At 65.8% G+C, this 57,671-nt stretch carries 44 protein-coding genes and 1 pseudogene (2 of these 45 cut by a window edge); 19 read left to right on the top strand and 26 right to left on the bottom strand.

Annotation, left to right across the window (positions count from 1 at the left end; genetic code table 11):
- The 12 genes and pseudogenes from ACG00X_RS11340 to ACG00X_RS11285 all read right to left on the bottom strand — a co-directional run.
- A protein-coding gene (locus tag ACG00X_RS11340) for a Glu/Leu/Phe/Val family dehydrogenase (RefSeq protein ID WP_394488284.1) crosses the window boundary here: on the bottom strand, positions 1–650 show its 5' portion. The gene continues 622 nt to the left of window position 1, outside the view; only the first 650 of its 1,272 coding nucleotides appear in the window; it begins with the start codon at positions 648–650; its stop codon lies off the left edge, out of view.
- A 149-nt stretch (positions 651–799) separates the two neighbouring features.
- Positions 800–2,302, bottom strand: a complete 1,503-nt coding sequence (locus ACG00X_RS11335) for a class I SAM-dependent DNA methyltransferase (RefSeq protein WP_394488283.1) — start codon at positions 2,300–2,302, stop codon at positions 800–802.
- A 355-nt stretch (positions 2,303–2,657) separates the two neighbouring features.
- Positions 2,658–2,972 (bottom strand): hypothetical protein, encoded by a 315-nt coding sequence (locus ACG00X_RS11330; protein WP_394488282.1) that lies wholly within the window; start codon positions 2,970–2,972, stop codon positions 2,658–2,660.
- Positions 2,969–3,151: a hypothetical protein gene (locus ACG00X_RS11325; protein ID WP_394488281.1), complete on the bottom strand. Its 183-nt coding sequence runs from the start codon at positions 3,149–3,151 to the stop codon at positions 2,969–2,971. The genes ACG00X_RS11330 and ACG00X_RS11325 overlap by 4 nt, the downstream gene beginning before the upstream one ends.
- Positions 3,148–4,272 (bottom strand): PDDEXK nuclease domain-containing protein, encoded by a 1,125-nt coding sequence (locus tag ACG00X_RS11320; RefSeq protein WP_394488280.1) that lies wholly within the window; start codon positions 4,270–4,272, stop codon positions 3,148–3,150. Before ACG00X_RS11320 ends, ACG00X_RS11325 begins: the two co-directional genes overlap by 4 nt.
- On the bottom strand, positions 4,269–5,813 hold the full coding sequence (locus ACG00X_RS11315; RefSeq protein WP_394488279.1) for a restriction endonuclease subunit S: 1,545 nt from the start codon (positions 5,811–5,813) through the stop codon (positions 4,269–4,271). Before ACG00X_RS11315 ends, ACG00X_RS11320 begins: the two co-directional genes overlap by 4 nt.
- On the bottom strand, positions 5,810–8,587 hold the full coding sequence (locus ACG00X_RS11310; RefSeq protein WP_394488278.1) for a type I restriction endonuclease subunit R: 2,778 nt from the start codon (positions 8,585–8,587) through the stop codon (positions 5,810–5,812). Before ACG00X_RS11310 ends, ACG00X_RS11315 begins: the two co-directional genes overlap by 4 nt.
- A 344-nt stretch (positions 8,588–8,931) precedes the next feature.
- A complete protein-coding gene (locus tag ACG00X_RS11305; protein ID WP_394488277.1) occupies positions 8,932–19,605 on the bottom strand; it encodes a calcium-binding protein in 10,674 nt (3,557 codons plus the stop codon).
- A gap of 2 nt (positions 19,606–19,607) precedes the next feature.
- Positions 19,608–20,516 carry a hypothetical protein gene (locus ACG00X_RS11300; protein WP_394488276.1) on the bottom strand — a complete coding sequence of 303 codons (909 nt, stop codon included), beginning with the start codon at positions 20,514–20,516 and terminating at the stop codon, positions 19,608–19,610.
- The gene (locus tag ACG00X_RS11295) at positions 20,506–21,801 is read right to left on the bottom strand and encodes a glycosyltransferase family 4 protein (protein ID WP_394488275.1); all 1,296 of its coding nucleotides are present in this window, start codon (positions 21,799–21,801) and stop codon (positions 20,506–20,508) included. The genes ACG00X_RS11300 and ACG00X_RS11295 overlap by 11 nt, the downstream gene beginning before the upstream one ends.
- Positions 21,802–21,818: 17 nt before the next feature.
- Positions 21,819–23,282 carry an HlyD family type I secretion periplasmic adaptor subunit gene (locus ACG00X_RS11290; RefSeq protein ID WP_394488274.1) on the bottom strand — a complete coding sequence of 488 codons (1,464 nt, stop codon included), beginning with the start codon at positions 23,280–23,282 and terminating at the stop codon, positions 21,819–21,821.
- A pseudogene (locus ACG00X_RS11285) lies at positions 23,279–24,370 on the bottom strand (ATP-binding cassette domain-containing protein); the annotation flags it as partial. The gene ACG00X_RS11290 and the pseudogene ACG00X_RS11285, both read right to left, overlap by 4 nt.
- Before the next feature lie 25 nt (positions 24,371–24,395).
- Here ACG00X_RS11285 and ACG00X_RS11280 point away from each other — a divergent pair.
- On the top strand, positions 24,396–24,779 hold the full coding sequence (locus tag ACG00X_RS11280; protein WP_394488273.1) for a M48 family metallopeptidase: 384 nt from the start codon (positions 24,396–24,398) through the stop codon (positions 24,777–24,779).
- 102 nt (positions 24,780–24,881) lie between these two features.
- On the opposite strand, the gene gyrB is transcribed toward ACG00X_RS11280, so the two are convergent.
- From gyrB to dnaA, 3 genes are all read right to left on the bottom strand, one after another.
- Positions 24,882–27,398, bottom strand: a complete 2,517-nt coding sequence (gene gyrB / locus ACG00X_RS11275) for a DNA topoisomerase (ATP-hydrolyzing) subunit B (protein ID WP_394488272.1) — start codon at positions 27,396–27,398, stop codon at positions 24,882–24,884.
- Positions 27,399–27,508: 110 nt separating this feature from the next.
- Entirely contained in the window at positions 27,509–28,630 is a 1,122-nt protein-coding gene (dnaN, locus tag ACG00X_RS11270; protein WP_394488271.1) for a DNA polymerase III subunit beta, read from the bottom strand.
- A 268-nt stretch (positions 28,631–28,898) separates the two neighbouring features.
- Positions 28,899–30,356, bottom strand: a complete 1,458-nt coding sequence (gene dnaA, locus ACG00X_RS11265) for a chromosomal replication initiator protein DnaA (protein ID WP_394488353.1) — start codon at positions 30,354–30,356, stop codon at positions 28,899–28,901.
- Between the two features lie 311 nt (positions 30,357–30,667).
- Here dnaA and rpmH point away from each other — a divergent pair, with 311 nt between their 5' ends.
- The 8 genes from rpmH to ACG00X_RS11225 all read left to right on the top strand — a co-directional run bounded on the left by rpmH (position 30,668) and on the right by ACG00X_RS11225 (position 36,660).
- Positions 30,668–30,802, top strand: coding sequence for a 50S ribosomal protein L34 (gene rpmH, locus ACG00X_RS11260; protein ID WP_054021782.1), 135 nt, complete (start codon positions 30,668–30,670; stop codon positions 30,800–30,802).
- A gap of 55 nt (positions 30,803–30,857) precedes the next feature.
- Complete coding sequence (locus ACG00X_RS11255; protein WP_394488270.1) at positions 30,858–31,346, top strand: ribonuclease P protein component; 489 nt, start codon at positions 30,858–30,860, stop codon at positions 31,344–31,346.
- A gap of 83 nt (positions 31,347–31,429) precedes the next feature.
- A complete protein-coding gene (gene yidD / locus ACG00X_RS11250) occupies positions 31,430–31,714 on the top strand; it encodes a membrane protein insertion efficiency factor YidD (RefSeq protein WP_394488352.1) in 285 nt (94 codons plus the stop codon).
- Positions 31,707–33,395 (top strand): membrane protein insertase YidC, encoded by a 1,689-nt coding sequence (gene yidC / locus ACG00X_RS11245; RefSeq protein WP_394488269.1) that lies wholly within the window; start codon positions 31,707–31,709, stop codon positions 33,393–33,395. Before yidD ends, yidC begins: the two co-directional genes overlap by 8 nt.
- 224 nt (positions 33,396–33,619) lie before the next feature.
- Positions 33,620–34,984: a tRNA uridine-5-carboxymethylaminomethyl(34) synthesis GTPase MnmE gene (mnmE, locus tag ACG00X_RS11240; protein WP_394488268.1), complete on the top strand. Its 1,365-nt coding sequence runs from the start codon at positions 33,620–33,622 to the stop codon at positions 34,982–34,984.
- Positions 34,985–35,069: 85 nt separating this feature from the next.
- Positions 35,070–35,249: a hypothetical protein gene (locus ACG00X_RS11235; RefSeq protein WP_394488267.1), complete on the top strand. Its 180-nt coding sequence runs from the start codon at positions 35,070–35,072 to the stop codon at positions 35,247–35,249.
- 98 nt (positions 35,250–35,347) lie between these two features.
- Complete coding sequence (locus ACG00X_RS11230) at positions 35,348–35,779, top strand: hypothetical protein (RefSeq protein ID WP_394488266.1); 432 nt, start codon at positions 35,348–35,350, stop codon at positions 35,777–35,779.
- A complete protein-coding gene (locus ACG00X_RS11225; RefSeq protein WP_394488265.1) occupies positions 35,776–36,660 on the top strand; it encodes a DUF2145 domain-containing protein in 885 nt (294 codons plus the stop codon). Before ACG00X_RS11230 ends, ACG00X_RS11225 begins: the two co-directional genes overlap by 4 nt.
- Positions 36,661–36,922: 262 nt before the next feature.
- Here the strand turns inward: ACG00X_RS11225 and ACG00X_RS11220 are convergent, their stop codons facing one another.
- On the bottom strand, positions 36,923–37,627 hold the full coding sequence (locus ACG00X_RS11220) for a glutathione S-transferase N-terminal domain-containing protein (protein ID WP_394488264.1): 705 nt from the start codon (positions 37,625–37,627) through the stop codon (positions 36,923–36,925).
- 88 nt (positions 37,628–37,715) lie between these two features.
- Between ACG00X_RS11220 and ubiA the strand changes: the two genes are divergently transcribed.
- Both ubiA and ACG00X_RS11210 read left to right on the top strand, forming a co-directional pair.
- The gene (gene ubiA, locus ACG00X_RS11215) at positions 37,716–38,630 is read left to right on the top strand and encodes a 4-hydroxybenzoate octaprenyltransferase (RefSeq protein WP_394488263.1); all 915 of its coding nucleotides are present in this window, start codon (positions 37,716–37,718) and stop codon (positions 38,628–38,630) included.
- A gap of 93 nt (positions 38,631–38,723) precedes the next feature.
- Positions 38,724–40,358 carry a S41 family peptidase gene (locus ACG00X_RS11210; protein WP_394488262.1) on the top strand — a complete coding sequence of 545 codons (1,635 nt, stop codon included), beginning with the start codon at positions 38,724–38,726 and terminating at the stop codon, positions 40,356–40,358.
- Positions 40,359–40,364: 6 nt separating this feature from the next.
- On the opposite strand, the gene ACG00X_RS11205 is transcribed toward ACG00X_RS11210, so the two are convergent.
- From ACG00X_RS11205 to proC, 4 genes are all read right to left on the bottom strand, one after another.
- Complete coding sequence (locus ACG00X_RS11205) at positions 40,365–41,396, bottom strand: Gfo/Idh/MocA family protein (protein ID WP_394488261.1); 1,032 nt, start codon at positions 41,394–41,396, stop codon at positions 40,365–40,367.
- 360 nt (positions 41,397–41,756) lie between these two features.
- Complete coding sequence (locus ACG00X_RS11200; RefSeq protein WP_394488260.1) at positions 41,757–42,305, bottom strand: hypothetical protein; 549 nt, start codon at positions 42,303–42,305, stop codon at positions 41,757–41,759.
- Between the two features lie 183 nt (positions 42,306–42,488).
- Positions 42,489–43,025: a chorismate--pyruvate lyase family protein gene (locus ACG00X_RS11195; protein WP_394488259.1), complete on the bottom strand. Its 537-nt coding sequence runs from the start codon at positions 43,023–43,025 to the stop codon at positions 42,489–42,491.
- Between the two features lie 7 nt (positions 43,026–43,032).
- A complete protein-coding gene (gene proC, locus ACG00X_RS11190) occupies positions 43,033–43,854 on the bottom strand; it encodes a pyrroline-5-carboxylate reductase (RefSeq protein ID WP_394488258.1) in 822 nt (273 codons plus the stop codon).
- An 89-nt stretch (positions 43,855–43,943) separates the two neighbouring features.
- On the opposite strand from proC, the gene ACG00X_RS11185 reads away from it, so the two are divergent.
- Positions 43,944–44,966, top strand: coding sequence for an alpha/beta hydrolase (locus ACG00X_RS11185; RefSeq protein WP_394488257.1), 1,023 nt, complete (start codon positions 43,944–43,946; stop codon positions 44,964–44,966).
- A gap of 24 nt (positions 44,967–44,990) precedes the next feature.
- Here the strand turns inward: ACG00X_RS11185 and ACG00X_RS11180 are convergent, their stop codons facing one another.
- The gene (locus ACG00X_RS11180) at positions 44,991–46,838 is read right to left on the bottom strand and encodes an ABC transporter ATP-binding protein (RefSeq protein ID WP_394488351.1); all 1,848 of its coding nucleotides are present in this window, start codon (positions 46,836–46,838) and stop codon (positions 44,991–44,993) included.
- A 414-nt stretch (positions 46,839–47,252) separates the two neighbouring features.
- On the opposite strand from ACG00X_RS11180, the gene ACG00X_RS11175 reads away from it, so the two are divergent.
- Together ACG00X_RS11175 and ACG00X_RS11170 are read left to right on the top strand one after the other, a co-directional pair.
- Positions 47,253–48,158, top strand: a complete 906-nt coding sequence (locus ACG00X_RS11175) for an RNA ligase family protein (RefSeq protein WP_394488256.1) — start codon at positions 47,253–47,255, stop codon at positions 48,156–48,158.
- The gene (locus ACG00X_RS11170; protein ID WP_394488255.1) at positions 48,155–49,312 is read left to right on the top strand and encodes an AAA family ATPase; all 1,158 of its coding nucleotides are present in this window, start codon (positions 48,155–48,157) and stop codon (positions 49,310–49,312) included. The genes ACG00X_RS11175 and ACG00X_RS11170 overlap by 4 nt, the downstream gene beginning before the upstream one ends.
- Positions 49,313–49,364: 52 nt before the next feature.
- Here ACG00X_RS11170 and ACG00X_RS11165 read toward each other — a convergent pair whose 3' ends face one another.
- Positions 49,365–49,796, bottom strand: coding sequence for a hypothetical protein (locus tag ACG00X_RS11165; protein WP_394488254.1), 432 nt, complete (start codon positions 49,794–49,796; stop codon positions 49,365–49,367).
- A gap of 46 nt (positions 49,797–49,842) precedes the next feature.
- Positions 49,843–50,121: a DUF2277 domain-containing protein gene (locus ACG00X_RS11160; RefSeq protein ID WP_394488253.1), complete on the bottom strand. Its 279-nt coding sequence runs from the start codon at positions 50,119–50,121 to the stop codon at positions 49,843–49,845.
- Positions 50,122–50,188: 67 nt separating this feature from the next.
- Here ACG00X_RS11160 and ACG00X_RS11155 point away from each other — a divergent pair, with 67 nt between their 5' ends.
- The gene (locus ACG00X_RS11155) at positions 50,189–51,019 is read left to right on the top strand and encodes a hypothetical protein (RefSeq protein WP_394488252.1); all 831 of its coding nucleotides are present in this window, start codon (positions 50,189–50,191) and stop codon (positions 51,017–51,019) included.
- Positions 51,020–51,286: 267 nt separating this feature from the next.
- Here ACG00X_RS11155 and ACG00X_RS11150 read toward each other — a convergent pair whose 3' ends face one another.
- Together ACG00X_RS11150 and ACG00X_RS11145 are read right to left on the bottom strand one after the other, a co-directional pair.
- Positions 51,287–51,472, bottom strand: coding sequence for an oxidoreductase-like domain-containing protein (locus ACG00X_RS11150; protein WP_394488251.1), 186 nt, complete (start codon positions 51,470–51,472; stop codon positions 51,287–51,289).
- Positions 51,473–51,582: 110 nt separating this feature from the next.
- Complete coding sequence (locus tag ACG00X_RS11145) at positions 51,583–51,900, bottom strand: hypothetical protein (protein WP_394488250.1); 318 nt, start codon at positions 51,898–51,900, stop codon at positions 51,583–51,585.
- Between the two features lie 219 nt (positions 51,901–52,119).
- On the opposite strand from ACG00X_RS11145, the gene ACG00X_RS11140 reads away from it, so the two are divergent.
- Genes ACG00X_RS11140 through ACG00X_RS11130 form a run of 3 tightly spaced genes read left to right on the top strand, consistent with a single transcriptional unit; the run spans position 52,120 to position 53,925 of the window.
- The gene (locus ACG00X_RS11140) at positions 52,120–52,533 is read left to right on the top strand and encodes a hypothetical protein (protein WP_394488249.1); all 414 of its coding nucleotides are present in this window, start codon (positions 52,120–52,122) and stop codon (positions 52,531–52,533) included.
- A 6-nt stretch (positions 52,534–52,539) separates the two neighbouring features.
- Positions 52,540–53,256, top strand: coding sequence for a hypothetical protein (locus ACG00X_RS11135; RefSeq protein WP_394488248.1), 717 nt, complete (start codon positions 52,540–52,542; stop codon positions 53,254–53,256).
- 24 nt (positions 53,257–53,280) lie between these two features.
- Positions 53,281–53,925, top strand: coding sequence for an MSMEG_1061 family FMN-dependent PPOX-type flavoprotein (locus ACG00X_RS11130; RefSeq protein WP_394488247.1), 645 nt, complete (start codon positions 53,281–53,283; stop codon positions 53,923–53,925).
- Positions 53,926–53,947: 22 nt separating this feature from the next.
- Here ACG00X_RS11130 and ACG00X_RS11125 read toward each other — a convergent pair whose 3' ends face one another.
- On the bottom strand, positions 53,948–57,502 hold the full coding sequence (locus ACG00X_RS11125; protein WP_394488246.1) for an L-glutamate gamma-semialdehyde dehydrogenase: 3,555 nt from the start codon (positions 57,500–57,502) through the stop codon (positions 53,948–53,950).
- An 88-nt stretch (positions 57,503–57,590) separates the two neighbouring features.
- Here ACG00X_RS11125 and ACG00X_RS11120 point away from each other — a divergent pair, with 88 nt between their 5' ends.
- Positions 57,591–57,671: the beginning of an Lrp/AsnC ligand binding domain-containing protein gene (locus tag ACG00X_RS11120; RefSeq protein ID WP_394488245.1), read on the top strand. 396 nt of this gene lie beyond the right edge of the window; the window shows 81 of its 477 coding nt (coding positions 1–81); its start codon is at positions 57,591–57,593; its stop codon lies beyond the right edge, outside the window.

Genomic DNA, 57,671 nt, shown 5'->3' with positions numbered 1-57,671 from the left:
TCCATCTCGATGTTGAGGCGACGCATGGCTTCACGGCCCACGACGAACACGCCTCGGCCGGTGGCGGCCACGCGGCCCAGCGAGCCGCCCAGCTCGATGGGCTTGCCCGTGACGACGCCGGTCGCCGTGGCGCCGGTGTTCATCGAGTAGGTGTCCATCATCCAGGCCATGATCTTGCCGTTCGTGTTCACGTCGGGCGCGGGGATGTCCTGGTTGGGGCCGATGATGATGCCGATCTCGCTGGTGTAGCGGCGCGTGACCTTCTCCAGCTCCTTCTGCGACAGCAGCGCCGGGTCCAGCCGGATGCCGCCCTTGGCGCCGCCGTAGGGCAGGTTGACGGCGGCGTTCTTGATCGTCATCCAGGCCGACAGCGCCATCACTTCTTCCAGCGTCACGTCGGGGTGGTAGCGCACGCCGCCCTTGCCGGGGCCGCGCGTCAGGCTGTGCTGCACGCGGTAGCCCTCGAAGTGGGCGATGCTGCCGTTGTCCAGCTCGATGGGGATGTCCACGATGAGCGCGCGCTTGGGGCGGCGCAGCGTCTCGACCCAGCGCTGCAGGGACCCGAGGTAGGGTTCGACGGCATCGATCTGCGACAGATACGTTCCCCAGGGGCTGTTGCGCGTGGGCGAAACGAAGGACAGGTTGGGCATGAAATGCTCCGTAACTTTGAGTGGGGCGAACGGTAGCGCGAAGGCTGGGTTCGTCTCAACAGCCTGTCTAGCCAAGTGCTCATGCGCTTATGCAAGGCGTGCATGACATCGGGCGAGCGTGACTCATGGCACGCCCGGCTGCCCCGCCCTCAGCGCGCCGGCAGCGCCGCCGCCACCTCGCGGAAGGCCGCCAGCGCCGCCTCCAGGTGCTCGATGATTTCCTGTTGCAGCACGTCCGGCGGCGGCAAGTCGTCCAGGTTGTCCAGGCTGGCATCCTTCAGCCAGAACACATCCAGGCTGGCCTTGTCGCGGTTCACCAGGTCGTCGTAGGCGTAGTACCTGAAGCGCTCCGTCGCCACCCGCTCGTGCCGGTTGGCCGGGTTGTAGCAACGGATGAAGTCCTGCAAGTCGGGCAGGCGCAGTGGCCGGGTCTTCAGTGTGAAGTGCTGGTTGGTGCGCAGGTCGTAGAACCACACGCCCTTGGTATGCACGCGGCCGTCCTTGGGCGCGTTGTCGAAGAACACCACGTTGGCCTTCACGCCCTGTGCATAGAAGATGCCCGTGGGCAGGCGCAGGATGGTGTGCACATCGCAGCTCTCCAGCAGCTTGCGGCGGATCTTTTCGCCCGCGCCGCCCTCGAACAGCACGTTGTCGGGCAGCACCACCGCCGCGCGGCCGGTCACGGCCAGCATGCTGACGATGTGCTGCAGGAAGTTCAGCTGCTTGTTGGACGTGGTTTCCCAGAAGTCCTGCCGCTCGTAGAGCAGCGCGTCGCGGTCTTCCTCGCCCTCCTCGTTGGTGATGGTCATGCTGCTCTTCTTGCCGAAGGGCGGGTTGGCCAGCACCAGGTCCACAGCCAGGCGCGGCTCGGCGATCAGCGCGTCGGCCCGCTCCACCGACGGCTCGCCCACCAGGTCGCCCACGCCGTGCAGCATCAGGTTCATCAGGCACATGCGGCGCGTGCCCGGCACGATTTCGTTGCCGTGGAAAGTCTCGTCGCGCAGAAAGGCCTTCTGCGGCTTGGTCAGGGTCGGCTTCTGGTAGCCCAGCCAGTCGCCATGGTCACGCAGCCACGGCCCGGTGCCGGTCAGCCACTCGTTGGCCGCCAGGAAGAAACCACCCGTACCGCAGGCCGGGTCGGCAATCGTCTGGCCCGGCTGCGGGCGCATGCAGGCCACCATGGCCTGGATCAGCGCGCGCGGCGTGAAGTACTGGCCGGCGCCGCTCTTGGTGTCTTCGGCGTTCTTCTGCAGCAGGCCCTCGTAGAGGTCGCCCTTCATGTCGGCGTCCATGCCCACCCAGGCCTGCTCGTCGATCATCTGCACCAGGCGTGACAGCTTGGCCGGGTCCTGGATCTTGTTCTGCGCCTTGAAGAAGATCGCGCCCAGCATGCCGGGCTGAGCCCCCAGCCTGTGCAGCGTGGCCAGGTACTGCGCCTCCAGCGGCTCGCCGGCCAGCGGGCGCAGCGCGGCCCAGTCGTAGCCCTTGGGAATGCGCGAATCGCGGTTGTAGGGCGGCAGCGCGTACTCGTGCGCCATCTTCAGGAACAGCAGATAGGTCAGCTGCTCCAGGTAGTCGCCATAGCCCACGCCGTCGTCGCGCAGCGTGTGGCAGAAGTTCCAGACTTTCTGGATGAGGGTGGAGGTGTTCATGGGGCTGGCATCAAGTACCCGTCAAGTACCGAATGGAACGCTAAGTTGTTGATTTTTATGAAACTTCGTGCGCAGCAGGTTCGGTTGGCAACGCTGCTCGTCAAGTGACCGTCAAGCAAGGTCTGCCGATTGCGGCTCGCGGAGCTTGCAATCGGAATTGCCGCAGCCAAGGAAAACAACGACTCACCTAAGTCTTTGATGTGAAATGAAAATCATGACTCACGCTTGTTGTTATCTGGCAGAGAAGAAAACAAAGTGGGTCATTCTTGCCAGGGCCGCCTGTAGACCGAGAACGGGCAGATCAAGCTCGGCTGGCAAACAACGAATGAGCTAAGCCATTGATTGGAAAAAACTTCTAGTCGGCGCCTGGTTTGTTTTCCGGCGCCTGAGATAACAAATCCAGGCCTTCTGTCGCTGAACCGTCCAAAACCGGCTTGCGATAGACCATGTTGCGTTTGCCTCGGCCCGTGTCGGGAACCAACAGGCCTTGATCCACCCAGCGCTTGAGCTGCTTTGACGCTTTCAGCGTGTCCAGCCCGGCGATCTGGCACAAATCAGCATTGGCAATCGGCCCGTTGCGATCCATCCAGTCGCTGACCTGCTCCGGCTGCGGCAGCACCCGGTTCAGGAACTGCTGAATCCACTGGGGGTCTCGAATCAGGGTGATCACGATGGGTCTCCTTGATGCTTGTCTGCGGTGCGGCGCCGCGAACGGGCGGGCATGGAGGCGGTCCGCTCGGCGCGGATGCGTGCCAACAACTCGGCGGCGGGCTCGTCGGCCCTGTCTTGCGGGACGAGCTGGCCGGCGAAGGCGGCGCGGCGGAGGTTGTCGGGTCGGGCGGGCTTCATGGCGCCTCCGGTGCTGACGACCCCGCCCCCAGCTCCGCCTCCAGCGCCTCGATGCTCGGCAGCGCGCTTTGCAACGACGCCGGCAGCGCCCGCGTCAGCTCGTAGCTGGCGATGCCGATGGGCTTGTCGATGCCGCGCAGCGCGTACTCGGCCAGCACCTTGTCCTGGCCCTGGCACAACAGCAGCCCGATGGTGGGCGCGTCCTGCGGGTGGCGGAGCAGGTCGTCCACCACATTGCAATAGAAGTTCAGCTTGCCCGCGTACTCGGGCTTGAAGTCGCCCCGCTTGAGCTCGATCACCACAAAGGCGCGCAGCTTCAGGTGATAGAAGAGCAGGTCCACGTAGAACTCGTTCTCGCCCACCGTCAGCAGGTACTGCCGGCCCACGAACGCAAAGCCCTGGCCCAGTTCGAGCAGGAACTTTTCCAGATGGGCCACCAGGCCCACTTCCAGCTCGCGCTCATGGAAGGTGGGCGCCAGCGTCAGGAAATCAAAGACATACGGGTCCTTCAATGCCTGCTGCACCAGCTCGGACTGCGGCGCCGGCAGCCGGGTGGCGAAGTTGTTCACCAGCGCGCCCTGGCGCGCGTGCGCCGCGCCGGCAATCTGGGCCTGCAGCACGCTGCGGCTCCAGCCCTGGGTCACGGCCTGCGCCATGTACCAGCGGCGCTCGGCGGTGGGCTTCACCCGTTCCAGCAGCAATACATGGTGGCCCCAGGGCAGACGCAGCATGGGCTCGACCTGGCCGGCCGGCGCCGGTGCCACAGGCTGTGGCACTTTTGAGGCCGGCTGTGGCGGTGACTCGATTTGTGCCACAGCCTGTGGCACAAACGCCGGGTCGTCGGCATAGGCCCGGTAGAAGGCCAGCATGCGCTTGAGGTTGCGCTCGGAAAAGCCCTTCACCTCGGGCAGCGCGTTGGCGATATCCAGCGCCAGCCGGGGGATGACGGCCGCGCCCCAACCCGCCTCCTGCTGACGGGCATCCAGCAGCTGGCCGACCTGCCAGTACAGCCTCACCAGCTCGGTGTTGACCGCCAGCACCGCCCGGCTCTGCGCGGCCTGGATGCGCTGCCGGATGGCGCCCAGCAACTCGGCGTAGGGCTTGGCGGCGAGGTCGGTCACGAAACCTCCTTGGCGGGGCGGCCGCGGCGGGCCCGGGTGCCGCCCCCGGCTGCGGCCCGCTCGGCGCGGATGCGCGCCAGCAACGCGGCGGCGGGCTCGTCGGCCGGGTCTTGGGGAACCAGCTGGCCGGCGAAGGCGGCGCGGAGGAGGTTTTGGCGTTGGGCGGTGGATTGGCTCTCAACGCGCTCGATTGCTGCGAGCTGTCGATCACATAACGCGAACGCGTCAGTCAGCAGACGAACAATCTCTAACTGCTCACGAACGGGAGGCAGAGGAACTGGCAGCGTTGAGAACTTGCCTGCGCTCAAGTGGTTGATACCCACTCCGCCAGAAAGCCGCCGGAAAACGCCGAGCTTCTGCATTGCCAAGAACGAGAAGTAAGCGAACTCTGGACTTAGCAAGTGCGATTGGAAACGAAGCACTGTGTTCTGGAAACAGTACAAGTCCGTCCCATCTCGCCATATGGCCGGTCTTCCAACGTGCTCGGGGCTTCCGGAAGCCTCGGTCAGAAGAACATCCCCAGGCTTCAAGGCAAACGTTATTCGCTCTGATGCCGAAAAGTCCATGTAAAGGACATCAGCCAAGTCAATGCCGCCTTCGCGAATATTGGCAGCCCGAACATATGGAGTAGGGTTTGCGCCGCCCAATTTATCGGGTGAACGCTGCCTCCCAAGTTGAACGGTGCCAAGTTGCTCAACGCTGGCCCACACCCAACTGTTCGGCAATGCGTCGAGCGCATTTGTGTCGAGGGATGCCGGCTCCGGATACTTCCCCTGCCACCCCTTAGTCGGCGCCTTGCCCTGCGCCTCGAACTTGGCGAGCTGCTGGGCTTCCCAGCGGGCGCGGCGCTCGCGCAGGATGCGGGCGAGCAGGTCGGCGCCGGATTCCTCGGGTGCCGGGTGGGCCTCGCGCCAGGCGGCGGTGAGCGAGCCCTCGACGGCGGCCTTGAGCAGGGACTGGCGGTAGTGCTGCAGCTTGGCCTGCGCCGCCTTCAGCTCCGCCACGCCGGCATCGAGGTCGGACAGCAGTTCTTCGAGTTTCTCGACGATGCGGGTTTGCTCGGCCAACGGCGGCAACGAAACGTCCAACGCAAGCAAATGCTGCTGGTTCAGATTGGCCATCGTTGACCCTACCGAAGCCGCCAGCAGGTAGTCAACCACGCTTCGGCTGGTCAGCAGCCTTTGCAAGTAGCTGGGGTCGAGCAGCCGACGCTCAGGCCGAACGATGAGCGAGCCCGTACCACACAGCCAGCCTTCTTCACGTTGGCTGACGACTGCACAACGCCCCATTTCTCCGCGCCGACCAAGCACTACGTCACCTGACCGAAGCTTGTAGTCGCTCAGTTGTTCGACCATTTGCGCCGGCACAGACATCTCCGGTGACGGCCGAATGCGCCCATCAACGAGATGCATCGGATTGACAAGCGGAGTGCCTTCCCGAACGTAGTCTGACTGGTGGAGTGCGCTACCGAACGGCCCAGTCCTCAAGCTGACAAGTTCCCCAAGAGGCGTTGATGCCCATCCATTCGGAAGCCTCCTCACGCCACCAACTCCTCATTCATCCCCGCCATCAAGCCATCCAGTTCCTCGCCAAACAGCCCCCAGGCCTTCTGCAGGCCGCCACGCGCTGCCAGCTCCGCGTAGTCAAAGTCGTCCCGCGCAATCGAACACGAGCTGGCGATGTGCTCCTTCATCAGGCGCAGCCACTCGGTCTGCTCAGGCGTGAAAGCCGTGGCGCGGCGGCTGTTGTGGCGCCAGATCCAGTCGGCAAAGCGTTGGTTCACGGTGTCGGCAAAAGGGGTGAGTTCGGCGTCCAGGCCGAGGGCAAAGCGCAGCAGGGCGACGAGGTCGGTGAGCTGCCGCTGCAGGCCCACGCCCTTGACCTGGTTGGCCTGCACGCGGGCGTAGGCGGCCCAGAGGCGGTCGGTGGTGAGCATCAGCGGCGGGCGGGCAATCGCATCCGCCAGCTCCTGCACGGCTTCGATGGTCAGCGCACGGCGCTGGTAGGGCTGCTGGTAGAAGAAGCTCAAGGCCGCGAGTTCGTCCTTGTGGCTTTCAGCAAAGTCCTTGAAGGCCTGCACGTCGGCGCGGGCGTGCTCGTCCCTCTGCGCGGCGGGGCCGCTGCTGAGGATGCGGTCGCGGTTGATGGTGTCGATGAGCTGTTCGCGTTCGCGGCGGGCCGATTCGAGCGTGTCGCGCAGCTCGGGCGCGTCGAAGGGCGCGCAGGCAGCGGCCACGCGGGCGGCGCGGGCGGCCTGCAGTTCCTCGGGCAGCAGCGTGTCTTCGCTGCGGGTGATGCCCTGGCGGCGGGCGGTGTCCAGTGCGGCCTGTTGAACAGCGTCGGGGTCCAGCGCCTTCAGCAGGGCCTTGCCCAGCTCGCGGGCGGGCACGCCGCCGCTGGCGCGCTCGATGCGGGCGCGGGCCTTGGGGTCGAGCTGCTTGTCCAGCCGCACGAGGCGGTTGGCGAGGGTGAGCAGGGTGTCGTCGTCGCGCTGGTTGTGGACCACGGCAATCAGCAAGTCCTTCAGCGGCACGCCGTGCTTTTGCTCCAGGCTGCGGCTTTCGGTCTTGAGGCTTTTCTCCACGCCCACGGCGTCGATGAGGATGAAGCGCTCCTTGGCGCCATCGGCGCTGGCGCTGACCTTGCGCAGGCCGTTGGCGTCGAGGCTGCGCACGCCGCGGCCTTTCATTTGCTCGTAGTAGCCCTTGCTGCGCACATCGCGCATGAAGAGCAGCACCTCCAGCGGCTTCACGTCGGTGCCGGTGGCGATCATGTCCACGGTGACGGCGATGCGGGGGTGATAGTCGTTGCGGAAGTCCTGCAGCACGGCGTCGGCCTGCTTCTCGCTGTAGGTGACCTTGCGGCAGAAGGCATTGCCCTGGCCGTAGACCTCGCGCACCAGCTGCACGATGTCGTCGGCGTGGCTGTCGGTCTTGGCGAAGATCAGCGTCTTGGGCACCTCGCGGCGGGTGGGGAAGAGCTGCGTTTCCACCACGCGCTTCATCTCGGTCAGCACCTGGCGGATCTGGCTGGGGTTGACGACGGAACGGTCCAGCTCCTTGGCCGAATAGGCCGTGTCCTCTTCGGTCTCGGCCCAGCGCCTCTTGCGGGTCTGGCGGTCGCGGTGGTCCACCCACTCTTTCGCTTTCAGCTCGGCACCTTGGCTGGTGATCTCGGTGACGATCTCCCACACGTCGTAGCCTACGTTGACGCCGTCGGCCACGGAGTCTTCATAGCTGTACTCGGCCACCACGTTCTCGTTGAAGAAGCCGTAGGTGCGCTTGTCGGGCGTGGCGGTGAGGCCGATGAGGAAGGCGTCGAAATAGTCCAGCACCTGCTTCCACAGGTTGTAGATGCTGCGGTGGCACTCGTCGATGACGATGAAGTCGAAGGTCTCGACGGGCAGCGCGGGCTGGTAGCTGACGACCCGGCCGGGCTTGACGGCCCGGGCCACGTCGGCGGCGGGGAGGTCTTCGGCGGATTCATCCAGCGCCTCGCCGCTGAGCGCCGCATACAGGCGCTGGATGGTGCTGATGCAGACGTGGGCCTGGCGGTCCACGCCCGCGCTGCCGACGCGCTGCACGTTGTAGAGCTCGGTGAAGGTGCGGCCGTCGTCGGGCGGCGTGTAGGCCATGAACTCCTGGTGGGCCTGCTTGCCGAGGTTGCGGGTGTCGACCAGGAACAGGATGCGCTTGGCCCCGCCGAACTTGAGCAGGCGGTAGACGGCCGTGATGGCCGTGAAGGTCTTGCCGGCGCCGGTGGCCATGTGCACCAGCGCGCGCGGGCGGTTGGCGGCGAGGGACGTTTCAAGCCCTGTGACGGCAGCGGTCTGGCAGTCGCGCAGGTTCTCGGCGGGCAGCGGCGGCATGGCTTCGCGCAGCCGGCGGCGCAGCGTGGACGGCTGCGCGAGCCACGCGGCGACGGTCTCGGGGCGGAAGAAGCTGAATACTTCGCGCGAGCGCGGTGCCGGGTCGCGAGCGTCGGTGAAGCGGGTGATCTGGCCGGTGGCCTCGAACAAAAAGGGCAGGGGCTGGCCGCTGGCCCGCCACTTCAGCCGCGCATGAGCGTAGCGCTCGGTCTGGCTCTCGGTGACGACGAGCTGGCCGCCGGCATCGTCGCGCTTGGCCTCGATGACGCCCACGGCCTCGCGGTCGACGAACAGCACGTAATCGGCCGGGCCGGTGTCGGTGGGGTACTCCCGAACCGCAACGCCCGGCGCCGCGCCGAGGTTGAGGCGGGCGTAATCCTGCACCAGCCAGCCGGCGGCCTGCAGGCGTTCGTCGATGACTTGTCGGGCTTGGGCCTCTGGGGTCATGGATGCGCTCCCTCGTCGCGATGGACAGTCATGCCGCGCTGTCGTTCCGCTAGAGGCTGCATTGTGTGCCCACCATGAAAAAAGCGAGCTGACCGCCGGCCAGCTCGCCTAGGGACGCGGTCGATGCGTAGGGCGCCACAGTAGTTGCACAGGCGCGGATTGTGGATCAAGGACTTGGCGGGTCCCGCGCCACAGCCTTCAACCAAGCCAAGAACGACTTATTGCGACTGACCTTCAAGCGCGCCAAAGTTCCTGCACGCGCTTCTTGGTTGGTCTTTGCGCCCTGGCTTTGAGGTGCCCGAGCGGGCGAAGGGTGCTTGCTCGGGCTGGCTAAGACGAGGCGCTTACGCAGTCCCTGAAACCGCGAAACCGTTGTGTCGGAGCAAGTGCTGCTCCGGCTCCCTCACCATCGTAATGACAGTCCCCGACGGACTAAAGGCCGCCATCGCCCCGACGAGTGCCTGGGCCTGCACGTTGGTCAGCACCGTGCCATCACTAAAGCGGAATTCTTCGACGCGGTTGTTCGAACTTAGGTACCAGTCTTGGATTGTCAGCGCCTCGGAAGTGCTCTTGAGAGTCGCCACCAGGGCATTGCCACTCTGCGTGAACTTGATGTCTGTCTGCACGATGCCAGCACCGAACCTGACAACGTCCTTAATATTCGCCGTCGAGTCGCTGTCAATGATCATGTCAGAGCCGTAGCCGGTACCGAACCAGTAGGTGTCCGCGCCAGCGCCACCGTTGAGGGTGTCGTTGCCAGCCTTGCCGTCTAGGGTGTCGTTACCCGCGTTGCCGGTCAGCGTGTTGTTGCCGGCGTTGCCGGTCAGCACGTTGTCTCCGGTGCTGCCGCTGGCGTTGATGTTGCCCGTCCCGATCAGCGTCAGGTTCTCGACGTTGGCTGCCAGACTAGCCAGCGTGACCGAGGTCATGATGGTGTCGGTGCCCGCGCTGTTGGCTTCGGTCACGACGTCGCTGGTGGAGTCCACGTAGAACGTGTCGTTGCCCAGGCCACCGATCAGTGTGTCGGTGCCGGCGCCGCCATCCAACGTGTCGTCGCCATCACCCCCGCTGAGACTGTTCGCCGCGCTGTTGCCGGTAAGGATATTGGCCAGCGCGTTGCCGGTACCGTTGAGGGCTGTGGTGCCGGTGAGCGTGAGGTTCTCGACGTTGGCGGCCAGGCTGGTCAGCGTGACCGAGGACTGGATGGTGTCCGTGCCCTCGCCTGCCAACTCGGTGACGACATCGGTCGTGGCGTCAATGACGTAGATGTCGTTGCCAGCGCCACCAATCATCGAGTCGTTGCCCGCTTTGCCATCAAGCGTGTTGTCGCCCGCGTTGCCTCGCAATATGTTAGCCACGCTGTTGCCGGTGGCGTTGATGGCCGACGTACCGGTCAACGTCAGGTTCTCCACCTCGCTGCCCAGGGTGTAGCTGATGCTGGCTTCGACCGTGTCGTTACCACCGCTGGAGGCTTCGGTCACGACGTCGGAGGCGCTATCGACGACGTAGGTGTCGTTCCCTGCGCCGCCTACCATCGTGTCATTTCCAGCACCACCGTTGAGACGGTTGTTTTCCGAGTTGCCCGTCAACGTGTTGGCCTGATCATTGCCCGTGGCATCAAATGCACCTGAACCGATGAGTGTCAGCTTCTCGAGCTCGGCTCCAAGCGTATAGGTCATGCTCGCTTCAACCGCATCAGCACCGCCGCCGGAGATCTCAGTGATCACGTCGCCAGCGTTGTCTACGACATAAGTGTCGTTGCCTGCGCCGCCGATCATCGTGTCGGCACCGGCACCTCCATCTAACCGGTTGGCGCCGCCATTGCCCGTCAACACGTTGTTGGCGCCATTGCCAGTCGCATTGAGATTGCTGGCCCCGGTTAGTGTCAGGTTCTCCACATTGGTGGCGAGACTCGGCAGCGTCACCGACGTCAGGATGGTGTCGACACCTTCCGCGACGTTCTCGGTCACGACGTCGGTAGTTGCGTCTACCGAGTAGGTGTCATCACCGGCACCGCCCACCAAGGTGTCAGCACCAGCGCCGCCATTCAACGCGTCATTTCCACCGCCGCCAACGAGACGGTTCGCGCCAGAGTTCCCGGTCAGAATGTTGGCCAGATCATTCCCCGTGGCCGTGAGACCAGACGTTCCGGTCAAGGTCAGGTTCTCAACGTTGGCAGGAAGCTGGTAGGTGACGCTTGAGCTCACGCTATCCGAGCCCTGGTTGACATCCTCAGTAATCGCGTCGGCTGTCGAGTCGACGTCGTACGAGTCATCGCCGGCGCCACCCCGCATGGAATCGTCGCCAGAGCCGCCGACCAGCGAGTCGTTGCCGTCCATGCCGAGCAATTCGTCATTTCCTGCTGCGCCAGTCAAAACGTTATTGCCTCCGTTCCCTCCTAGTTTGTTATTGCCAGAATTGCCGGTGCCGTTAATGTTGTCAGTGCCCTGAAGCTCAAGATTTTCAACGTTGCTGGGCAAGGTGTACGTTACTGAGGCGCGTACTTCATCGATGCCTTCTCCTGTGACTTCAACCACCGTATCCGAAGTGGAATCAACGATGAAGACATCGTTGCCCTTCCCGCCAACAAGCCGGTCATTCCCAGCCCCGCCATCCAGTGTGTCATTGCCTCCCAACCCATTTAGCGTGTCGTTCCCGGCGAGCCCATTGATCCGCTCGCCGTAGTTCGCGCCGTTGATGGAATCGTTGCTCGCCGTGCCGTTAGTTGTTGCAATAGCTTCGAATATTGTCGACGAGCTGATTGTTGAGCCATCAGCAAGCCTGATGGAAATCCAGTTTTCTAAGTTTAGGAACTCAGGAACCAGAATGGAGTCATTTACTCCAGAAATTTCGATCAGCAAGTCGCTGGACTGGCGCAAGAAGGCTAAGTCTGTGGCAGCGATGCCAGAACCAAGAACCAACTCGTCACCGGCAACGTTGTTGAGCGTGTCAATCCCATCTCCCCGCGAGAAAAGGATTTGGTCAGTACCTGCGCCACCCTCAATCGAGTCGTAGCCATCACCGCCCTTCAACGTGTCGTCGCCATCGCCGCCGATCAGATGGTCGCCGCCTGCACCTCCGAGCACGGAATCATCGCCTGCTCCGGCGTCGATCAAATCATTGCCACCCAATCCGTCTAGAACGTCATCACCAGCGGTTCCCTGGATCAGGTCAGACGCTTCGGTAGTTGCGGAAGCAAGTCGACTAACAATGTCTGAAATGCTCCAGACAACGCCGTTGTCGAAACGAACTTCGTCAATCGGGGACGGTTCGGCGAGCGCGTCGGAAAGGTCATCTGCAAAGAATCTCTCGATCTCAATGGATTCGCCTGTCGTCGGCAACGAGAGGATCAAGGATCCTTCACGACCATGCGAGGTGACCACATGGATGGGCAAGATGCCAGCCCCAAACCGAACAGCGCCAATCAAACTCGCGTCGTGCGATGCGGCATAGATGAGGTCGTGACCGAAGCCAGGGTCAAAGTGATAGATACCGTTGCTACCGGTATTCCAGAGAACATCGTTTCCCGCGCCGCCGGTCAAGACGTCCGTGCTGTTTGGGTCCACTTCGTCGCTCAATGCGGCAAACAGCAAATCATTCCCAGTTCCTCCGTTCAGCGTGTCACTTCCAAGCCAACCGGTCAACGTGTCGTCACCATCTTGGCCGTAGATCACGTCGCTCGACTTTGTTCCGACGATCGAGTCATTTTCGCTACTGCCGCTCAGCATCAACTCGGCCAGCTGCTGGCGCTCCCAGACCGTACCATCCTTGAAATACACGCGCGAGGGAATTTCTGCGCCCGGCGGAAAGGGTAGAAAGGGTGGGCTGACGGTGATACTACCGCCGCCGACGATGTCGAGTCGGAAAATTCCAGTGTCGGTATGTCGAGCGATTACATCACTGGGCATAACACCCTCGCCGAACTCGATTTGCGTTTCGCCGCCATACTGCACCCAGACGGCATCATTGCCATCACCTTTTGAGTAGACGACGACGTTCGAGCCGTGACCACCGGCAATCGTGTCATCGCCTGCGCCGCCGATCATCCGATCGTCAACGTCGCCGCCATAGAGTAAATCGCGGCCGTCACCGCCTTGCAACCCGCCGCCTTGCAAGCCATATATGGTGTCATCCCCAGCTCCACCACTGACGTCTACGTTGCCAAGCGCGTTAAACAGCAGATCGTTGCCGGCCGTAGACGTGTTTGCGAGATTCACCAGCTGGCTGATGGTGAGCTCCGCGCCGTCGGCAAACTTGAGCTTGCCGAGTGGTGATTGGCTCGTGTATCCCCCGTTGAAGACGCTGACGTTTAGAGTATCTATGCCAGTTCCAACAGACACAACCAATCCGGCACTCCAAGATGGGGCATACCGAGAATCGCCGTTGTTGTCGTACTGGCTGTAGAACGAGGGAGCGTCCCATCGCAAGCGCAATTCATCAAGTTTGATGGACTCGCCAAGCTTTACATCGGCCCCGGCACCAGTGTTCGTTCCCGAAAGCGTGTCATGACCTGATCCGAGCCCGAAGACGACGGTGTCTGGGCTGTCAGCATCGCGCTGGTCGACCCATATCCAATCATCCCCAGCACCGCCATCCATGAAGTCGGAGCCGCCTTCGCCATAGAGGGCGTCATTACCGTTGCCGCCATAGATGCTGTCGTTTCCAGAACCGCCTTTGACTACATCGTTGCCATCCCCGGCTTGGACAACATCGTCCAGCGATGTGAGTACGATTTCTTCATCCGATGCCGATGCCGGCACCATCAGGCCGCTGACGTACTGCGCTACGTTCAAGATCGACCCATCGAGGAACTGGATGTTATCTACGCTCCCCAAATCGCTGTTCTGGTTTCCGAAAAGGGCAAACGAAACAGACGTGGATTTGTCATTCCACACAATCGTTAGATTGTCTACCTTGTTGTTGGGAGAGGTCGTGTCCCTCACCAGTGAAATCGTCACATCGGAGCGGTTTGCAGAGATTTTCAGCGTATCACGACCGAGGTCTTCGTTAGATCCTCGATAGGTTCCACCGATTTTCACATTCGCCTCCCCGGCGCCGATGCGATATACATCGTCCCCTTCGTCACCCACGAGGTGCCCCCCGCCAGGGCCCGCCCGCATCTCATCGTTGCCGATGCCGCCGCTCAACGTGTCGTACCCAGCTCCGCCAATGAGAACGTCGTCGCCGGCGTACCCGCGGATGGAGTCGTCCCCGGCACCGCCGTCAATGGTGTCGTTGCTACCGAAGCCGCCGACCGTGTCATTGCCTGACGTTGTTGCCTGACTCATGGAGAGCAATTGCTCTGCGGTCCAGAAGTCTCCATTGGAAAATCGAATTTTCTCAATGCTGCCGGTAGACAACTTTCCTAAATCATTCACAGCTCCGTTGATCTCAACGACGAGGTTGTAGTTGGTCAGCGTAAATCCAGTGCCATTGGATTCGACGAATGTGTTGCTCTTGGTCGGGACTCTGGAATCAAAGATTAGCTCATCTGCAGAACCCCCGGCGTCAGAGATTCTCCAGCTATTAATCTCCCCACCTCCGACGTAGCCAGAATCGTTGATTCGATATTTGTCATCGGAAGTTAGAGAGGTGTCGTTGGAGTTGGCGGTGGTGTAGATATAATATCCATACCGGAAGAAGTAGCTGTCGGTACCCTCGCCACCTTCCATCACAACAATCGAGTTGGAATCGCCGCCATATAGGTAGTCATCTCCTTCGCCGCCAACCAGTGAATCGCGCCCGACTCCAGCGTACAGGGTGTCATTGCCTAGCCCCCCCAGCAAAGTGTCATCGCCCTCCTGCCCCAAGATCAAGTCATTGCCTGCAAGCCCGTCGATTCGATCATTCCCTTGCATGCCTCCTAGCTCGTCTGATGCGGGGGATAGAGACAGCACATCATCACCAATGGTCGCCGTGGGCACCGTACCGATGCCTCGGTCAACCACTTGTCGCCAGGTCAGTGCGGTGCCATCGCTGAATGCGATCCGATCGAATGGCTGAAGCCCTGCGCTGACCGAACCGTCTGCCGCTGCTGTCGCCGAGAAGGCGACACCGTCCCCTAGCTCGTTCAGTGCCAAGACAAAGCTGGAAACACCTACGCGATACAGGCGAACCTTGCTGGCTTCAAACCCTTCGCCCAACTGCAAGACGTTCTCAGGTGCTGGCGAAGAGCCGTTTGCTGCGCCGCGTTGCACTGCACTAACTACGTCTGTTCCATCGCCAACATTCATCGTGACTACGGATCCCTGATCAATGGCAATCAGGATGTTGTCCACCCCACGTCCACCTGAGGCATTCACACCTGCATTTGTGACGGTCAGGTAATCGTTCTTGGCGCCTCCAAACACGACGCTGTTGTCCTGCTGGGTAGATTGGGAAATAACCTTTTGCAAGCGCTGCCCGACCAAAGCTAGCAAAGACACGCTCTGCCCGACATCGCTCTGTACCGTACTGATGCTGGAACTCGCCCCGCTCGCAAGGTAAACACCCTGCGTCGAACCCCATCCCAGCCAAATGGCATTATTTAACCAGTCCACGGTAAGACCTTCCAGGTCAACCCCGGAGAATATCAAGGTGTCTCGACCTTGGGTATCTGTAATGGTGTCAGCCGTGATGCCGTTACTGGATTCAGTAGCACCAATAAAGTAGATGTCGTTCCCTGCACCGCCCAACATCACGTCCGCGCCCGCACCGCCGATCAGTAGATCGTCGCCTGCGCCACCTTGGATCATGTCGGTTCCGTCCCCGCCCAACAAGGTGTCGTTGCCGGCGCCGCCTTTCAAGTTGTCGTCTCCGCCCTGGCCATCGAGGTAATCGGCGCCGGCTGATACATCCGGGACACTGTCCACAGCGTCGTCCCCGCGCATTAAGTCCTTGCCGTTTCCACCCAGCAGAACATCGTCGCCCCCCCCGCCGATCAAAGAATCATCTCCGTCACCGCCGTCCAGATAGTCATTGCCATGAGCAGATGCCATCACGTTGCTAACGAAATCGTCGCCTTGCAACTGATCGTCGCCAGCGCCGCCCAACATGGTGTCGGCTCCTCCACCGCCTGCCATCATGTCGCGCCCGTCGCCCCCGTCCATGAAGTCATTGCCATGCGCTGACTCTGCAACGTACTGAGCGGTTGCATCACCCCACATGGTGTCGTCGCCCACCCCACCAAGCAGTTGATCGTCATTGCCACCACCAATCAACTGATCGTCACCATCTCCGCCGTCGAGGTAGTCGACCCCATGAACGCTTACTTCTATGTCGGATTGATTGCCATCTCCCCATATCAAATCGTTGCCGGAGCCACCGAAGAGTCGGTCGTCACGACCGCCGCCCGTCAGACCATCGTTTCCGTCGCCGCCATCGAGATAGTCATTGCCATTTACGCTAGCCGGAGTACCGTTGGCAAAAGAGTCATCTCCGTACAGATGATCGTCATCGGCGCCACCGTACAAATAATCATCGCCGCCGTTTCCAATCAGCCAGTCGCTACCTGCGCCGCCCGAAAGGATGTCGTCGCCATGGAACTGCGCAGGGACGACGCCATATCCAACAGAATCATCATCGTCTGGGCCATCTCCGTAGATGATGTCATCGCCAGCATCGCCGAACAGCGCATCGGAACCTTCCTTGCCGGCGATATCGTCATCGCCGTCACCGCCTCTGACAGAGTCGTCGCCAGTGCCTGCAGCGACGAAGTCATTTCCTGCTCCGGCATCGATGATGTTGCCTGTACCTTCAACATAGGTCTGACCGTCCTCTCCGCGCCAACCTTCGACGACGTCAGCGCCGGCAAAACTCACAAAGACAAAAGTCGAGCCGTCTTCCGTGATGCGGTCAATAGCCCTCCGATACGCCGCCCAGGAGAATCCACGTGCAATCTCTACGTCGGAGCCTGTCGGGGCCGTGAAAATATCCGACTCCGGACGATAGATCTGCCCGACGGCGCTTCCGAAGATCAGGTCGTTACCGGCGCCTCCAAGCATCGTGTCTCGGCCCCTGCCGCCGAGCAGAAGGTCGTTACCTTCGCCGCCATCGATCCAGTCATCGCCGTCGAAACCGGAGATGCCGTCATTGCCCCCTAGACCCTGCATGACGTCATCGCCTGGCAAGCCCCACAGGATGTCTTGTGCGTTGGCTTGTGGTCCGGCATTGACATAGCCGGTAAACGAAAGCAGATAGTTGTGGTTGTAGACCTGCTTTTCAAAGTCCCCTTGCAGGACGTGCGAGGTCGACGGCGGGGCAGTAGTTCTGTCTTCCAGTCGGATGCCGAGGTTGCCGGAGTTAGAGGCCTGCGCAGCACGCATTAATCCGAACGCATTAGAAGCAGCTGCTTGGCTCGGGGTCCAGTTGCGAATCAGAACGCTGTCTTTGCTGTCTTTGATCGTCACCAGCAAGTCGGTTCTTCCGTCTGTGCCGGGAACAAGCGAGTAAGTCACTCGCCCGTCTTCGCTCAGGTACAGCCCATCACTAACCTTGAATCCAATGGGTAGTCCACCAGGGATTGCTGCGAACTTCAGCTCGCCAATCCCATCGGTGTCCGAAACGATGTCATTTCCGAAATTGGCATCAAAGAAGTAGGTGTCAAAACCGGCGCCACCATTGAGAAAATCGTCGCCGCTGCCGCCGACGAGTGTGTCGACGCCGACTCCTGCGATCAACGAGTCGTTGTTGGCACCGCCTTTCAACTCGTCATCGCCAGTACCGCCAATGAGGGTGTCATTGCCTTCACCGCCGTCAAGTTGGTCGATGCCAGCGTTTCCTTCGATGTAGTCATTGCCGCCGTTTCCGGACAAGAAGTCGGCACCGGCACCGCCGAAAAGTGAGTCACGCTCGGCAAGTCCGGCAATTGCATCGTTTCCATCGGCGCCAAAAATCACCTGATTCAGAGCACCATCTTCTCGGATCAATCCAATATCGAAAGATCTTTGGGTGCCACGGTCCTCAAAATGGGTCGGTTGCCCAGGAATATAGGGACGAGCAGACGGTGCGTTGTCCGGCGTGTTGTCGATGTTGCGTGTGACAAGTTGCCCAAGCATCGCTGCGCGCGATGTCATCCATGTCTGCGTAAAAGTCTGCGCTCCCGCATCGATGTCCGCAGCAGACATATTCCTGTCATTATCCCAAGCCGTGTAGATGCCGAGGTTGTCCAGCTGTGCGTTTTCGCCATTCCAGATGCTACCGAGATAGCGCTCAAGCTCAACGCTGCCTGCGGCATCCTTGCCTGCTAAGCGAACAGTGCTGAGGGCATAGATGCTGGCGAAAGCACCAAAATCGTTGCGAGCTGCACTGCCCAAACCAGCGTCGCTGTTGGTGGCAATCAACTGCCCTCGCAACTCTTGAATGGCGCCGCTTAATTCAAGCACACTATTCTCAAGCCTTTGTCGCAGATCGAGCTCTGCCCAAGTGCCGCCAGTGAGTGCTTTGTCGCGAAGCGACTCATTATTAAGGGTCGCCTCTGCCCGAGGGCCAACTAGCAAACGCCTAATCGAATCGAGCAGAGATTCGACAGTGTCACCGTCTGTTCGCCCTTGTTGTCCTAACTCGCTGTCGGCTTTCTTGTTGGACGCGGCCTGAAGCAAATCACCGAGTTCAGTCAAGGAAGAGCCTGGTGCAAGATCCGCCACTACGGATTGCACCCTCAGCGAATCAGCCAACAAAGCAATACTGTGCGTGTCCCCAAAGTCGTTATTTTTATAATTGTTGGGCAACAACTTGAGTTCCCAGGCTGCAAGAGATGCCTTGAAGGTCTCTGCTAGATAGGAGCCACGCACTAGCGGCTGATCTTCAATGAAGACCGGGACATTATTTCCTAGATGATGCTGTGAGTTTGATACAGCGGACGGCGGTGGCGCACCGAAGACGTCATACACGTTTTCCAAACCACGCGTATCTCGACCCTTGTTGCCAAATCCTGCAGTCTCTTTGATCAGCTTAACAAGTTCTGCAGGTGTAGATGCGCCTTGCGTCTTTTCCATGGCCGTGAGGACGGCCAACTGGTAGTCCAGGCGCAATGCATCAATATTGGCGAAGCCTTTGATATTTGCTGGCGTGGCTCCGCCATCACCGGGCACCAGGGTAGGTACTCGTTCGGCCTCAGCTGCGATAGACCGTGACCTGTCCACGGCCTTCCGCAAAAGCTGTAGTTCTTCAATACGGTCCCTATTGCGGGTGCCGGTGTTCAGCGCATCTTGCTCAGCGACATCGATCAGCGCCTTCAGTCCGGCAAGCTCCTCGGCAATCTGCGCAGCGCTAAGCGTGGAGCTCCTGTTCAGCTTCGCTGCGAGTTCCTGATACTTCGAAAGCGCCAAACTATCCTTGAAGAGCGCTTTATTGCCGGCGCTACCGTCCGCGCGCTGCGCGTCGAAGTCCGCCAAGATCCGCGCCAAGCTCCCCAGGCCCCCGTAGCTTTGCTTTACCTCGCCCACGCCGGCCCCGTTGAAGGTATAGACCTTGTCGACACTTTCACCGTGCAGGATTTGGAACGAGGTAGCGAGCGAGCCACCTAGGCTGTAGCCAGTCACATCTACCTTCTTGCCGGCCACCGCTGCTTGCACGGTCGAGCTGTTCCACCAAAGTTGCATGTCGGCCAACTGGCCGAACGCCCAGCCGCCTTCCTTCAGCTCCAGCACGTTCGTGGCCTGGTTGTCCCGAGCGCCGTCTTCGATGAATTCGGTGGAGCGGAAGGAGACGACGTATTTGCTGGCTGTCGGCTGCGGACCGGTCCCGACGTACTCAAACAGCGTCGCGCTGAAACCCGTGGCGGTGTTGGGCTGGTGGGAGACGACGCGCCAGTTTTCTCCGAAGTCCTTGGCCTGCTGGGCCGTCATCTTGCTAGAGTGCAAGTTGCCGTCCGTAAGCATGGCGGCCGTTGGCGTAAACGATCCTGATCCTGTAGGCGCCGCCGCCGGATCGTCTCGCTTTGTGTTGTTGAGAAAAGCTTCCGCAGCAATTTGTAGAAGCGCGTAGGCCTGAAGAACTTGCGGCGTTGTGTCGGGGTTCGCGGTGTTGTTCGTGGCCATGATTACTTTCCCTGATTTGGTTGAACGATGCTGTCGATGAAGAACCGACTGATTTGATGCCGGACGCCGACTTCAGCCGGACAGGTTTGGCTTCTGCCCGTAGCGTTTGCGTGGGCCCAGGGCCATCTGCCAGTCGTGCTGACGCCGAAACCAGAATCCCACACATAACGTGTCAGCTCTGCGATGACATCTCCGGTCTGCTTATCAATAACTTTGAGCCTGCTGCCCGCAATCCAGAGCGCGCGATCAGCCGGGTTTACAAGGTCTTCATAGTCGAGCGCATAGCGAGTGCGTGAGATCCCAACCTCGTCACGCCTGAAGTCCAAGCGCCAGTCCGCAAGAGCCGCGCCGCCGGGGAAAGACGCTCGAAATAGCTTGTCTGACGCACTGTCTCGATACTCCACGAAGCGGTAACCCAGGATGACAGGAAGGCAACGCTCGCAGTTCGGCCCGTTGTCAGACGTGAGCATTCCGCGCTGCTCTGGATTGAGGCGGTCTCGTATCTCTGTCATGAGGAACTGTTTGATGTAATCGTCCCCTCGGTACTCGCCCGCCATCGCCGCCTCGGGATACATCGGATCGAAATACTCCTTCCCGGCCCAGGGAATGGGTTGTCTGATCTTGGTGAGTTCGATTCCTTCGACATCCTTGACCGTCCGCTTGATCACCACGCCGGCCGTCTTGCAGCGCTCCTCGAACAGCGCCTTCGCCTTGGCGTAGCGTTCTTGTGCCGCCTTCCTCGCGTCGGCCTCAGGGCCTGAGGCAACCACCGAACTGCAACCCGCAAATGCAATTGACAGGATCAGGACGGGCCAAGAATTCTGAAGTGAGAAGCTAGGCCGCATGACAGGAGCCGTAGCCAGAGGGGCCAATGCAACAAGACGCAGCCAGGTTCTTGATTCACGCAACACGACGAATCTCCTTGATGGATGTAGTGCCAAAGCAGGCCGCCTCAAAAGCGCGAAGTCCCGCCGCAATGCTGTAGTTCTCTTTCGCTGTCGCGGCCGCCTTGCTACGCAAGGCTGATGCCGCCCCCTCCCGCGAAGCAAGCCCCTGCAAGCAGGCGTCTGCCAATGCACGCAAGTCAAACGGGCGAACGAGTTGGCCATTGAGGCCATCCTTCAGCACCTCCCTCACCGGTGCCGTATCTGAACCGACGACCAAGCACCCGGTGGCCATGGCCTCCAGCATCGACCAGCTGAGAACAAACGGATATGTCAGGTAGGCGTGAATGGCTGAGACTTGCAGCACCCGCTTGTAGCCCTCATACGGCACCTTGCCCAGGAAGTGTGTGCGCGTCGGGTCAAGCTGTGAGCCCACTTCCCGCAGCATCTTTTCCCGCCAGTGCTTCGCCCCTTCGGGCTTGCGTCCGTAGCTGACGTCGTCGCCGCCCACGATGACCGTGTGGGCCGTCTTGTGCTCACGCTGAATGGCCGGTAGCGCGCGCATGAACTGGTGAAAGCCGCGGTAAGGCTCCAGGTTGCGCGCTACATAAGTGATGACCGGGTCACCCGCCTTGAGCACGGTGCCGTTGGGCGTCTTGATCGCCGCGGTGGGGTCAGGCCCGAGGTTTTCGGTGTCGATGCCTTCGTGCGCGACGGTGATCTTGTCGAGGTAAGCCTTGGGGTGCTGAGCCTTCTGCCAATGCGTCGGGCTGATGGCGGCGTCGCAGTTCTCCAGGTTCAGCAAATGCAGGGCGTTCCAGGCGCGGATGCGCGCACGGTCGTCGAAGGTGACGGGGAACTCGGGGTCGAAGCCGATGTCGGCCCATTGCCAGTTCGGGTCCAGGCCGTTCACGCCTTCAGGTGGTGCGTTGTAGAACCACTCGCAGAAGTGCACCAGCCGCGCATTCGGGAACACGTCCTCGGCATTGAGCGTTTCGCCCCAGCCGGGGTGAGCGAGGATCACGTCGGGTGTGAAGCCTCGGTGCTTGAGCTTGAGCAGCACGCGCGCCACCGCCTGGCCGTGCAGCACGGCGTCTTCCATGCGGCGCAGGTAGTGGTGCTGCTCGGGGTGGACCGAGCGATGGGGCTTGTAGCGGATCAGCGTCAGCCGGCCCGACTTCTCAAGTTCAGGCAAGCCGGGTGCGGTGTCGCGGCCGATGCCGACGACCTGCCAACCCGGCTGCTCGCTCCAGGCCTTGGCCACATGGCGGAACTGGCCGGGGAAGTTCTGGTGAATGATGAGAACGCGCATGGATTCGGTTCGGTGCCTCAGCGTTCCTTGAGGCTTTCGTCGAGGTGCTGTTGCACGGGGCTGAGCAGGTAGTCGATGACGCGGCGCTTGCCGGTCTTGATCTCTGCGGTGAGGTTCATGCCCGGGGCCAGCTTGATGCGCTTGCCGTCCACGTTGATGGCGGACTGGTTGAGCACCAATGTGGCGGGGAAGATGGCGCCGCGCTTCTCGTCTTGCACGGCATCCGCCGTGATGCTTTGCACCTGCGCCTGCACGGTGCCATAGCGCGTGTAGGGGAAGGTCTCGAGCTTGATGGTGGCCTCCTGGCCCGCGCGCACGAAGCCCACGTCCTTGTTCTCCATCACCACTTCGGCCGTGACTTCGGCGTCGTCGGGCACCAGCACCAGCAGCACCTCGGCCTCCTTGGCGACGCCGCCGGTGGTGTGCACCGCGAGTTGCTGCACGGTGCCGGCGACCGGCGCGGTGAGGCGGGTCAGCTCGTTGCGTTTGTTCGCCTTGGTGCCTTCCTCATCGAGCTGGCGGGTCTTGAGTCCGGCCTGGGACTCTCGGTCCTTCAGTGTGCGCAGCGTCTCGGCGCGGTAGGCGTTGAGGCCTTGTTCCGTCTCGGTCAGCGCGGCACGGGCTTCCTGCAGGCGGGCTTGCGCAGTGGCGAGGTCGCGCTCCTGCTCGATGCGCTCGCGTGTGCGGTCCTGCCCCGCATGGGTGGCGACGAAGCCTTGCTCGGCCAGCGACTTGAAGTCCGTCTCGCGCTGCTGGGCCAAGGGCAGCGTGGCTTGCAGCTTGGCGACGAGTTGCTCGGCGGTGGCGATCTCGGCCTTGCGACGGGCGGCTTCCGCGGCGAACTTGGCGAGCTTGGCGTTGATGTCGGCCCACTCACTTTGTAACTGGGCCTGCACGCCGGCGCGGTCCGCCGCATGGAGGCTGCCCAGTGCTGACGTGCTCAGGTGAGGCGAGCCGCCGTGCACCAGCGCCTCGAGCAGCGCTTGGCTGCGCATCGTGTCGGAGACGGTGGAGCTGCGTTCCTCCCCGACACGGGCGCTGTCGGCCGCGGTGAGGGTGCTGTCCAGCTCGATGAGCAAGTCACCCGCCTTCACCTTGTCGCCGTCCTTCACATGGATGGCCTTGACGACGCTGGTTTCCAGCGGCTGGATCGTCTTGCTGCGCTGGCTGACGACGATCCGCCCTTGCGCTACCGCGACGATGTCGATCTGCCCGAAGTAGGCCCACAGCAGCGCGATGGTGAACAGTGCGCAGATGGCGAGGAGGGCGCGGCGCGGCGCGGGGTGTGGCGGTGTTTCCTGCAGCGCGATGGCGGCGGGCAGGAAGGCCTGCTCGTCGAGCATGCGCTTGGGGCCGGCGAGTTCATCGCGACGCTCCCATGCCGCCTTGAAGATGGCGCGATAGCGCGCCAGCAGCTCGATGACCGGGTGGCGGGGTGCGTCGGCTGCTTCGCCCGCCCCGGGTGCAGTGCTGGTGCTCATGCGCCCACCTCCGTGCCAGCCTGCATCCGCCAGAGATGCGCGTAGATGCCTTGCGGCTTGGCCAGCAGCTGGTCATGGTTGCCCATCTCGACGATGCGGCCCTTGTCCATCGCGATGATGCGATGGGCATGGCGCACGGCGCTCAGCCGGTGGGCAATGATGAAGACGGTGCGGCCCTGGCAGATGGCGCGCATGTTCTTCTGGATGATGGCTTCGCTCTCGTAGTCCAGCGCGCTGGTGGCTTCGTCGAAGATCAAGATGCGGGGCTGGCTGAACAAGGCTCGCGCGATGGCGATGCGCTGGCGCTGGCCGCCGGAGAGGCTGCTGCCTTGTTCGCCGACGACAGTGTCGTAGCCCTGTGGCAGTTCGCTGATGAACTCGTGCGCGCCGGCAAGCCGGGCAGCGTGGATGACGGCCTCCAGCGGCGCGGCCGGGTCGGCGATGGCGATGTTCTCGCGCACGCTGCGGTTGAAGAGCATGTTCTCCTGCAGCACGACGCCCACCTGGCGGCGCAGCTGGGCGGCGTCGATGAGCGCGATGTCGTGCCCATCCACCTGCACGCGGCCGCTCTCGGGCACATAAAGGCGTTGGATGAGCTTGGTCAGCGTGCTCTTGCCCGAGCCGCTGCGGCCGACGATGCCGATGACTTCGCCGGGCCGCACATCCAGGCTCACGCCGTGCAGCACGGGTGGGGCGTCGGGGCGGTAGCGGAAAGTGAGGTTGTCCAGAGTCACCCGGCCTTGCACGCGCGGCAGCGGGCTGACGCTTTGCGGCGGCAGCTCGGTGCGGGTGTTCAGGATGTCGCCCAGGCGCTCCATGGACAGCCCGGTCTGCTGGAAGTCGGTCCACATCTGCGCGATGCGCATGATGGGTTGAGCCACGCGGCCAGCGAACATGTTGAACGCGACGAACATGCCGACGCTCAACTGGCTGTCCATGACCAGATGGGCGCCGTACCAGAGGGTGGCGGCGTTGACGACCTTGCCGATCAGGTTGATGCCCTCGTGGCCGTACTGGGCCAGTGTTTGCGTGCGAAGTGACGCGCTGACGTAGGCGGCCAACTGCTCGTCCCAGCGGCGGGCCAGCCTGAGCCCCAGGAAGCTGTGCCTGCAGGTGCGCCCTGATGCCGATCAGGCGCGGTGCGAAGAGGTGCTCGACGCGTGGTATCGCCAACAGGTGCGCGATGCGGTGCCAGCCCTACTCGACAAGTGGCAGCCACTGCTGGGGGTGAAAGCGAGCCGCGTCTTCGTGCAGCGCATGAAGACCAAGTGGGGCAGCTGTACGCCTGAACCAGGCTACATCCGACTGAACACCGACCTGGCCAAGAAGCCGCCCGAGTGCCTGGAGTACATCGTTGTGCATGAGCTGGTGCATCTGCTGGAGCCCACGCACAACCAGCGGTTCATTGACCTGATGGACTCGTACTTGCCGCACTGGCAGCAATTAAGGAAGCAGCTCAACAGGTTGCCGGTAAGGCATGAGGACTGGGCCTATTGAAGAGCGCGTGTTTCGGATGAGGCCAGTCGCATCAACTAACGCCTGCCAGTCGCAGAACTGTGGCGCGAGTCGCAATTAACTCGGCGCCCTACGCGATGGCGATCAGACGTCGATATTCCCCGCCCTCAACGCGTTGCTCTCGATGAAGTCGCGGCGTGGTTCCACCTCGTCGCCCATCAGCATCGTGAACACCTTGTCGGCCTCGATGGCGTCTTCGATCTGCACGCGCAGCAGGCGGCGGACGGTCGGGTCCATCGTCGTTTCCCACAGCTGCTCGGGGTTCATTTCGCCCAGGCCCTTGTAGCGCTGGCGGCCGACGCTGCCTTCGGCTTGGCTCATCAGCCAGGCCATGGCGGCGCGGAAGTCTTCCACCTTGGCTTCCTTGGCCTTCTCGCCTTCACCCTTGCGCACGATGGCGCCGGGCTTGATCAGGCCTTGGAAGCTCAAGCCGGCGTCGGCCAGCACTTCGTAGTCGGCGCCGTGCACGAAGTCGGCGGAGATGACGCTGGCGCGCACGTTGCCGTGGTGCATGCGGGCGATCTTCAGGAACAGCTTGTCGGTGCGCGGGTCGGTCTCGACCGTGACTTCGGCGCTGTGCAGTGCGGCCTTCAGTGCGGCTGCGCTGGCTTCGGCTTCTTCACGGGTGTCGACCTTCAGCGCCAGGCCGTTGGCCAGCACATGCAGGGCTTCGCCGTCCATCCAGTTGGACAGGCGCTCGATGACGCTTTGCGCGGTGACGTATTTGCGGGCCAGTGTGTCCAGCGCGTCGCCGTTGAGCGTGGTGCCCGCACCGGTGTCGAGGTGGGCGTCCTGCAGTGCGACCTTGAGCAGGAAGGCGTCGAACTCGTGGCCATCCTTGAGGTATTGCTCGTGCTTGCCGACCTTGACCTTGTAGAGCGGCGGCTGCGCGATGTAGATGTGGCCGCGCTCGACGAGCTCGGGCATCTGGCGGTAGAAGAAGGTCAGCAGCAGCGTGCGGATGTGGGCGCCGTCCACGTCCGCGTCGGTCATGATGATGATGCGGTGGTAGCGGAGCTTGTCGGGGTTGAAGTCGTCGGTGCCGGCGCCGCGGCCGATGCCGGTGCCTAGCGCCGTGATCAGCGTGATGATTTCGTTGCTGGTCAGCAGCTTTTCATAACGGGCTTTCTCGACGTTCAGGATCTTGCCGCGCAGCGGCAGGATGGCCTGGAACTTCCGGTCGCGGCCCTGCTTGGCGGAGCCGCCGGCGGAGTCACCCTCCACGATGTAGATCTCGCACATCGCGGGGTCTTTTTCCTGGCAGTCGGCCAGCTTGCCTGGCAGGCCCAGGCCGTCGAGCACGCCCTTGCGGCGTGTCATCTCGCGGGCCTTGCGGGCGGCTTCGCGGGCGCGGGCGGCGTCGAGGATCTTGCCGCAGATGGTCTTGGCGTCGAGCGGGTTTTCGAGCAGATAGTCGGTCAGCAGGCGGCTGACGATGTCTTCCACCGGCGCGCGCACTTCGGAGCTCACCAGCTTGTCCTTGGTCTGCGAGCTGAACTTGGGCTCGGGCACCTTCACGGAGACGACGCAGGCCAGGCCTTCGCGCATGTCGTCACCGGCGACTTCGACCTTGGCCTTCTTGGCCAGCTCGTTGTCTTCGATGTATTTGTTGATGACGCGGGTCATCGCGGCGCGCAGGCCGGTGAGGTGGGTGCCGCCGTCGCGCTGCGGGATGTTGTTGGTGAAGCAGAGGACGTTCTCGTTGAAGCCGTCGTTCCACTGCATGGCCACTTCGACGCCGACGGTCGTGCCCTGCTCGGACACCTTCTCGCCCACGGCGTGGAAGATGTTGGGGTGCAGCGTCGTCTTGCCCTTGTTGATGAACTCGACGAAGCCCTTCACGCCGCCCGCGTAGGCGAAGTTGTCTTCCTTGTTCGTGCGCTCGTCGACGAGGCGGATCTTGACGCCGTTGTTCAGGAACGAGAGCTCGCGCAGGCGCTTGGCGAGGATGTCGTAGTGGTAGTCGTTGTTCTCCTTGAAGATCTCGGTGTCGGGCAGGAAGTGGACTTCCGTGCCGCGCTTGTCGGTCTCGCCGACGATCTTCATGGGGCGCGTCTCGACGCCATCGACCATCACGCTTTCGCCGTTCTGCGGGATGCCCTTGGCGAACTCCAGGAAGTGCACCTTGCCGTTCTGGCGCACGGTCAGGCGCAGGAACTTGGACAGGCCGTTGACGCAGGACACGCCCACGCCGTGCAGGCCGCCGGACACCTTGTACGAGTTCTGGTTGAACTTGCCGCCGGCGTGCAGCTCGGTCAGCGCAATCTCGGCGGCAGAGCGCTTGGGCTCGTGCTTGTCGTCCATCTTGACGCCGGTGGGGATGCCGCGGCCGTTGTCGATGACGGAGATGGAGTTGTCGGTGTGGATGGTGACGACGATGTCGTCGCAATGGCCGGCGAGGGCCTCGTCGATGGAGTTGTCGACGACTTCGAAGACGAGGTGGTGCAGGCCGGTGCCGTCGGAGGTGTCGCCGATGTACATGCCCGGGCGCTTGCGCACGGCCTCCAGGCCTTCCAGGATCTGGATGGAACTGGCGTCGTAGGCGGCCGGCGCTTGCGGAGCCGGTGCCGGCGTGTTCTCGGGGGTCGCGTTGTCGCTCATCGGGGACTTTCAAGGCCGCAACGCGGCCGTACAACTCTCAAACCAGAACCCCCCGCTTGGCGGGGGGCAGGGGGGTGCGAAACATTCGGCAGCGATGCCGAAGCGAATCGCTAGATTCGCATCGGCATCACCACGTACTTGAATCCGGTGGTGTCGGGGATGGTGAGCAGCGCGCTGGAGGCGCTGTCGTTGAGGTCGATGCAGACCATGTCCTGGCTCATGTTGGACAGCGCGTCCATCAGGTAGGTCACGTTGAAGCCGGTCTCGATCTTGTCGCCGCCGTAGTCGATCTCGATCTCTTCCTTGGCCTCTTCCTGCTCGGCGTTGCTGGACGCGATGGACAGCAGGCCCGGCTCGAAGGTCAGGCGCACGGCCTTGAACTTCTCGCTGGTCAGGATGGCGGCGCGCTGCAGGCTGGCCAGCAGCGGCGCGCGCCCCAGGGTCAGCTTGAACTTGTGGTTCTTGGGGATGACGCGGTTGTAGTCGGGGAATTTGCCCTCGACCAGCTTGGTCACGAACTCCATGCCGCTGAAGCTGAACTTGGCCTGGTTGCCGGCGAAGCGCATTTCGATGGCGCTGTTCTCGTCCACGTCCTTGCCGTCCTTCAGCAGGCGCTGCAGTTCCAGCACGGTCTTGCGCGGCAGGATGACTTCCTGCTTGGGGATGTCGACTTCCAGCTCGGCCTGGGCCAGCGCGAGGCGGTGGCCGTCGGTGGCCACGAGCGTCAGGTTCTTGCCTTCGGCGACGAACAGGATGCCGTTGAGGTAGTAGCGGATGTCGTGCACCGCCATCGCAAAGTGCACCTGGTTGATCAGGCCCTTGAGCGCCTTCTGCGGCACGCTGAACGCGGGGCCGAAGTCGGCCGCCTCCTGCACCAGCGGGAAGTCGTCGGCCGGCAGCGTTTGCAGCGTGAAGCGGCTCTTGCCGCCCTGCAGCGTCATCTTGTTCTGGTTGCTGGTGAGGCTGACGGTCTGGTCGCTCGGCATGGAGCGCAGGATGTCGATCAGCTTGCGGGCCCCCACCGTGGTGGACAGGTTGCCGGCATCGCCGTCGAACTGCACCGTGGTGCGCACCTGGATCTCGAGATCGCTGGTCGTGAGCTCCACCTGGTTGCCGGTCTTGCGGATCAGCACGTTCGCCAGGATGGGCAGCGTGTGGCGCCGCTCGACGATGCCGGACACCGCTTGCAGCGCGCCGAGCACCTGATCCTGGGGAGCTTTCAAAACGATCATGAGGGCCTCTTCGGAGGGGATCTGGGGGAAATTTCGCCGGGGCCAAGCCCCAAAAACGCGCGCGCGCGTGAAGCAGCGATTGTCGCCCGGAATGGGTGCACCGCCGGACTGGCGGGTCGTCGTGAGATCTACGGGTCAACCCGAGTCGACGGGCGGGGCGCTGGCTTCGCCCGGCCCGCCCAGGCGGCGTGCTGGGCGATCGGTCCGCCGAGCTTTGCAGACCGGTCTGGTTCGGCTGGCGCTCAGCGGCGCGAGCCTGGGGCGGTGCTCAGCCCTTCAGCGTCTGCTCCAGCACGTGCAGCTGCTGGTTCAGCTCGCTGTTCTTCTGGCGCTCGCCGCCGATCTTGCGCACGGCGTGCAGCACGGTCGTGTGGTCTCGGCCGCCGAACAGCTCGCCGATCTCGGGCAGGCTCTTTTGCGTCAGCTCCTTGGCCAGGTACATCGCGATCTGACGCGGCCGGGCGATGCTGGCTGGCCGCTTCTTGGAGTACATGTCGGCGACCTTGATCTTGTAGAAGTCGGCCACCGTTTTCTGGATGTTTTCCACACCGATCTGGCGGTTCTGGATGGAAAGCAGGTCTTTCAGCGCCTCGCGGGCCAGCGTGATGGTGATTTCCTTGTGCGAGAACTTCGCATAGGCCAGCACCTTGCGCAGCGCGCCTTCCAGCTCGCGGACGTTGGCGCGCACGTTCTTGGCGATGAAGAAGGCCACATCCTCGGGCATGGGCGTGCCTTCGGCGTCGGCCTTCTTGATCAGGATGGCCACCCGCATTTCCAGCTCGGGCGGCTCGATGGCCACGGTCAGGCCGGCGTCGAAGCGGCTCGTGAGGCGCTCGTCGATGTCCACCAGCCCCTTGGGGTAGGTATCCGACGTCATGATGATGTGCGCCCGCTTGGCCAGCAGCGCCTCGAAGGCGTTGAAGAACTCTTCCTGCGTGCGGTCCTTGCCGGCGAAGAACTGCACATCGTCGATGAGCAGCAGGTCCAGCGAGTGGTACTTGGCCTTGAGCTCGTCGAAGGTCTTGCGCTGGTAGTTCTTGACGACGTCGGAGATGAACTGCTCGGCGTGCAGGTACAGCACCCGGGCGTCGGGGCGGTCCTTCAGCAGCGCGTTGCCGACGGCGTGGATCAGGTGGGTCTTGCCCAGGCCCACGCCGCCGTAGATGAACAGCGGGTTGTAGGTGATGCCCGGTGCGCCGGCCACGTGCAGCGCGGCGGTGCGGGCCATCTGGTTGGCGCGGCCCGGCACCAGCGTGTCGAAGGTGAGCTGCGGGTTGATGCGGTGCTTGGCTGAGGCCGGCGCCTGCGACGGCAGCACGATGGTCGGCGTGTTGACGACCGGCCGCAGTGCTGCGCTGGGCTCCGCAGCCTGGGCCGGCGCTGCCGGCTGGTGTGGCTGAGGCATCGCCGGCGCAGCGACGCTGGCGGGTGCCGCAGCGGCGTCCCGGGCAGCCAGTGCGAGTTCCAGGCGTGTCGGCCGGCCCGCCAGTTCGGTCAGGATGGCCTCGATGCGGGCGGCGTATTGCCGGCGGATCCAGTCGCGCTTGAAATGGTTGGGCACTTTCAGCGTGGCCACCAGGCCATCGCCGCTGTCGCCGGCCACGGTGGCGGGCGGTAGCGGGCGGATCCAGGTGTTGAACTGCTGCTCGGGCAGTTCGGTGGCCAGCCGTTCGCAACCGCGCCGCCACAGGTCCGCGGCCCAGTCTGCCGCCCCCATGCCCACCATGCTCGCTTCAAAGGTCTGCGCTCGGTCCACCGTCTGTTCTTCTTGGCTCATTGTGGAAAACTTCTTTTCGAGCGGCTGGATTGTACGGTTCCAGCGCTGCCAAAAGACGGGTTATCCACAGAATTTGGAGAGGGGTCAATCCCCGGCAAACCCGCCTTGAGACGGGGGACTTATTGACCGCTTCGCCGGCTTCTGCTGTAATGCCGGGTTTTCGCGCACAAGCGACTGGCTCGCCCGTGCGCTTTTTCGCCGGGCGCCAACCGCTGTGCCCAGCCTGCACAAACCCTCAAAAACCTCCGAAGGGGTTTCTCATGAAGCGTACTTACCAAGCCTCCAAGACCCGCCGCGCCCGTACCCACGGCTTCCTCGTGCGCATGAAGACGCGTGGCGGCCGTGCCGTCATCGCCGCTCGCCGCGCCAAGGGCCGCAAGCGCCTGGCCGTCTAAGCTGGCACTCTGATCGAGAACGGCGCTCCGTGCGCCGTCAGCCCCCGGGCCTCCGATGATCGGCAAGCTGAACCGCCCGGTGGACTTTGAGCGTGTGCTCGGCCGTCAAAGCCGGGCGCGCAGCGCGCATTTTGCGCTGCACCACCTTTCGGCCGATCCGGCGCCCAGCGCCTGGCACGCGGCCAGGTTGCGCGCAGCTCAGGCCGAGTTATCAACAGGCGACGCACAGCCTGCCCACAGCGTTGTGGAACATGTCCCGCCCCGCGCGCCGGAAGGCTGCTGGGTGGGCGCTGTCGTTCCCAAACGGCACGCGAAGCGATCGGTGACACGGGCGCTCTTGAAGCGCCAGATTCGTGCCGCGTTCGCGGAGCGCCCCGGCATGCCGCCGGGCATGTGGGTCGTTCGCTTGCGCTCTCCGTTTGACCGCCAGAAATTCCCCAGCGCGGCGTCCGACGCGCTGCGCGCTGCCGTGCGCGCCGAGCTGGCGCAACTGCTGGATCGCGCGCTGAAGCCTCAGCAGCCCAAGCCGGAGGCCGTCGCATGAGCGCGGACCGGCAGCCCGAAGGCGTGCAGGCGCTCGGCGCCACGGCGGCATTGGCCCGGCCCAGTTGGCCCGCCCGCGCGTTGATGGCCGTCGTGCGTGGCTACCGGCTGCTGCTCAGCCCCTGGCTGGGCAACGCCTGCCGCTTCGAGCCGACCTGCTCGCGCTACTCATTGGCAGCGCTCGAAAGACATGGTGCGCTCGTCGGCAGCTACCTGACCGTGCATCGCATCCTGCGCTGTGCGCCGTGGTGCGACGGCGGGCACGACCCCGTGCCTGACAATGCGCCGCGCCTGTTCTCCCGGCTGATCTCCCCCTCCATGACGCGCGCCTGCGTGCTGTCTTCTTCCTCCGAGTCCCTCCATGACTGATATTCGCCGCACCGTGCTGTGGGTGGTGTTCACCATGTCGCTCGTCCTGCTCTGGGACGGCTGGCAGAAGCACAACGGGCACCCCTCGATGTTCGCGCCGCCGGCGCCCAAGGCCGTGGCCTCGGCGCCAGCGGGCGCTGCTTCGTCGGGCACTCCGGCCGCCACGGCTGGTGCCTTGCCAGCCACGGCCACGGCCCCGGCTGCGCCGTCCGAGAAGATCACCATCCGCACCGATGTGCTGACGGTCACTGTGGACACCTTGGGTGGCGACATCGTCCGCGCCGAGTTGCCCAAGTACCTCACGTCGTACGACCCCACCGTGACGGACCAGCTGCTGCAGATGGTGCATCTGCAGACCAAGCCCGAGTTCACGCCGCAGCCGGTGGTGTTGTTCAACGAGATGCAGCACTACCGTGCGCAGACCGGCCTGGTCAGCCCGCAGGGCGCGCTGCCCGGCCATACGACGCCGATGACGGCCGCCGCCGGCGATCGGGAACTCAAGAGTGGCCAGGACGAGGTCAAGCTGCGCCTGGAGTCGGCCGAGGTCGGCGGCGTCAAGCTGGTCAAGACCTACACGTTCAAGCGCGGCGTCTACACGGTGGGCGTCACCCACGAGATCGTCAACGCCGGCGGCGCCCCGGTCACGCCGCAGGTCTATCTGCAGTTGGTGCGTGACGGCAGCATCGTCCACGGTGGCGCGGGCTTCACGCCCAGCTTCACGGGGCCGGCCATCTACAACGACAAGGCCAAGTTCAAGACCATCAAGTTCGAGGACATCGACAAGGGCAAGGTCGACATCGAGAAGCAGGCCGGCGACGGCTGGGTCTCGATGGTGCAGCACTACTTCGCCAGCGCCTGGCTCGTCACGGAGGCCGGCAACCGCGAGTTCTTCGTGCGCAAGCAGCCCGACAGCACCTACGCCACCGGCATGGTGTTCACGCTGCCCACGCTGGCCCCCGGCGCTACCGCCACGCAAAGCGCCACGCTGTTTGCCGGCCCGCAGGAAGAGAACAAGCTGTCGGCGCTCGCCCCGGGCCTGGAGCGCGTCAAGGACTACGGCGTGCTGACCATCATTGCCGAGCCGCTGTTCTGGCTGCTGGACAGGCTGCACGGCCTCATCGGCAACTGGGGCTGGACCATCGTCGCGCTGGTCGTGCTGCTGAAGGCGGCGCTGTACTGGCTGAACGCCAGCGCCTACAAGTCCATGGCCCGCATGAAGGCCGTCGCGCCGCGCATCAATGCGCTCAAGGAGCGCTACAAGGACAAGCCGCAGGAAATGCAGCAGGAGATGATGAAGATCTACCGCGAGGAGAAGATCAACCCCATCGGCGGCTGCCTGCCCATCTTTGCGCAGATGCCCATCTTCATGGCGCTGTACTGGGTGCTGCTGTCCACCGTCGAGATGCGCCAGGCGCCGTGGATCCTGTGGATCACCGACCTGTCGGTGCGTGACCCCTACTTCATCCTGCCGCTGCTGATGATGGCGTCGAGCCTGTTCCAGGTCTGGCTGAACCCGCCTGCGCAAGACCCGATGCAGCAGAAGATGATGTGGATCATGCCGGTGGCCTTCGGCGTCATGTTCTTCGTCTTCCCGTCGGGCCTGGTGCTGTACTGGCTGACGAACAACATCCTGTCGATCGCCCAGCAATGGGTGATCAACAAGCGATTGGGCGTGAACTGATACACGCTGTCGAACGAGCCCCCGCCAGCCGGGGGCTTTTTTTCGCCTGTTGCCGGCGCTTCAATGGCGTTGCGGGGGCAGCACATCGGCCCGGCCGGTGCTCACGAGAGCGCCTCGCGCCGGGCCTCCCCCCGCGCCAGCGCCGGCACCGCCGCCCGACAGAATCGCCAGAGCCCTGAGCGCGGCTCACCAGCGGCGCGCGGCAGAGGTTCGACAATGCCGCCATGCTGTCTCGCCACGCCGACCCCATCGCTGCCATCGCCACTGCTCCAGGCCGCGGGGCGGTGGGCATCGTGCGCGTGTCGTCTGCGCAAGACCTGGCGCCGCTCATCGAGGCCGTTTGCGGCCGCGCGCTGAAGCCGCGCGAGGCGACCTACCTGCCGTTCCGCGACGCGGCCGGCACGGCGATCGACCAGGGCCTCGCGCTGTACTTCCCCGCACCGCACTCCTATACCGGCGAGCATGTGCTGGAGCTGCAGGCCCACGGTGGCGCCGTCGTCATGCAGCTGCTGCTGGCGCGGGTCATCGAGGCGGGGCTGAACGTACGCCTGGCCGAGCCCGGCGAGTTCACGCAGCGCGCCTTCCTGAACGGCAAGCTCGACCTGGCCCAGGCCGAGGCCGTGGCCGACCTCATCGACGCCAGTACCGAGGCCGCCGCGCGCAGTGCCAGTCGATCGCTGGGGGGCGCGTTGAGCCGCGAGGTGGGCGTGCTGCGCGATCAGCTCATCCAGCTGCGCATGCTGGTGGAGGCGACGCTGGATTTTCCCGAGGAGGAGATCGACTTCCTCGAGAAGGCCCACGCCTTCGGCCGGCTGGATCGTCTGGCCGCGCAGTTGAGCGGCGTGCAGGCCCGCACCCGCCAGGGCGCCTTGCTGCGTGACGGGCTGAAGGTGGTGCTCGCCGGGCAACCCAATGTGGGCAAGAGCTCGCTGCTGAACGCGCTGGCCGGCGCGGAGCTGGCCATCGTCACGCCCATTCCGGGCACCACGCGCGACAAGGTCAGCCAGACCATCCAGATCGAGGGCGTGCCGCTGCACATCACCGACACCGCCGGCCTGCGCGACGAGACCGCCGACGAGGTCGAGCGCATCGGCGTCTCTCGCTCGTGGGATGCGATTGCGGACGCCGACGTCGTGCTGTTCCTGCACGACCTGGGCCGCGTGGGCCTGCCCGACTACGAAGCCGAGGACGAGCGCATCTGTGCGCGGCTGCACAGCGTGGACGCGGGCCGCATCGTGCAGGTGTTCAACAAGACGGATCTGGGCACGCCGCCGGCCGGCGAGCTGGCGCTGAGCTTGAAGACCGGCGCAGGCCTGGAGACGCTGCGCCAGCGCCTGCTGAAGACGGCAGGCTGGCAGGCCGTGCCCGAGGGCTTGTTCATCGCCCGCGAACGCCATGTGCAGGCACTGGCCCGTACGGCCGAGCACCTGGCGTTGGCGCGCGCCATCGCCGAGCAGCGCGACGCGGCGCTGGACCTGCTGGCCGAAGAGCTGCGCCTGGCCCACGACGCGCTGGGCGAGATCACCGGCGCGTTCTCGGCCGACGAGCTGCTGGGGGTCATCTTCAGCAACTTCTGCATCGGCAAGTAACCCAAGTAATCCTTTTGTCGATCTGATGCGTTCCTGATGGGCCAAGCCGCAAACTTGGCTCGCCGCATCTTCAGGAGGAGTACGCATGCGACGCCTTCCCAACTTCAGCTTCACCGGCACGGACGCCGCGCCGCGCACGCCCGCGCCGGTGGCACGACCGGCGGCCCCGGCGCCGCAGCCCCGTGACGAGATGTGGCGCTCGCGCCGCGTGTTGTCGGGGTCCGACTGGATGGACGCCTGGGTGCGCAAGCCCGCGCCGCGTTGAGGCCGCCATGCAGAAATCCGCTGAGCTGACGCAGTCCATACAACTGGTCACCGTGCGCGCAGGCTATCGTTAGACCTTCCACAACCGCGAGCCTTTCGATGCGCTTCGTCTTCATTGCCTCCCTGGCCCTGGCGGCCGCCACCACGGCCAACGCCGCGTCCTTCGCCTCGTCGGCCGCCGACGCGGGCTCCTCTGCCTCGGGCAGCGTGTCCGACTCGTTCAAGGCCTCCTCCGGCAGCAGCGGCGGCGACGAGAAGCGCGCTGAAGGCCGCTACCGCGTCACCGATGTGGCGCAGGCCGACGCCGGCAAGCTGCGCCTGACGCTGGCGCGTGATGGTGCCCAAGCGGTCGAGCTGACCGTGCCCGAACAAGCCATGGCTGCGCGCACCGTCAACGTCGGCGATGAACTGCAGGCGACCGCCCAGCCCTACGGCACGGCCTTTGCACATGCCGACACCGGCAAGGCCTTCTTCCTGGTTCTGGAAGATGCCTGGGCGCGCGAAATGAGCGCCCGCGTCGTCAAGCCTTGATTCGCGCCGCCTGCGCGGCGGCCCTCGCGTGGCTGGTGGGTGCCGCCCAGGCGGGTTCTCTGCCGCCGCAGGGCTGCGATCGCCACACCCCCATGACGGCCGAGCAGCAGCACCGGCTGCTGCGCTTTGCCGCCGTCGTGCGCGAGGCACTGGCCGCGTCAGGCACGCCGGCCGCGCTGATCGCGCGCTCAGGCACCGACCTGTCCCGCTTCGGGCTGCGTTACTCGCACGCAGCGGTCGCGCTGGCCGACGGGCTGGACACACCCTGGGCCGTGCGCCAGCTCTACTACGCCTGCGCCGAGCGGGCGCCGCGCCTGTTCGACCAGGGCCTGGCCGGCTTCATCAGTGGCGGCGACGCAGCCGACGTTGGCTACGTCAGCGTGCTGCTGCTGCCGCCCGAGGCCGCCGCGCCGCTGGCGGCCACCGCGCTGGACAAGCCGCTGGCGCTGGGCCTGCTCAATGCACGCTACAGCGCCAACGCCTATCCGTTCAGCACGCTGTACCAGAACTGCAATCAATGGGTGGCCGAGCTGTTGGCCGCGTCGGTGACCGGCGCGACCACCCGCGTGCAGGCGCAGGACTGGCTGCGCCGCGAAGGCTATGCGCCGGAGCCGGTGCACGCATCGCCGTGGCTCATGCTGGCCGGCCACTTCGTGCCGTGGCTGCATTTCGACGATCACCCGCCCGCGCAGCTCGAGACGGGTTCTGTGCAGACCAGCCTGCCCACCAGCCTGGAGGCCTTTGCGCAGCAGCGCTGGACGGGCACACGCCGGCTGGAGTTCTGCCACGGGCCGCAAGGCATTGTTCAGCGCGACTCGGGCGAGCCGCTGGAGGCCGGTTGCCAGCCCCGTGACGGCGACCGCGTCACGGCGCTGGACTGACCCTAGATCCGGCAGTTGACCGCTCGCTACGCATCGAAACGCTAGCCGCATGAACGCCTTGCGTCTCCGGCGACGTTCGCCACGTCGGTGAGCAGCGCTGCATGCCCGCTGGGCTGGCGCTTCGTGGCGCTGGCCGCGTTGCTTCTCCTCGTGGGCACGAGCCCACTTCGGCGTCACGCCTTGCCAGCGCCCCGCCTCGCCCGCCCCTCGGGCGTGCCCAACTGCCGGATCTAGACTGGCAGGCGTGCCGCGCCGGCCCTGATCAGCCGCGCGCCGGCACCTTCAGGCCGCGTTGCACGGCGGGCCGCGCCAGGAAGGCCTGCAGCACCCGGTCGACCTCCTTGAAGTCGCCCCAGCCGACCAGGTCACCGGCACCATAGAAGCCGATCAGGTTGTTGACCCACGGGAAGGTCGCGATGTCGGCCACGGTATACGTGTCGCCCAGGAGCCAGGCCTTGCCCTGCAGATGCCGATCCAGCACGCCCAGCAGCCGGCGCGACTCGGCCACATAGCGGTCGCGCGGGCGCTTGTCCTCGAAGTCCTTGCCGGCGAACTTGTGGAAGAAACCTAGCTGGCCGAACATGGGCCCGACACCGCCCATCTGGAACATCAGCCATTGCAGCGCCTCGTAGCGCTGCGCCGGGTCGGCCGGCAGCAACTGCCCGGTCTTGTCGGCCAGGTAGACGAGGATGGCGCCGCTCTCGAACAGCGCGAGTGGCCGCCCGCCCGGGCCGTTGGGGTCGAGGATGGCCGGGATCTTGTTGTTCGGGTTCAGCGACAGGAACGCCGGGCTGAGCTGGTCGTTGGTGGCGAAGTCCACCAGGTGTGGCTCATAGGGCAGGCCGATCTCCTCCAGCGCGATCGACACCTTCACGCCATTGGGCGTGGGCAGCGAATAGAGCTGCAGGCGGTCCGGGTGGCTGGCGGGCCATTTGGCCGTGATGGGAAAGGCGCTGAGGTCATGCATGCCGCGACTGTAGGCCGGCGCCGCGCCTGGCGCCGGGCGGGGGCTTTGCGTGCCGGGGGGCGACGTCGGGCGGCGTGAAAATCCGGGCATGACTTCCGCCGCTCCCGCCACACCCGATCCCGGCCGCCCCACGCGGCTCGCGCTCTATCTGCAACTGATCCGCTGGGATCGCCCCGCCGGCTGGCTTCTGCTGCTGTGGCCCACGCTGGCCGCGCTGTGGATTGCGGCGGACGGCTTCCCCGGCTGGCACCTGCTCGCGGTGTTCACGCTTGGCACGGTGCTGATGCGCTCGGCGGGCTGCTGCATCAACGACGTCGCTGACCGCGACTTCGACCGCCACGTGAAGCGCACCGCCGGGCGGCCGGTGACGACCGGGGCCGTGTCGGTGAAGGAAGCGCTGGTGCTGGGCGCCGCGCTGGCGTTGGTGTCGTTCGGGCTGGTGCTGACCACCAACCCGCCGGCCATCCTGTTGAGCTTCGCCGCGCTGGCCGTTGCCATCGTCTACCCCTTCGCCAAGCGCGTGCTGGCCATGCCGCAGGCGGTGCTGGGCGTGGCCTTCTCGTTCGGCATCCCGATGGCATTTGCCGCCGCACTGGGCGGCGTGGAATGGAACCTGCGCGCCGTGCCGCTGTCGGCCTGGGCGCTGTTGGTGGGCAACCTGTTCTGGGTGCTGGCCTATGACACCGAGTACGCCATGGTGGACCGTGACGACGACCTGCGCATCGGCGTGCGCTCGTCGGCCATCGCGCTGGGCCGCTGGGATGTGGCCGGCATCATGATCTTCTACGCCACCTACCTGGCGATCTGGGCGGGGTTGGGCCTGCGGCTGGGCCTGGGGCGCTGGTTCCTGGCCGGCATCGCCGTGGCGGCGGCGCAGGCGCTGTGGCACTACACGCTGATCCGTCACCGCCAGCGGGCCGAGTGCTTTCGCGCGTTCCGGGCCAACCATTGGCTGGGGCTGGCGGTTTTCGCTGGCACGGTCATCGACCTCAGCCTGAGATGATGTGAAAAATAACCGACAGTCCCTGCGGCACGCTTTCATCCCCCCCTGCTCACAGCGCTTACATTGCCTCGCGATTCAGCAGGAGTGAGAAAAATGATGATGACGATGCGCGGCGCCGCAATGTTGGTTGCTGCCTTGGGGCTGGCACTGAGCGGCTGCGGTGGCGGGGGTGGCAGCAGCGGCTCGCCGGTGTTGGGCACCGGCAGCAACGGCGACAGCGGCGCGCCGGTGTTTGGCAACCCCAGCACGCCGCCCACCAACTCGTCTTACGGTCCGGCCGGGCCGTCCTCCAGCTTCGCGCAGCAGTGCGCTCCCGGCAATACGCTGGCCACAGCCAACCTGCGCACGGCTTCGCTCACCGCCGAGAAGAAGTGGCTGCGGGCCTACTTCGACGAGTCCTATCTGTGGCGCGACCAGGTGCCCAGCGTGGACCCCAGCCTCGCAAGCTACAGCGGCAGCGACGCCTACGCTGCGATGGACAACTATTTCGAGGCGCTGAAGACGCCGACCACCACCGACACCGGCCAGCGGCGCGACCGCTTCAGCTTCACTTACCCGACGGCCGACTGGGTCGCGCTCAGCGGCAGCGGCATCGAGGCCGGCTATGGCATCGAGTGGAAGCTGGCGAGCACGACACCACCACGCCAGATTCGCGTCGCCTATGTGGAAGCCGGCAGCCCGGCTGAACGGGCCGGCATCATGCGCGGCGACCTGCTCGTCACGGCGGACGACACCAGTGCCGACACAACGACAAGCGCCGGCGTCGACACCTTGAACGCGGCGCTGTATCCGTCCCAGGCCAACGCCACGCACAGCTTCAGCTTCACGCGTGCTGGCGGCGACCCCATCGCGCTCAGCATGACCAGCGCCTCCGTCACACGCACGCCGGTGCCCATGGCCACGGTCGTCACGACGCCGCTGGGTACGAAGGCCGGCTACCTGCTCTTCAACGACCACAACGCGCCATCGGAAGCCCAACTCATCGCTGCGGTGAGCAACTTCAAAACGGAGGGCGTGAAGGAGCTGGTGCTGGACCTGCGCTACAACGGCGGCGGTTACCTCTACATCGCCAGCGAGCTGGCCACGATGATCGCCGGCACGACCGCCACCGCCGGCAAGACCTTCGAGACGCTGAAGTACAACGCCAAGCGCAGCGCCGAGAACGTGGCGACGCCGTTCTACACGACCTCGTGCATCCTCGTCGGCAACAACTGCACGCAGGAGCAGGCACTGCCGACGCTGAATCTTTCCCGTGTCTACGTGCTGGCGCAGTCAGGCACGTGTTCGGCCAGCGAGTCGGTCATCAACAGCCTTCGCGGCGTGGGCGTGGATGTCGTGCTCGTGGGCGGCAAGACTTGTGGCAAGCCCTACGGCTTCACCGCCAAGGACAACTGCGGCATCAGCTACTTCCCGATCGAGTTCGCTGGCGTCAATGCACAAGGCTTCGGTGACTATGCCGACGGCTTCGAGCCCACGGCCACGGGCACCGCCGGCACACGCTTCGTCAAGGGCTGCACGGTGGCCGACGACCTGAACCATGCGCTGGGCGACACCAACGAGTCCATGCTGGCAAGCGCGTTGGGCCATGCGGACCGCGGCAGCTGCCCCGTCGTGACCGGCTCCGGCACGACGGTGCATGCGCAAAGCGCGGCCAACGGCGAGGGCGGCGTGCCCTTGATACTCAAGCGCAACCCGGCGCGCAGCAACCGCATCTGGCTGCCGCGCTGAGCGCGCTCAGCCCTTCTTGTTGACGCCACCGGGAAAGCGTTCCCGGATGGCGTCCGTCCAGCGCAGCAGGCCCAGCGTCTCGCGGTGCGGCATGCGGAGGCTCTCGAGCAGGCCGGCGCGAATGCAGGCCTGCGCCTCGGCGATCTCGCCCTCGAAGCCGTTGATGGCGTGTGGCGCTTCGAAGCGCTCGATGGGCGCCTTGCGCGTGACGAGTTCGACGACCTCCGAGCCCCAGAAATCCACCGGAAAACGCAAGCCCGCCTGGGACCCGAGCACCTCGAACGCGTTCACCGACGACGCATCGAAGCCGCAGCGGAACTGCGATGTGACGCCGCCGGGGAAATGCAGCGTGGCGCTGACGGACGCGTCCACACCGGTCGGCGCGAGGCTGGCCGCGACATCGATGGACAGCGGCTCGGGGCACTCCCCGTCATGCATCTGCTGCAGCACCCAGCGCGTCACGGCGAGGTTGTAGATGCCGATGTCCCACAGCGAACCGCCCGCCAGTGCGGGGTTCCAGTTGCGGTGCTGCGGGTCGTAGCCTGACGAGAAGCAGAAGCTCGATTGCATCGCACGGAGTTCGCCGATGGCGCCGTCGCGCAGCAGCCGGCCTGCCACCTCATAGGCGGGCAGGAAGCGCGTCCACAGCGCCTCCATGAGGAACACCTCTTGGCGGCGTGCGAGCTCGACGAGCTCCTGACCCTCCTCCAGCGACGTGACCAGCGGCTTCTCGCACAGCACCGGCTTGCCCGCCAGCAGCGCCGCGCGCACGTAGTCGCCATGGTGGGAGTGCGGCGTCGCGATGTAGACGGCGTGGACTGCAGGGTCGTGCAACAGGTCTGGCAACGCTGTCGTCACGCGCGCGGCCCCGTCGTCGCGCTGCCAGCGCTCGGCAAAGACCTGACCCTTCGCGGCGTCGCGCGCGAAGACGGCGCCCAGACGCGCGCCCGGCACCGCCGGCAAGGCGCCCGCGAACCGGTTGGCAATGCCGCCTGGCCCGATGACGCCCCAGTTGAACGTGGTGGGTTTCGGGGTCATGGCTTGCTCATCGGTTGTGGTTGGGGGTGGAGATGCACCAGCCGGCCGCAGTCGCTGCCTGACGATCAGCACGACAAGCATGATGCGCATCGTGCTGGTCCCGCCGTTCGCGCGGGTGAAACGCTGTTCCGCCGTCCGCGGCGAATGCGGCGGCCCTAAACCTGCCAACGATGGACCGTCGGCCCGGTCGTGCAACGCTTGTGCGCGCCGTGGGGGCAGTCGTTGTCATTGACAGCGTTGGCAATGCCAGCGAACGTTGGGTCAGGGCGGCAATACGACACATGGAAAGCGGCCCGGCGTCATGCCGGGGCCGCCCCATTGTGTCTGCTGTCGTGCGCGGCGGAGGCCGCGCCGGCAGCGTCAGCGCTTGCCGAGCAGCGTGCCCATCTGCGCCTTCAGCACCAGCGCTTCCGCGCGTCGTGCCTTGGTCGCCGCGCGCTGGTAGGCCGCTTCGGCCTTTTCGCGCAAGGCGACGGCGCGCTCCAGGGCTTCCTGGTAGCGCTCCACCGTGTAGGTGTTCTCGGTGCCGATATACACACTGCGCGCCAGCGGCGTGTCGCCGAAGCGCGGCAGTGTCACTGCAAAGCTGCAGTCACGCACGCGGCTGCCGGCGCGCTGACGCACGATCGGACCGGAGATGCCGGATGGCAGGTCGCTCTGCTTCTTGCGGCTCGGCGTGCGGCGCAGCCGAGACGGCGCCGGCATCGTGGCGATGCGCTTGAGCAGTTCCTTGGTGGCTAGCGCCAGCGCTTTCCGGGCGCCGCTGCCATCTTGGCTGTGGTCCGAGAAAAGCTTGGTGCCACCGTAGCGCAGCTGCCAGCCGTGGGTTGAAAGATGGTCGATGCGCTGAATGCACTGAGGCACAAGAAAGCGCTCGCCGGTGAAGATCGCCACATCACGGGTCTTCATGTTTTGGCCCTACTCTTTTTGATGCCCGCCTTTGCCATGCGCGGCGGGTCACTAACGCCCCTCTGTAGCGGTAGTTTATGGGAGTTCTGGGTCCGCGTGCTAATTTATGACTTCGTGTGGGGATTTCCGACAAAGAAAGTCAGGCCGCAGACAGCTGAAAACGCGCCCGCAGATGGTGCGGCGTCAGCGCCGGCCGGGTCGCTGGCCTCGCAGCCCCGGCGCGAACAACTCCATCACACGCAGTTGTGCGCCGCAGCGATCGAAGACGGAATTGCGCGACCACAGCATCTGCGCAGGCATTGCTTCCCCGGTGGCGGCCAGCCACTGGCGTGCCGCATGACGCCGTGTGTGGCCGTGGCGCGCGAGTCGACGCGGCTTCAGTTCGCTGCGATGGATGCGGTAGTCGTCGTACAACAAATGGGCGAGTGGCCTGGAGCCTAGCCCTTTGATTGCCCGCCAGGGGCCGATGGTGGCACGTTGGTGGACTGCCGACCGCGCCCAGACCATCGGCGCGTCGTCCACACGAAGGATGACTTCACGCACCACGGTGAGCCCGCGCGGTGGCAGGCCCAGCGCCGCGCGTTCCAGCGCACGAAACGGCACCACGCGCTGACGCAACACTTGCACCGTGAAACGCTGTCCCAGGCGGGCGAGCCGGCGGCTCAGCGAGCCGGGGGCGCGCAACCAGTCGCGCAGGCTGTCCCGCGAAGCAATACCCATCAGAGACTCAACCGCCGAATTCCCTGCCCAGCTCCACCGCGCGGCGTTGCGCGGCGAGCACGGCGCGGCGGATGGCCGCGTCCACGCCGTCTGCCTGCAGGGCCGTGATGGCCGCGTGCGTCGTGCCGCCCTTGCTGGTGACGCGTTCGCGCAGCGTCGTCGGCGACTCCTGAGACCCCAGCCCCAGCGCCGCAGCACCACCACAGGTTGCCAGCGCCAGGCGCCGGCCCTGCTCGGCACTCAGGCCCATGTCGACCGCCGCCGCCATCATGGCTTCTACAAAGTAGAAGAAATAGGCCGGGCCTGAGCCTGACAGCGCAGTCACTGCGTCGAGGTCGTCCTCGCGGTCGACCCACAGCGTCTGCCCGGTCGGGGCCAGCAGGCGCTCGACGGCGGCGCGCTCGTCGGCCGACACCGCCGGTCGGGCGTACAGGCCGGCGATCCCCTTGCCGATCAGTGCCGGCGTGTTGGGCATGCTGCGCACGACGCGCTCGCTGCCGGTGAGCTTCACGAGCGACGCCGACGGGATGCCCGCCATCACCGACAGCTGCAGTGCGTCACCCAGCCAGGCCCGCAGCGGCTCGGCCGCTGCCGTGAACAGCTGCGGCTTGACCGCCCAGATGATGGTGCCGGCCCTTGCCAGCGACGCATCACCGCAGGCGAGGGCCTGGACGCCGAAGTCGGCGCGCAGCTTGTCGCGCTGGGGTTCGTGGGGCTCGACGACGATGACATCCGCCGCGCGCACCCGGCCTGCTCGCAGCAGGCCGCCGAGGATGGCGCCGGCCATGTTGCCGCCGCCGACGAAGGCCAGGACTTCCGCTGAGTTCATGGCATTGAGTCTAGAGCCTGTTCACCCGGTCGGTCGTCGAGCCGTGGTGCCGCAAGCCCTGCCCCCACCTCGGGACACAAAGCAGCGACATGGCGCGGGTAATCTCGCCGCCCATGCACCTGCATCGCTCCGCTCGTCGCACGCTCCTGCTCCTGTCCGCCCTGGCACTCGCCGCCTGTGCCGGCGGCCCGCCCGCGCCCAAGCCCTGGGCGGAGACCGCCGCCCGTGAGCTGCACCTGACGCTGGCCAGCTTCGACGCTGATGGCCGCCACGTGACCGTCACGCGCAGCGCAGTCGCACCGGCCACGACACCCGTGGTGGTCTACCTGCCAGGCCTGGGTCAGGGCAGCGACACCGGCCAGCGCTGGGCCACGGCCTGGGCGCAGGCCGGCTACACCGTGCTGACCGTGCAGCCACTGGACGCCGATGCCGCCGCCTGGCGCTCCGACCTGGCGCGCACCGGCGAGTTCCGCGAGCTGGGCCTGCTCCACTACGGCGCCACCCTGCGCGCCGACCGGCTGGCCGCGCTGCGCCGGCTGGTGCCGACGTTGCGAGCAGCGCAGCCGGCACTGGACTGGCGTCATGTTGCACTCGCTGGTTACGAGATCGGGGCCCAGACCGCGTTGGACGCGCGCGCCGATGACGGCTGGCAGGCGGTCATCGCCATCAGCCCGCCGGCCACGCCGGCACCCGCTCGCGGTGCGGCAACGCTGGTCATCACCAGCGACGTCGACAACGACCCGCTGGGTCTGCTGCGCAACCCCGCCGAGCGCCGCCAGGCCTTCGAGTCATTCGCGCCCGGCAGCGGCTGGCTGCTGAACCTGGGCGGTGTGGCTCACGCGGCGCTGGCCGGCACGCTGGCACCGGACGGCTGGCATGAGCAGGATCAGCACCACGGCCCGATGGGCGGTGGCATGGCGGGTGGTCGCGGCGGCGGTGGCAGCGGACAACAGGGACCGATGGGCGGCGGCGCCCGTGGCCCGCGCAGCGGCAGCGCCACCGAGGCCGCGCAGGCCGACCTGCGTGAAGGTCTGCAACTGAGTCGGGCCTTCCTGGACGCGCAGCTGCGCGGCACCGCGATGCCGAACCGCGACCAGCTCAGCGCACGCTGAGGTCAGGGCACGGCCAACGCCGAGTCAGTCATCCAGCCCCAGGAAGCCGCCGCTCTGGTGGGCCCAGAGCCGCGCATAGATGCCGTTCATCGCCAGCAGCTCGGCATGCGAGCCCTGCTCGACGATGCGGCCCGCGTCCATGACGATGAGCCGGTCCAGCGCTGCGATGGTGGACAGCCGATGGGCGATGGCCACCACGGTCTTGCCCTCCATCAGCGAATACAGCGACTGCTGGATGGCGGCCTCGACCTCGCTGTCCAGCGCGCTGGTCGCTTCGTCCAGCAACAGGATGGGGGCGTCCTTCAGCATCACGCGGGCGATGGCGATGCGCTGGCGCTGGCCGCCGGACAGCTTCACGCCGCGCTCGCCCACATGGGCCTCGAAACCGGTGCGGCCCTTGGGGTCGGACAGCGTCGCGATGAAGTCGTCGGCATGCGCCCGCTCGGCGGCGCGGCGCATGTCGTCGTCGCTCGCGTCCGGGCGGCCGTAGAGGATGTTGTCGGCCACCGAGCGGTGCAACAGCGAGGTGTCCTGCGTGACCATGCCGATGTGGCGGCGCAGCGAGTCCTGCGTCACGCGGGCGATGTCTTGCCCGTCGATGGTGATGCGGCCGCCGTTCTCGGGCAGGTCGTACAAACGCAGCAGCAGGTTGACCAGCGTGCTCTTGCCCGCGCCGCTGCGGCCGACGAGGCCGATCTTCTCGCCGGGCTTGATCGTCAGGTCCAGCCCGTCGACGACCACCTTGCCGTTCGGGTAGGCAAAGCGCAGCGACTCGAAGCGCACCTCGCCTCCTGCGCCGTCGCGGCGCACGGTCAGCTCGGTGGCGCCGCTCGCATCGGCAATCGCCTGCGGCTTGGACAGCGTGGCCAGGCCGTCCTGCACGGTGCCGATGTGCTCGAACAGCGAGGCCATTTCCCACATCACCCAGTGAGAAATGCCGTTGAGCCGCATGGCCATGGCCGTGGCGGCCGCCACGGCGCCCGCGCCCACGGCGGACTCGCTCCACAGCCACAGTGCCAGCAGCGCCGTGCTGCCCACCAGCAGCGCCGACAGCAGCGCGTTGACGATCTCGAAACCCGTCACCAACCGCATTTGCCCGTAGGCGGTGAGCATGAAGTCCTGCATCGCCGCCTTGGCGTAGCTCGCCTCGCGGCGGCCATGGGCGAACAGCTTCACCGTGGCGATGTTGGTGTAGGCATCGGTGATGCGGCCGGTCATCAGGCTGCGCGCGTCGGCCTGGGCCTGGGCGATCCGGCCCAGGCGCGGCACGAAGAAGCGCAGTGCCAGCAGGTACATGCCCAGCCACACGGCAAACGGCACCATCAGCCGCGCATCGAAGCTCGCGACGATGGCCACCATGGTGCCGAAGTACACGCCCACGTAGACCAGGATGTCCACGACGATGAGCCAGGTGTCGCGCACCGCCAGCGCCGTCTGCATGACCTTGGTGGCGATGCGGCCGGCGAACTCGTCGCCGAAGAAGGCCAGGCTTTGCGCCAGCATGCGGCGGTGGAAGATCCAGCGCAGCCGCATCGGGAAGTTGCCGAACACGCCCTGGTACTTGGTCAGCGCCTGGGCCGCCGTCAGCGCAACGCTGACGGCCAGCACGCCCAGCAGCATCAGCACGACGGGCTGCGGCCGGCTCCACAGCTCGGCTGGCTTCTGGCTCGACAGCCAGTCCACCAGCGACGCCATGAGACTGAACAGCCAGGCCTCCGCCGCCGCGATGCCGGCGGTGAACAGCATGACGACGAACAGATGGCGCCGCACGCCGTCGGCACAGCGCCACAGAAATGCGAAGAAGCTGCCCGGCGGCGCGCCTGCGGCGAGTTCTGGATAGGGGTCGACCAGGCGCTCGAAGCGCGACACCAGCGGTTGGAACAGCGAAGCCATGGCACTAGTGTCGCTTGGCGGTGCGCTTGCATCGTGACCAGTGACCTCCACGGGCGCGGCCCGAGGAGCAGCTGGTGATTGCGCGGCGCTGACACGTTTCATCAGCGCGTCGTTGTCACGCCGACACGCGAGGGCTTGCGCCGGGCTGAGGCCATCCATAGACTGCGCGCCTTTCGTTCTTCCACTGCTTGCCTCCCGGAGCTGATCGTGCACCGCAGCATCGCCGCCCTCTAAGCCGTCGACCGCTCTCCGTCTCATGCCCGCCATGAGCACGGCCGCTGCAGCCGTTCTCCGCGTCCTTCCCGCCCACGCCATGCCGGCGGCGGACGCCCAGCCCGCCAAGCACCGCGCACGCCACGTCGTCGGTTCGTTCCATCGAACCAGGAGACGACCATGTCTGCGCACATCGGGTCGACGCCATCCGTCGACTTCCCCATCCAAACTCCGGAGATCCTGAAGTACCCCAGGACTCCGCACCTCGAAGGCTCGCGCCTGCAACCCGGCGACGAAGGCCATGAGCAGGTCCGCCTGGCCACGCTGGCGGGGCGCCACGCCGTCATCGAAGAGAAGCTCGACGGCGCCAACGTCGGCATCTCGTTCACCAGCGGCGGCGACATGCTGCTGCAGTCGCGCGGCCACTACCTCGGCGGCGGCGGCCGCGAACGGCAGTTCGGCCCGTTCAAGCGTTGGGCCAGCGCGCACGAAGCCCGCTTGCTCGGGCTGCTCGAAGACCGCTATGTGATGTATGGCGAGTGGCTGTATGCCAAGCATTCGGTCAGCTACGACTGCCTGCCGCACTGGTTCTGCGAATTCGACATCTATGACCGCGTCGAGCGCCTGTTCCTCAGCACGCCCAGGCGGCAGGCCATGCTCGCCGGCTCGCCCATCGTCAGCGTGCCGGTGCTGCAGACAGGTGCGCTGCCGCGCGACGCCAAGGCGCTGCGCGCGCTGGTGAGGCCGTCGCTCGCGAAGAGCGCGCAGTGGCGCGACACCTTCGAGCAGGGCGTGCGGCAGCAGCAGCTCGACCTGGCACTGGCCTGGCGGCAGACGGACAAGTCGGACCTGTCCGAGGGGCTCTACATCAAGGTCGAAGACGAGCACCAGGTGCTGGGGCGCTACAAGTGGGTACGCCCGGACTTCGTCCAGACCATCCTCGACTCGGGCTCGCATCACAGCACGCGGCCCGTGATTCCCAACGGCCTGGCGCCAGCGGCCGATCTCTACGCGCCGCAGGCCACGGCGGGCTGGCCCGTGCCGCCAAACATGGCGCTGGTCGCCCCGAGCCGGAGAAGCACATGAACGACATCACCATCCGCGCGCTCTGCCCCGCTGGGGCCGGCGACGACTACGACTGGGCCGCCTGCTGCGAGGCCTTCCCACGCCTGCATGCGCTCGAAATCACGCCGCAGAGCCCGCGCTATCACGCCGAGGGCAACGTCGGCATTCACACCCGCATGGTGCTGGACGCGCTGCTCGGTTGCGACCACTTCCAGGCTGCTCGCGGCGCGCAGCGCGAGACGCTGTTCCTGGCCGCGCTGCTGCACGACCTGTGCAAGCCGGAGACCACGGTCATCGACCCGGTCACGGGCGATATCGGCCAACCCGGCCACTCACGCCGCGGAGCGGTGGACGTGCGCGCGTTGCTGTGGCGCGCGGGCGTGCCGTTCGAACTGCGCGAGGCGGTCTGTCGCATCATCGCCGTGCACCAGGTGCCGTTCTTCGCCTTCGACTCCCGTCGCGGCGAATCGCCCGAGTTCATCGCACGGCGGCTGTCGTGGAGCCTGCACCTGCCGGACCTGATGTGTGTGGCGCGCGCCGACATGCGGGGGCGCCTCTGTGCCGACCAGCAGGCGCGGCTCGACGATCTCGCACTGTTCGAGCAACTGGCCCGCGAGGATGGCTGCTGGGGCACGCCGCGGGTGGCTGCGTCCGCCCACACGCGGCTGATGTATGCGCGAGGTGCCGCCGTGCACCTGGACACGCCGTTGTTCCAGGCGCCGGGGTCCCAGGTCACGGTGCTCTGCGGCCTGCCCGCGTCAGGCAAGGACAGCTGGGTGGCTCGCCATGCAAGCGACGTGGAGGTCGTGTCGTTCGACGATGCGAAGGCGGAGCTGGGCCTCAAGCATGGCGAGAACGATGGCCTGGCGGCCCATCGGGCGGTGGACAAGGCGAAGGCGCTGCTGCGCCGGCGCGAGCCCTTCGTCTGGAATGCGACGCACCTGAGCGAGCAGATGCGCGGCAAGACGCTGGACCTGCTCTACGCCTACGACGCCCAGGTGCGCCTGGTCTATCTCGAGGTGCCGAGCGACACGCTGTTCCGGCGCAACGCCCGCCGCGACACCACGTTGCGGCAGCAGGACCTGGCGCGCATGCTGCACCGCTGGGAAGTGCCGCTGCCCTGGGAGGCCCATGAGGTGTCTTATCAGGTGGCCTCGGGCCGCCCGGGTGATTGACCGGGGCATCGCACCCCTGGTTTCGTCAAGGGCGCGCGGCGGCGCTCGATGTTCAGGGCGCCACGGCGCTGGCGGGCGACGCCGCTGCGGCCGGTTGCGGCACCACGACGCCCGGCGACAACGAGATCTCGTCCACCACGGTCACGCCGGTGACGAAGTGGCGCGTCTCGCCGAAGCAGGAGCTTGGCAGGCCCACCTTCTCTTCGTAATGCAGGTTCACGCGCTTGCCCATGACCTTGTAGATGGCTGCGGCGGTGGCCTCGTCGTGCACGGTGAACTGGAACTTCTCGACCGTGGCCGTGCCCGGCAGCGACACCAGCGCCTGCTCGCCCTCCCAGGTCTTGCAGATCCAGCCCTTGCGCGACAGCTTCTGCACCCAGCCGGCCCGCTCGCCCTCCGAATAACTCCAATGCCAGGCGAACACGAACCAGGCCGCGACGAGCAGCAGCAGGGCGACGATGGACAGGGCGAACTTCAGACGCATGGCAGAAGGCGGAGTCGAGGCGCGGCGATTGTGCGTCAGCCGCGGGTCATTTCACCGCACGACCGAAGCGCTCGGCCGACCGCTCGCGCGCCCTGGCCGCCTCGACCTCGCGGTTCCTGGGTTCGGCCGTGGTCGTCAGCGCCGCGATCAGCGCGCGAGCCTCGTCGGCGATGGCGGCCACCGCCTGGTCGAACGCCGCTGCATTGGCCTTGGACGGCACGTTGAACCCGCTCAACTTGCGCACGAACTGCAGTGCCGCGTCGCGGATCTCCACCTCGGTGGCCGGCGGCTCGAAGTTGAACAGGGTGCGGATGTTGCGGCACATGGTGGCAGCCCGTGGGGTGAATCGGCACATGCTAACGAACCATCGCCAGGGCCTATCGTGACGGCCCATGAAACACCTGCTGGCTTCAGTTCTGCTGCTGCTGTCGTCGTCGCTGGCTGTAGCGGCCGGTGCGCCCGACGACAGCCCCGAGGCACTGATGCGCGAGGCTTTCACAGGCTGGTTGCCGGGGCGGGCCACGACGATCACGGCGCCCGGGCCTGATGGCTCGCCGCAGCAGGTGAGCGTGGTGCCCCAACTGGTGCTGGCGCTGGATGCCAGCCATCGCGCACTGGTTGTCAGCGGGGTGCGGGTTCTCGAAGGTGGTCAGCGCATCGAGAGCCACAGCGCGCCGGCCAACCTGGGCGTCTACGTCTTCACGCAGCGTGACGGTCGCTGGGTCGCGTCGCACGCCACACCGTCGGCCGGCTGGACCGGCTTCTTCGGCAAGCCGGGGCGGATGCATCGCGTGGAACTGGGCAACGGTCGCGTCGGGCTGGGCGTCGAGAACGACGAATGCTGGCAAGGTTTCTGCGGTGAGTGGCTGACGTTGTTCGATGTCACGAACGATGGCACCCGGCAGATCCTGCACCTGATGACCGGCTCGAGCTCCGTGAACGCCCCCCCGGAATGCGGCGCCTGGCTGCAGGGAACGCGGCCCACCCCGCCAGCGGGGCACGATGCCAAGCTCTGCTTCGACATCAGCGGCCGCTGGCAGCTCGCCACGGCACCGGGCCGCGACGAGGCCGACCTCATCGTTCACTTCGAAGGGCGCGATGGCGTCGTCGATGCCCGCAGCGGCGCCGCCCGGGTCAACAAGGTTCGAGAGACGCTGGTGCTGCGCCGCCAGGGTGAGCGCTACGAACCCCTGCGCGGCCGCAACCCGACGCACAAGATCTAGCCCGGATATTTCGCGAGGCCGGCCCGCGCCGACCTGCAACACCGATGAACACGACGATCTCGCCGTTCAACGTGATATCCACTTTGGCTTCACGGGCCTACGCGGGCTTGCGCGGCGCCAGGCTTGTGGCCTGCACCTCAAGGCCTCGCCAATGCCTACGGGCATTGGCTGCGGCCGTCTCGGCGCATCCCCCGGCGCCTGGCATCCACGCAATTCCCGCGTACTTCGCGAAATATCCGGGCTAGCCTGGCATCCTGTTCACAGGCACTACGCGCCCACCTCCGGATGCCGCTCTCGCCACGCCCGCAGCGCGCGGCGGTACTCGTCCATCGCCAGGTCGTGCAGGTCGAAGATGCAGGGATCGCAGCCGTTGCCGCAGCAGGCGTCGAAGTCCGGCTGCGGGGGCGGCTGGGGCATGGGGTCAGCGTCGGGCAGGGTGGGATCGGCGGTCATCGCGGCCAATTGTCTGGCGGGCTCGCCGTTCGCCGTGCTGCTGGCCAGCGCCCTCGTTGTGGCCACCGCAGGCGGGGCCTGAGCGCGCTGGCCCGAGGGCGGCGGCAGCCTCAGCCGCGCCGGGCGTGTTCCGCAGACTTGATCGCCGCGATGCGCTTGTGGATGGCGCGCAGTTCCTGCAGCGGGGCGGAGCTGGCCTGGTCTTCGGCGGGCAGGCGCTCGGCCCAGGCCAGCAGCAACTCGGTGATGGTGCCCAGCTGATCGCCGTAGCTGGCGACATCGAAAGCCTGGCGCTCTATGCGCGCATCGCCCGCCTGGGGCTTGATGGCGTTGAAGAACCAGTCCACGCGCGGCTCGATGTCCTGCGTCACGTCGCCACTGAAGGGCAGGCGCACTTGCGGCGCCCAGAGCCAGAACCACGGGAACATGTCGCTCTCCCTGTGCGCCCGACCGCAGGCGCGTCGGCGCATGGTGGCCCAGGTGCGAGGAGCCCACAAGCTCGCCTTTGAGGATGGATGCGTTGATCGCTACAGCGCTCTCGAGAGAAGCCCACGGCCGACGCCTTCGCAGGCTCTGGCGCAAACGGTGCGCTCCGTCCGGCGGGGGTCTGTGACGTTTCAAGGTTAGCGGAGCATGACAATCCCTGCATGCCCCGCTTCATGCTCGACCGAGAGTTGCTGTCGCCGCCTGGATATGCCGAGCGCGGCTGCGTGCTCGTCCGCTACCGCCTGCCGGGGCTGCGGCACTGTTTCGTGCTCTGCCAGGAGGAGGCCTCTGCAACGCCGCATTGCGACCTGCTGCTCTTCTTCCTCGCCGAAGCGGAGCGGCTGGCGGCGGACGTGCTGGGCGACCCACAGGCCTTCATGTTGATTCACAGCGGCAGCGCCATCCGCAAGCGCGCGAACTGGCACCTTCATGTGTTTGTGGTGCGGCACCGATGGCAGAAAGCATGGGTCTACACCGTGCTCGGTGCCAAGAACCTGGTGCTGGCGGCGCTTAGCAGTGTCACTGCCCAGCGGCGGCGGGTCGAAGCACGGCCCCGTGGCGGCGCCGTCGAGTAACGCGACATGCCCAGCCGCCATGAGCGTCGGCGCGCCACCGCCGAAGAACAGGATTTTCTGCAGGCTGCGCTCCGCACTGCGCCGACATCTTGGCGGCGTTGGCGGCTGGGAGTCGAAAACGCCGTCGTCCTGTGGGCCGGCAGCCTGCTCGGTTGCGTGCTCGCCTGGTGGGGTATTGCCTGGTTGGTCCATCGGGCGTTTGACCTCGATGTCGGCATGCACGGCGCGGCAGCAGCCTGGATCCTGAGCATCGCGGTGCCGGCATGCGCGTTGTTGGCCATGTTGAGCAGCTGGCGATGGGTGCAGCGGTGGCCTGACTTTCGGCCATCGCTGGCCGCCGATCTCGCCGCGTGCGAGGTGGTCGCGGAGCATTACGAGTTCGATGCCGTCAAATGCTTCCAGGAACCGGAGCACGGCGGGCGTCTCTACTTCTTTCGCACGTTGGAAGGTGACGTGCTCGTGCTCGATGACATCAGCAGCCGAGCGCCTGGCCGCACGACACCTGCTTGCTCGGTGAATCAACCTTCGCCACGATCGAAGTTGGTCCTCGTGCGTGCACCGCGCAGTGGCTGGATCATCAGCCAGGCGTGTGATGGCGAAGTGTTGGACGTGGGAGAACCGGTTGAGCTCGCGGTGGCGCCCGAATATTGGCCGGCCGCCGAGGCGCTTTGCGGCATTCCATGGGACGAACTGGAAAGCAGGCTGGGCCAGCGGGATCACTGAAGAAGAGCGCCGCACAATCGGCCCATGACCATCGCCCACCGCCTGACCTCTGAAATCATCCGCACCGAAGCGCAGTTGCGGGCGCTGCTCGGTGAGCCGGCGCCGTTGACGCGCGCCAAGATCAGCGACCGGCTCAACGCAGCCACGCGGTTGTTCGTCGAGCGATCGCCGCTGGTGTGCCTGGCCACCAGCGACGCCGATGGCCGCTGCGACGTCAGCCCGCGGGGGGACCCGGCCGGCTTTGTGCGCATCCTCGACGAGCGCACGCTGCTGATGCCCGAGCGGCCCGGCAACCGGCTGATGGATTCGCTGCGCAACCTGCTGGCCAACCCGCAGCTGGGCCTGCTGTTCATCGTGCCCGGCGTGACCGACACCTTCCGCGTCAACGGCCGGGCCGTGATCACGACGGATGCCGCGCTGCTGGCGCCGTGCGCGCTTGAAGGCCGCACGCCCAAGCTGGGCCTGCTCATCGACGTCGAAGAGGCCTACACGCAGTGCTCCAAGGCCTTGCTGCGCTCGCAGTTCTGGGACGCGGCGCGCTTCATTGACCCCGCCAGCATGCCCACCGGCGGTGAGGTGCACCGCGCCATCCAGGGCGAGGCTTTCGACGCGGCGCGCTACGACAGCGAGCGCGCCGAGCGCTACCGGCGGCGCGAGGGCTTCTACTGACGCGTCGGCGCGCCGGGCGGCGTCAGTGCCCGCCCGCCAGCAGCGCCGCGTTGCCGCCGGCCGCCGCCGTGTTGACGGTCAGCGTCTGCTCCGCCGCGAAACGGTAGAGCTGGCGCACATGGCCGGCGGACACCACCAGCGGCACGATGGCCCCGGGCCGGGCGGCCAGGCGCTGCGCAAGGCGGTGGGCCACGGCGGCGTCTGACGACGCCAGCGCCACGCCGGCGAGCTGCGGGGCGGCCAGGATGCTGGCCGTGGCGGAGTCGGCCAGCAGCGTCAGCGCCTGGGTGGGCAGGCCGGCGTGCAGCAGCGCCTGGGCCGAGCGCTCGTCGCCACCCATCCAGACCACGCTGTTACCGGCCAGCAGCGCGCTGACGACGGCCGCGAGGCCCGCGTCACCGCGGCCCAGCACGGCGAAGGCGCCCCGGGCGTGGTGACGCAGCGTGTTGCTCTCGCCGGTGGGGCCGGGCAGCACGGCGTCGGCGAACAAGGCCTGCGCGGCCGTGAACAGCCCGCGCAGCGCCAGTGAGGCCTGTGCGTCGAGCGCGTCGGCACCCCGGCGCAGCGTGGCGATGCGGTCCGCCAGCGGGGTGTCGCGCCAGCCGGCGTCCGTGCCCAGCGCCACGGCGCCGGAGGGCCCGTCCAGATGCAACGTCAGGGCGGGCGCGTCGAGCGCCGGCTCGGTGGTGAAGCGGCGCAGGTAGTCGGGCCCGCCCGCCTTGGGGCCGGTGCCGGACAGGCCTTCGCCGCCGAACGGCTGCACGCCCACCACCGCGCCGATGATGTTGCGGTTCACGTAGACGTTGCCGATGCGCGCCGCGTCGGCCAGGCGCTGGGCGCGGCTGTCGATGCGGGTCTGGATGCCCAGCGTGAGGCCGTAGCCCAGGGCGTTGATGTCGCCGATGACGTCGTCCACCGTGCCGCTGAAGCGCACCACGTGCAGCACGGGGCCGAAGATTTCCTCGCCCAGGTCAGCCACACGGGCGATCTCGAACGCGGCGGGCCGGATCTGGCGCGGCAGCGCGTCGTGGATGGGCGACTCGGCGATGAGCCGGGCCTCGCGCTTCAGGCGTTCCACATGCCGGGCGATGTTGGCGTGGGCCTCGTCGTCGATGACGGGGCCGACGTCGGTGGCCAGCTGCTCAGGCCGGCCCACCCACAGCTGTTGCAGCGCGCCCTTGAGCATCTCGATGATGCCGTCGGCGATGCTGTCCTGCACGCACAGCAGGCGCAGCGCAGAGCAACGCTGGCCAGCGGAACGGAAGGCGCTCTGCACGACGGCATCGATGACCTGCTCGGGCAGCGCGGTGGAGTCGACCACCATCGCGTTCAGGCCGCCGGTCTCGGCGATCAGCGGCACCGGCAACGACTTGGCCGCCAGCGCCTTGTTGATGATCTGCGCGACGGCGGTGGAGCCCGTGAAGCAGACGCCCGCCGTGAAGGCGTGGGCCACCAGGCCGGCGCCGACGGTTTCTCCCGGGCCGTGCAGCAGCGCCAGCGCATCGGCCGGCACGCCGGCCGCGTGCAGCAGCTCCACCATCTTCAGCGCCACGAACGGCGTCTGCTCGGCGGGCTTGGCGGCCACCGCGTTGCCGGCCACGAGGGCGGCGACCACCTGGCCCGCGAAGATGGCGAGCGGGAAGTTCCACGGGCTGATGCAGACGAAAACGCCGCGGCCTTGCATCAGGCCGGGTTCGGCCTCCGCTTGATCCGCGTAGTAACGCAGGAAGTCCACGGCCTCGCGTACCTCGGCAACGCAGTCGGCCTGGGTCTTGAACGCCTCCTTGACCAGCAGCGCACAGAACTCGGGCAGGCGGGCGTCCAGCGCGTCGGCGGCGCGGCGCAGCGTGGCGGCGCGCTGCGCGACGGGCGTGTCGTTCCACGCGACGAAGCCGGCCTGCAGGCGCTGCATGGCGGCGTCCACATCGGCGGCACCGGCCTCGGGTACCGGCTCGAGTTTGACGGTGTCCAGCGCCGTCTGCAGCGGCAGCCGCTGGGCCGGCGCGGTGAGGTCGGCACCCGTGGAGTTGGCGCGGCCGCGGCCGTCGGCGTCCAGGTAGAGCGCGGGCGGCAGCGGCAGCGCCGATGCGGCGCGAACCTCCAGCAGCGGCGAGCCGAGCAGCTCGGGCACTTGCACGGTCGGGTCGGCCAGCTGGTGCACGAACGACGAGTTCGCGCCGTTCTCCAGCAGCCGGCGCACCAGATACGCCAGCAGGTCGCGGTGCTCGCCCACGGGGGCGTAGACGCGGCAGGGGATGCTGCCGTCCTTCAGCACTTCGCGGTACACACCTTCGCCCATGCCGTGCAGGCGCTGCATCTCGAACGGCGCGCCGGTGGCGCGGGCCATCTGCACGATGGCGGCGATGGTGCCGGCGTTGTGGCTGGCGAACTGCGGGTAGATGACGTCCTGGTGGCCGATCAGCGCGCGGGCGCAGGCCAGGTAGCTGACGTCGGTGTGCTGCTTGTGCGTGAACACGGGGTAGGCGGCCAGGCCCAGTTCCTGGGCGCGCTTGATCTCGCCGTCCCAGTAGGCGCCCTTGACGAGCCGCACCATGAAGCGCAGGCCATGCTTGCGGGCGATGGCCGCGACCTCGTCGATGACGTGCAGCGCACGGGTCTGGTAGGCCTGCACGGCCAGCCCGAAGCCGCGCCACTGCGGGTAGACGGCCGCGATGCGGGCGGCCAGCGCGTCCAGCACGTCCAGCGACAGCTCCAGGCGGTCCACCTCTTCGGCGTCGATGGTCAGGTTGATGTTGGCGGCAGCGGCCAGCTCGATGAGCTGCCACACCCGCGGCAGCAGCTCGGCGAACACGCGGTCGCGCTGCAGCACCTCATAGCGGCTGAACAGCGCGCTGAGCTTGATGGAAATGCCGTCCGACGCCTCCGGGCTCTCGGCACGGCGGCCGGCGCTGATGGCCTGGATGGCGTTGACGTAGGCGGCCTGGTAGCGCTCGGCGTCGGCCTCGGTGCGGGCGCCTTCGCCCAGCATGTCGTAGCTGAACCTCAGCTGCCGTTGCGCCTTGCGTGCGTCGTCCGCTTCGTCCATCGCCTCCTGGATGTTGCGGCCCAGCACGAACTGCCGGCCCAGCAGCTGGATGGCGCGCACGGTGGCGGCCACGACGGTCTGCGCGCCCAGGCGCTTGAACAGGCCGCCTTCGTCGTCGACTCCCGGCAGGAAGCGCTTGGACAGCGAGATGGCGGAGGCCGACAGCGCGGCCAGCATCTTGTGCGGGCTGCCTTCGCTGGCACCGTCGAAGTCGGCACGGCCGAGCTGGTCGGCCGTCAGCGCGATGGCGGTCGGGGCGTCCGGCACGCGCAGCAACGCCTCGGCCAGCCGCATCAGCGCCAGGCCCTCGGCGCTGGTGATGGGGTACTCGCGCAGCAGCGACTCCATGGCCCAGAACGGCGCCGGGTTGCGGCGCACCTGCTCCACCCAGGGCGACGCCGTGGCGATGACGGCGGGCCAGTCCAGCGCGGCGGCCACGCGCTCGGCCAGCGCCTGCACCACCGGCCCCTCGGCCCGGTACGGGTCGGGCAGGCGGGATTGCTCGGGCGGGGCAGCGAAAGGCGTGGACATGGCAGACTCCTGGTGAGGTTCCGCACTCTATCGACGGCGTCGCTGGATTAAATGCCGACAATCAGCTGATCAGTAGAAGAATATCCAGATGACCGACGAGCCCGCCAACCGCCTGGACAAGATCGACGAACGCATCCTGCGCATCCTGCAGGCCGATGGGCGCATTTCC

It is taken from the genome of Pelomonas nitida (assembly GCF_043555975.1).
Taxonomy (GTDB): Bacteria; Pseudomonadota; Gammaproteobacteria; order Burkholderiales; family Burkholderiaceae_C; genus Pelomonas; species Pelomonas nitida.
The sequence above is the reverse complement of the archived record's forward strand: the minus strand, read 5'-3'. Positions and strand labels throughout refer to the sequence as shown.

Coding starts and splice junctions, on each gene's coding strand:
- ACG00X_RS11335 (WP_394488283.1), bottom strand. CDS start 2,302: ATGAACACCTCCACCCTCATCCAGAAAGTCTGGAACTTCTGCCACACG.
- ACG00X_RS11325 (WP_394488281.1), bottom strand. CDS start 3,151: ATGAAGCCCGCCCGACCCGACAACCTCCGCCGCGCCGCCTTCGCCGGC.
- ACG00X_RS11310 (WP_394488278.1), bottom strand. CDS start 8,587: ATGACCCCAGAGGCCCAAGCCCGACAAGTCATCGACGAACGCCTGCAG.
- ACG00X_RS11305 (WP_394488277.1), bottom strand. CDS start 19,605: ATGGCCACGAACAACACCGCGAACCCCGACACAACGCCGCAAGTTCTT.
- ACG00X_RS11295 (WP_394488275.1), bottom strand. CDS start 21,801: ATGCGCGTTCTCATCATTCACCAGAACTTCCCCGGCCAGTTCCGCCAT.
- ACG00X_RS11290 (WP_394488274.1), bottom strand. CDS start 23,282: ATGAGCACCAGCACTGCACCCGGGGCGGGCGAAGCAGCCGACGCACCC.
- gyrB (WP_394488272.1), bottom strand. CDS start 27,398: ATGAGCGACAACGCGACCCCCGAGAACACGCCGGCACCGGCTCCGCAA.
- dnaN (WP_394488271.1), bottom strand. CDS start 28,630: ATGATCGTTTTGAAAGCTCCCCAGGATCAGGTGCTCGGCGCGCTGCAA.
- dnaA (WP_394488353.1), bottom strand. CDS start 30,356: ATGGTGGGCATGGGGGCGGCAGACTGGGCCGCGGACCTGTGGCGGCGC.
- rpmH (WP_054021782.1), top strand. CDS start 30,668: ATGAAGCGTACTTACCAAGCCTCCAAGACCCGCCGCGCCCGTACCCAC.
- ACG00X_RS11255 (WP_394488270.1), top strand. CDS start 30,858: ATGATCGGCAAGCTGAACCGCCCGGTGGACTTTGAGCGTGTGCTCGGC.
- yidD (WP_394488352.1), top strand. CDS start 31,430: ATGGCCGTCGTGCGTGGCTACCGGCTGCTGCTCAGCCCCTGGCTGGGC.
- yidC (WP_394488269.1), top strand. CDS start 31,707: ATGACTGATATTCGCCGCACCGTGCTGTGGGTGGTGTTCACCATGTCG.
- mnmE (WP_394488268.1), top strand. CDS start 33,620: ATGCTGTCTCGCCACGCCGACCCCATCGCTGCCATCGCCACTGCTCCA.
- ACG00X_RS11235 (WP_394488267.1), top strand. CDS start 35,070: ATGCGACGCCTTCCCAACTTCAGCTTCACCGGCACGGACGCCGCGCCG.
- ACG00X_RS11230 (WP_394488266.1), top strand. CDS start 35,348: ATGCGCTTCGTCTTCATTGCCTCCCTGGCCCTGGCGGCCGCCACCACG.
- ACG00X_RS11220 (WP_394488264.1), bottom strand. CDS start 37,627: ATGCATGACCTCAGCGCCTTTCCCATCACGGCCAAATGGCCCGCCAGC.
- ubiA (WP_394488263.1), top strand. CDS start 37,716: ATGACTTCCGCCGCTCCCGCCACACCCGATCCCGGCCGCCCCACGCGG.
- ACG00X_RS11210 (WP_394488262.1), top strand. CDS start 38,724: ATGATGATGACGATGCGCGGCGCCGCAATGTTGGTTGCTGCCTTGGGG.
- ACG00X_RS11205 (WP_394488261.1), bottom strand. CDS start 41,396: ATGACCCCGAAACCCACCACGTTCAACTGGGGCGTCATCGGGCCAGGC.
- ACG00X_RS11200 (WP_394488260.1), bottom strand. CDS start 42,305: ATGAAGACCCGTGATGTGGCGATCTTCACCGGCGAGCGCTTTCTTGTG.
- ACG00X_RS11195 (WP_394488259.1), bottom strand. CDS start 43,025: ATGGGTATTGCTTCGCGGGACAGCCTGCGCGACTGGTTGCGCGCCCCC.
- proC (WP_394488258.1), bottom strand. CDS start 43,854: ATGAACTCAGCGGAAGTCCTGGCCTTCGTCGGCGGCGGCAACATGGCC.
- ACG00X_RS11185 (WP_394488257.1), top strand. CDS start 43,944: ATGGCGCGGGTAATCTCGCCGCCCATGCACCTGCATCGCTCCGCTCGT.
- ACG00X_RS11175 (WP_394488256.1), top strand. CDS start 47,253: ATGTCTGCGCACATCGGGTCGACGCCATCCGTCGACTTCCCCATCCAA.
- ACG00X_RS11170 (WP_394488255.1), top strand. CDS start 48,155: ATGAACGACATCACCATCCGCGCGCTCTGCCCCGCTGGGGCCGGCGAC.
- ACG00X_RS11165 (WP_394488254.1), bottom strand. CDS start 49,796: ATGCGTCTGAAGTTCGCCCTGTCCATCGTCGCCCTGCTGCTGCTCGTC.
- ACG00X_RS11160 (WP_394488253.1), bottom strand. CDS start 50,121: ATGTGCCGCAACATCCGCACCCTGTTCAACTTCGAGCCGCCGGCCACC.
- ACG00X_RS11155 (WP_394488252.1), top strand. CDS start 50,189: ATGAAACACCTGCTGGCTTCAGTTCTGCTGCTGCTGTCGTCGTCGCTG.
- ACG00X_RS11150 (WP_394488251.1), bottom strand. CDS start 51,472: ATGACCGCCGATCCCACCCTGCCCGACGCTGACCCCATGCCCCAGCCG.
- ACG00X_RS11145 (WP_394488250.1), bottom strand. CDS start 51,900: ATGTTCCCGTGGTTCTGGCTCTGGGCGCCGCAAGTGCGCCTGCCCTTC.
- ACG00X_RS11140 (WP_394488249.1), top strand. CDS start 52,120: ATGCCCCGCTTCATGCTCGACCGAGAGTTGCTGTCGCCGCCTGGATAT.
- ACG00X_RS11135 (WP_394488248.1), top strand. CDS start 52,540: ATGCCCAGCCGCCATGAGCGTCGGCGCGCCACCGCCGAAGAACAGGAT.
- ACG00X_RS11130 (WP_394488247.1), top strand. CDS start 53,281: ATGACCATCGCCCACCGCCTGACCTCTGAAATCATCCGCACCGAAGCG.
- ACG00X_RS11125 (WP_394488246.1), bottom strand. CDS start 57,502: ATGTCCACGCCTTTCGCTGCCCCGCCCGAGCAATCCCGCCTGCCCGAC.